General features: G+C 71.9%; 51 protein-coding genes and 1 tRNA gene (1 of these 52 running past the window's edge). 39 read left to right on the top strand and 13 right to left on the bottom strand.

The window, feature by feature from the left end; translation table 11 throughout:
• Nucleotides 1-127 carry the start of a DUF427 domain-containing protein gene (locus AB0L06_RS06350; RefSeq protein ID WP_500229841.1) on the bottom strand. 620 nt of this gene lie to the left of the window's left edge, so only the first 127 of its 747 coding nucleotides appear in the window; its start codon is at nt 125-127; its stop codon lies beyond the left edge, outside the window.
• A gap of 116 nt (nt 128-243) precedes the next feature.
• Here AB0L06_RS06350 and AB0L06_RS06345 point away from each other — a divergent pair, with 116 nt between their 5' ends.
• The 4 genes from AB0L06_RS06345 (at nt 244) to AB0L06_RS06330 (ending at nt 3,554) form a co-directional block, all read left to right on the top strand.
• The gene (locus AB0L06_RS06345) at nt 244-1,761 is read left to right on the top strand and encodes an alpha/beta hydrolase (protein WP_500229840.1); all 1,518 of its coding nucleotides are present in this window, start codon (nt 244-246) and stop codon (nt 1,759-1,761) included.
• Nucleotides 1,762-1,802: 41 nt separating this feature from the next.
• A tRNA-Thr gene (locus AB0L06_RS06340) sits at nt 1,803-1,878 on the top strand.
• Nucleotides 1,879-2,118: 240 nt separating this feature from the next.
• On the top strand, nt 2,119-3,276 hold the full coding sequence (locus AB0L06_RS06335) for a hypothetical protein (protein ID WP_500229839.1): 1,158 nt from the start codon (nt 2,119-2,121) through the stop codon (nt 3,274-3,276).
• Nucleotides 3,273-3,554 (top strand): hypothetical protein, encoded by a 282-nt coding sequence (locus AB0L06_RS06330; RefSeq protein WP_500229838.1) that lies wholly within the window; start codon nt 3,273-3,275, stop codon nt 3,552-3,554. The genes AB0L06_RS06335 and AB0L06_RS06330 overlap by 4 nt, the downstream gene beginning before the upstream one ends.
• On the opposite strand, the gene AB0L06_RS06325 is transcribed toward AB0L06_RS06330, so the two are convergent.
• Nucleotides 3,508-4,053 carry a hypothetical protein gene (locus AB0L06_RS06325; protein WP_500229837.1) on the bottom strand — a complete coding sequence of 182 codons (546 nt, stop codon included), beginning with the start codon at nt 4,051-4,053 and terminating at the stop codon, nt 3,508-3,510. The two genes, AB0L06_RS06330 and AB0L06_RS06325, sit on opposite strands and share 47 nt — an antisense overlap.
• Before the next feature lie 8 nt (nt 4,054-4,061).
• The gene (locus AB0L06_RS06320) at nt 4,062-4,475 is read right to left on the bottom strand and encodes a MarR family winged helix-turn-helix transcriptional regulator (protein WP_500229836.1); all 414 of its coding nucleotides are present in this window, start codon (nt 4,473-4,475) and stop codon (nt 4,062-4,064) included.
• A 75-nt stretch (nt 4,476-4,550) separates the two neighbouring features.
• Here AB0L06_RS06320 and AB0L06_RS06315 point away from each other — a divergent pair, with 75 nt between their 5' ends.
• On the top strand, nt 4,551-6,047 hold the full coding sequence (locus AB0L06_RS06315; protein ID WP_500229835.1) for an MFS transporter: 1,497 nt from the start codon (nt 4,551-4,553) through the stop codon (nt 6,045-6,047).
• A 1,730-nt stretch (nt 6,048-7,777) separates the two neighbouring features.
• On the opposite strand, the gene AB0L06_RS06310 is transcribed toward AB0L06_RS06315, so the two are convergent.
• The gene (locus AB0L06_RS06310; RefSeq protein WP_500229834.1) at nt 7,778-10,426 is read right to left on the bottom strand and encodes a VIT domain-containing protein; all 2,649 of its coding nucleotides are present in this window, start codon (nt 10,424-10,426) and stop codon (nt 7,778-7,780) included.
• Nucleotides 10,423-11,169: a MerR family transcriptional regulator gene (locus tag AB0L06_RS06305; RefSeq protein ID WP_500229833.1), complete on the bottom strand. Its 747-nt coding sequence runs from the start codon at nt 11,167-11,169 to the stop codon at nt 10,423-10,425. Before AB0L06_RS06305 ends, AB0L06_RS06310 begins: the two co-directional genes overlap by 4 nt.
• 235 nt (nt 11,170-11,404) lie before the next feature.
• Here AB0L06_RS06305 and AB0L06_RS06300 point away from each other — a divergent pair, with 235 nt between their 5' ends.
• Both AB0L06_RS06300 and AB0L06_RS06295 read left to right on the top strand, forming a co-directional pair.
• Complete coding sequence (locus AB0L06_RS06300) at nt 11,405-12,832, top strand: RNA polymerase sigma factor (RefSeq protein WP_500229832.1); 1,428 nt, start codon at nt 11,405-11,407, stop codon at nt 12,830-12,832.
• Nucleotides 12,833-13,178: 346 nt separating this feature from the next.
• Nucleotides 13,179-14,486: a C40 family peptidase gene (locus AB0L06_RS06295; protein ID WP_500229831.1), complete on the top strand. Its 1,308-nt coding sequence runs from the start codon at nt 13,179-13,181 to the stop codon at nt 14,484-14,486.
• Nucleotides 14,487-14,532: 46 nt separating this feature from the next.
• On the opposite strand, the gene AB0L06_RS06290 is transcribed toward AB0L06_RS06295, so the two are convergent.
• Entirely contained in the window at nt 14,533-15,021 is a 489-nt protein-coding gene (locus tag AB0L06_RS06290; protein ID WP_026414139.1) for an inorganic diphosphatase, read from the bottom strand.
• A 367-nt stretch (nt 15,022-15,388) separates the two neighbouring features.
• Here AB0L06_RS06290 and dacB point away from each other — a divergent pair, with 367 nt between their 5' ends.
• The 11 genes from dacB to AB0L06_RS06235 all read left to right on the top strand — a co-directional run bounded on the left by dacB (nt 15,389) and on the right by AB0L06_RS06235 (nt 25,811).
• Complete coding sequence (gene dacB, locus AB0L06_RS06285) at nt 15,389-16,633, top strand: D-alanyl-D-alanine carboxypeptidase/D-alanyl-D-alanine endopeptidase (RefSeq protein WP_500229830.1); 1,245 nt, start codon at nt 15,389-15,391, stop codon at nt 16,631-16,633.
• 267 nt (nt 16,634-16,900) lie between these two features.
• Nucleotides 16,901-18,016 carry a zinc-dependent metalloprotease gene (locus AB0L06_RS06280; RefSeq protein WP_500229884.1) on the top strand — a complete coding sequence of 372 codons (1,116 nt, stop codon included), beginning with the start codon at nt 16,901-16,903 and terminating at the stop codon, nt 18,014-18,016.
• 60 nt (nt 18,017-18,076) lie between these two features.
• Nucleotides 18,077-19,114, top strand: coding sequence for a tRNA lysidine(34) synthetase TilS (gene tilS / locus AB0L06_RS06275; protein ID WP_500229829.1), 1,038 nt, complete (start codon nt 18,077-18,079; stop codon nt 19,112-19,114).
• A 69-nt stretch (nt 19,115-19,183) separates the two neighbouring features.
• Nucleotides 19,184-19,747: a hypoxanthine phosphoribosyltransferase gene (hpt, locus tag AB0L06_RS06270; protein ID WP_500229828.1), complete on the top strand. Its 564-nt coding sequence runs from the start codon at nt 19,184-19,186 to the stop codon at nt 19,745-19,747.
• A 301-nt stretch (nt 19,748-20,048) separates the two neighbouring features.
• A complete protein-coding gene (gene ftsH, locus AB0L06_RS06265) occupies nt 20,049-22,070 on the top strand; it encodes an ATP-dependent zinc metalloprotease FtsH (RefSeq protein WP_500229827.1) in 2,022 nt (673 codons plus the stop codon).
• Between the two features lie 76 nt (nt 22,071-22,146).
• A complete protein-coding gene (gene folE, locus AB0L06_RS06260; RefSeq protein WP_500229883.1) occupies nt 22,147-22,737 on the top strand; it encodes a GTP cyclohydrolase I FolE in 591 nt (196 codons plus the stop codon).
• 177 nt (nt 22,738-22,914) lie between these two features.
• Nucleotides 22,915-23,946 carry a dihydropteroate synthase gene (folP, locus tag AB0L06_RS06255; protein ID WP_500229826.1) on the top strand — a complete coding sequence of 344 codons (1,032 nt, stop codon included), beginning with the start codon at nt 22,915-22,917 and terminating at the stop codon, nt 23,944-23,946.
• Entirely contained in the window at nt 23,943-24,377 is a 435-nt protein-coding gene (locus AB0L06_RS06250) for a nuclear transport factor 2 family protein (protein WP_500229825.1), read from the top strand. The genes folP and AB0L06_RS06250 overlap by 4 nt, the downstream gene beginning before the upstream one ends.
• Nucleotides 24,374-24,739 (top strand): dihydroneopterin aldolase, encoded by a 366-nt coding sequence (gene folB, locus AB0L06_RS06245; RefSeq protein ID WP_500229824.1) that lies wholly within the window; start codon nt 24,374-24,376, stop codon nt 24,737-24,739. The genes AB0L06_RS06250 and folB overlap by 4 nt, the downstream gene beginning before the upstream one ends.
• The gene (gene folK, locus AB0L06_RS06240) at nt 24,736-25,335 is read left to right on the top strand and encodes a 2-amino-4-hydroxy-6-hydroxymethyldihydropteridine diphosphokinase (RefSeq protein WP_500229823.1); all 600 of its coding nucleotides are present in this window, start codon (nt 24,736-24,738) and stop codon (nt 25,333-25,335) included. The genes folB and folK overlap by 4 nt, the downstream gene beginning before the upstream one ends.
• Nucleotides 25,332-25,811, top strand: a complete 480-nt coding sequence (locus tag AB0L06_RS06235) for a DUF3180 domain-containing protein (RefSeq protein WP_500229822.1) — start codon at nt 25,332-25,334, stop codon at nt 25,809-25,811. Before folK ends, AB0L06_RS06235 begins: the two co-directional genes overlap by 4 nt.
• Nucleotides 25,812-25,845: 34 nt before the next feature.
• Here the strand turns inward: AB0L06_RS06235 and AB0L06_RS06230 are convergent, their stop codons facing one another.
• Nucleotides 25,846-27,003, bottom strand: coding sequence for an NADH-quinone oxidoreductase subunit D (locus AB0L06_RS06230; RefSeq protein ID WP_500229821.1), 1,158 nt, complete (start codon nt 27,001-27,003; stop codon nt 25,846-25,848).
• A 232-nt stretch (nt 27,004-27,235) separates the two neighbouring features.
• On the opposite strand from AB0L06_RS06230, the gene AB0L06_RS06225 reads away from it, so the two are divergent.
• From AB0L06_RS06225 to AB0L06_RS06215, 3 genes are all read left to right on the top strand, one after another.
• Nucleotides 27,236-27,958, top strand: a complete 723-nt coding sequence (locus AB0L06_RS06225; protein ID WP_500229820.1) for a PH domain-containing protein — start codon at nt 27,236-27,238, stop codon at nt 27,956-27,958.
• A 338-nt stretch (nt 27,959-28,296) separates the two neighbouring features.
• On the top strand, nt 28,297-29,766 hold the full coding sequence (locus AB0L06_RS06220; RefSeq protein ID WP_500229819.1) for a PH domain-containing protein: 1,470 nt from the start codon (nt 28,297-28,299) through the stop codon (nt 29,764-29,766).
• 104 nt (nt 29,767-29,870) lie between these two features.
• The gene (locus AB0L06_RS06215) at nt 29,871-31,070 is read left to right on the top strand and encodes a cytochrome P450 (RefSeq protein ID WP_500229882.1); all 1,200 of its coding nucleotides are present in this window, start codon (nt 29,871-29,873) and stop codon (nt 31,068-31,070) included.
• Here AB0L06_RS06215 and AB0L06_RS06210 read toward each other — a convergent pair.
• Entirely contained in the window at nt 31,028-32,146 is a 1,119-nt protein-coding gene (locus AB0L06_RS06210; RefSeq protein ID WP_500229818.1) for an SAM-dependent methyltransferase, read from the bottom strand. The two genes, AB0L06_RS06215 and AB0L06_RS06210, sit on opposite strands and share 43 nt — an antisense overlap.
• A gap of 151 nt (nt 32,147-32,297) precedes the next feature.
• Here AB0L06_RS06210 and AB0L06_RS06205 point away from each other — a divergent pair, with 151 nt between their 5' ends.
• From AB0L06_RS06205 to AB0L06_RS06185, 5 genes are all read left to right on the top strand, one after another.
• A complete protein-coding gene (locus tag AB0L06_RS06205) occupies nt 32,298-33,488 on the top strand; it encodes a sensor histidine kinase (protein ID WP_500229817.1) in 1,191 nt (396 codons plus the stop codon).
• 75 nt (nt 33,489-33,563) lie between these two features.
• Nucleotides 33,564-34,253, top strand: a complete 690-nt coding sequence (locus AB0L06_RS06200) for a response regulator (protein WP_500229816.1) — start codon at nt 33,564-33,566, stop codon at nt 34,251-34,253.
• A gap of 172 nt (nt 34,254-34,425) precedes the next feature.
• Nucleotides 34,426-34,662, top strand: coding sequence for a chaplin family protein (locus AB0L06_RS06195; protein WP_500229815.1), 237 nt, complete (start codon nt 34,426-34,428; stop codon nt 34,660-34,662).
• A gap of 302 nt (nt 34,663-34,964) precedes the next feature.
• Nucleotides 34,965-35,729, top strand: coding sequence for an ABC transporter ATP-binding protein (locus AB0L06_RS06190; RefSeq protein ID WP_500229881.1), 765 nt, complete (start codon nt 34,965-34,967; stop codon nt 35,727-35,729).
• A gap of 5 nt (nt 35,730-35,734) precedes the next feature.
• Entirely contained in the window at nt 35,735-38,245 is a 2,511-nt protein-coding gene (locus AB0L06_RS06185; protein ID WP_500229814.1) for an ABC transporter permease, read from the top strand.
• Nucleotides 38,246-38,443: 198 nt separating this feature from the next.
• Here the strand turns inward: AB0L06_RS06185 and AB0L06_RS06180 are convergent, their stop codons facing one another.
• Nucleotides 38,444-38,767, bottom strand: coding sequence for a hypothetical protein (locus AB0L06_RS06180; protein ID WP_500229813.1), 324 nt, complete (start codon nt 38,765-38,767; stop codon nt 38,444-38,446).
• A 290-nt stretch (nt 38,768-39,057) separates the two neighbouring features.
• On the opposite strand from AB0L06_RS06180, the gene AB0L06_RS06175 reads away from it, so the two are divergent.
• The 6 genes from AB0L06_RS06175 (at nt 39,058) to AB0L06_RS06150 (ending at nt 44,855) form a co-directional block, all read left to right on the top strand.
• Nucleotides 39,058-39,972 carry a Rossmann-like and DUF2520 domain-containing protein gene (locus tag AB0L06_RS06175; RefSeq protein WP_500229812.1) on the top strand — a complete coding sequence of 305 codons (915 nt, stop codon included), beginning with the start codon at nt 39,058-39,060 and terminating at the stop codon, nt 39,970-39,972.
• 171 nt (nt 39,973-40,143) lie between these two features.
• Nucleotides 40,144-41,007 carry a pantoate--beta-alanine ligase gene (panC, locus tag AB0L06_RS06170; protein ID WP_500229811.1) on the top strand — a complete coding sequence of 288 codons (864 nt, stop codon included), beginning with the start codon at nt 40,144-40,146 and terminating at the stop codon, nt 41,005-41,007.
• Nucleotides 41,004-41,417, top strand: coding sequence for an aspartate 1-decarboxylase (panD, locus tag AB0L06_RS06165; protein ID WP_500229810.1), 414 nt, complete (start codon nt 41,004-41,006; stop codon nt 41,415-41,417). The genes panC and panD overlap by 4 nt, the downstream gene beginning before the upstream one ends.
• 126 nt (nt 41,418-41,543) lie before the next feature.
• Entirely contained in the window at nt 41,544-43,178 is a 1,635-nt protein-coding gene (locus AB0L06_RS06160; protein ID WP_500229809.1) for an L-aspartate oxidase, read from the top strand.
• A gap of 13 nt (nt 43,179-43,191) precedes the next feature.
• Nucleotides 43,192-44,049 (top strand): carboxylating nicotinate-nucleotide diphosphorylase, encoded by an 858-nt coding sequence (nadC, locus tag AB0L06_RS06155; RefSeq protein WP_500229808.1) that lies wholly within the window; start codon nt 43,192-43,194, stop codon nt 44,047-44,049.
• Between the two features lie 14 nt (nt 44,050-44,063).
• Nucleotides 44,064-44,855, top strand: coding sequence for a type III pantothenate kinase (locus AB0L06_RS06150; RefSeq protein WP_500229807.1), 792 nt, complete (start codon nt 44,064-44,066; stop codon nt 44,853-44,855).
• 30 nt (nt 44,856-44,885) lie between these two features.
• On the opposite strand, the gene AB0L06_RS06145 is transcribed toward AB0L06_RS06150, so the two are convergent.
• Entirely contained in the window at nt 44,886-46,067 is a 1,182-nt protein-coding gene (locus AB0L06_RS06145; RefSeq protein WP_500229806.1) for an MFS transporter, read from the bottom strand.
• 99 nt (nt 46,068-46,166) lie between these two features.
• Here AB0L06_RS06145 and AB0L06_RS06140 point away from each other — a divergent pair, with 99 nt between their 5' ends.
• Nucleotides 46,167-47,093 carry a LysR family transcriptional regulator gene (locus tag AB0L06_RS06140; RefSeq protein WP_500229805.1) on the top strand — a complete coding sequence of 309 codons (927 nt, stop codon included), beginning with the start codon at nt 46,167-46,169 and terminating at the stop codon, nt 47,091-47,093.
• A gap of 95 nt (nt 47,094-47,188) precedes the next feature.
• The gene (gene lysX, locus AB0L06_RS06135) at nt 47,189-48,643 is read left to right on the top strand and encodes a bifunctional lysylphosphatidylglycerol synthetase/lysine--tRNA ligase LysX (protein WP_500229880.1); all 1,455 of its coding nucleotides are present in this window, start codon (nt 47,189-47,191) and stop codon (nt 48,641-48,643) included.
• Here lysX and AB0L06_RS06130 read toward each other — a convergent pair.
• The gene (locus AB0L06_RS06130; protein WP_500229804.1) at nt 48,630-49,853 is read right to left on the bottom strand and encodes a cytochrome P450; all 1,224 of its coding nucleotides are present in this window, start codon (nt 49,851-49,853) and stop codon (nt 48,630-48,632) included. The two genes, lysX and AB0L06_RS06130, sit on opposite strands and share 14 nt — an antisense overlap.
• A gap of 118 nt (nt 49,854-49,971) precedes the next feature.
• Nucleotides 49,972-51,003 carry a LacI family DNA-binding transcriptional regulator gene (locus tag AB0L06_RS06125; protein ID WP_500229803.1) on the bottom strand — a complete coding sequence of 344 codons (1,032 nt, stop codon included), beginning with the start codon at nt 51,001-51,003 and terminating at the stop codon, nt 49,972-49,974.
• Nucleotides 51,004-51,557: 554 nt separating this feature from the next.
• Between AB0L06_RS06125 and AB0L06_RS06120 the strand changes: the two genes are divergently transcribed.
• Entirely contained in the window at nt 51,558-51,788 is a 231-nt protein-coding gene (locus tag AB0L06_RS06120; RefSeq protein ID WP_500229802.1) for a LuxR family transcriptional regulator, read from the top strand.
• A 213-nt stretch (nt 51,789-52,001) separates the two neighbouring features.
• On the opposite strand, the gene AB0L06_RS06115 is transcribed toward AB0L06_RS06120, so the two are convergent.
• Nucleotides 52,002-53,060, bottom strand: a complete 1,059-nt coding sequence (locus AB0L06_RS06115) for a C40 family peptidase (protein ID WP_500229801.1) — start codon at nt 53,058-53,060, stop codon at nt 52,002-52,004.
• A 454-nt stretch (nt 53,061-53,514) separates the two neighbouring features.
• Between AB0L06_RS06115 and AB0L06_RS06110 the strand changes: the two genes are divergently transcribed.
• The 4 genes from AB0L06_RS06110 (at nt 53,515) to AB0L06_RS06095 (ending at nt 56,506) form a co-directional block, all read left to right on the top strand.
• Entirely contained in the window at nt 53,515-54,045 is a 531-nt protein-coding gene (locus tag AB0L06_RS06110; RefSeq protein WP_500229800.1) for an amino-acid N-acetyltransferase, read from the top strand.
• Between the two features lie 3 nt (nt 54,046-54,048).
• Nucleotides 54,049-55,029: an RDD family protein gene (locus tag AB0L06_RS06105; protein WP_500229799.1), complete on the top strand. Its 981-nt coding sequence runs from the start codon at nt 54,049-54,051 to the stop codon at nt 55,027-55,029.
• A gap of 3 nt (nt 55,030-55,032) precedes the next feature.
• Nucleotides 55,033-55,605, top strand: coding sequence for an RDD family protein (locus AB0L06_RS06100; protein WP_500229798.1), 573 nt, complete (start codon nt 55,033-55,035; stop codon nt 55,603-55,605).
• A gap of 580 nt (nt 55,606-56,185) precedes the next feature.
• Entirely contained in the window at nt 56,186-56,506 is a 321-nt protein-coding gene (locus AB0L06_RS06095) for a histone-like nucleoid-structuring protein Lsr2 (protein ID WP_026414171.1), read from the top strand.
• Nucleotides 56,507-57,021 lie beyond the last annotated feature (515 nt).

Raw genomic sequence — 57,021 nt, 5'->3', positions numbered from 1 at the left:
TGCCCTCCCAGACCAGCACCGGGCGCACCGTGTCCGCCACCACGTGCCCGTCCAGGAACGCCCGCACCCGCCGGTTCCCCTGCTCGACGCGAACCCGTGTCCGTTGCGTGCTGCCGTCTGCACTCATGTTCGGCGTAACAGCGTGGCGTCCCGGGCTATTTCGTCGGGACGTCGCTGGCCCAACCGGTGCCCGTGCCCGTAGCGTGGGCGACGGTGTACGAACCGCTACCAGGGGGAGCTCACGTGCGGGCAGCGAGGTGGACGAGCGCGATCGCCGCGCTGACGCTGACGGTCGCCACCGGATGCGACGGGGGCGGCGGGAGCGGTGGCGGCGCCTCCGCGTCCCAGCACGAGGCCCCGCCCGGCCTGGAGACCTTCTACACCCAGAAGCCGAGCTGGACGTCCTGCGGCAGCGGCATGGAGTGCGCGAACGTCCGCGTGCCGCTCGACTACGCCAAGCCGTCCGAGAAGGAGATCAAACTCGCCCTGGTCAGGCTGCCCGCGGAGGAAAAAGCGCACCGGATCGGCTCCTTGCTCACGAACCCGGGCGGTCCCGGCGGCTCGGGCGTGGACTTCATCAAGCAGACCGGCCGCGGCTTCGGCGACAAACTGCGGCAGCGCTTCGACATCGTCGGCTTCGACCCGCGCGGTGTCGGCCAGAGCGCGCCCGTCCGCTGCATGACCGGCCCCGAGCTCGACCGCTTCTTCGCCGCCGACACGTCCCCGGACGGCCAGCACGAACTGGACGCCCTCGCGTCCGAGAGCAAGCAGTACGCCGACGCCTGCCGCGCCAAGGCCGGCAGTGAGCTTCCCCACGTCGGCACCGTCGACGCCGCCCACGACATGGACGTCATCCGCGCCGCCCTCGGCGACCAGAAGATCTCCTACTACGGCGCGTCCTACGGCACCTACCTCGGCGCCGCCTACGCGGCCCAGTTCCCCACCAAGATCCGCGCCTTCGTCCTGGACGGCGCGATCGACCCGCGCACCTCGTCCACCGACCTGCTCGTCGAGCAGGCCAAGGGCTTCGAGACCGCGCTCGCCGCCTTCGCCGCAGACTGCGTCCAGCAGGGCGACTGCCCCCTCGGCACCACGCAGGACGCCGCCGTCGCCAAGGTCGGCGAACTCTTCCGCAAGGCCGACAAGACCCCGCTCCGCAACACCCGCGACTCCCGCCAGGTCACCGAGTCCTGGGCGACCATGGGCGTCGCGACCGCCCTCTACGCCAAGGAGACCTGGCCCTTCCTGCGCCAAGCCCTCTCCGCCGCCCTCACCCGCGGCGACGGCACCCTCCTGATCACGCTCGCCGACCAGATGGTCGAACGCAAGCAGGACGGCACCTACAGCAACCAGACCGACGCCAACATGGCCGTCAACTGCGTGGACAAGCCCAACCCGCCGGACCTCACGACCTACAAGAAGGCCGCCGACCAGGCCGCCCAGATCTCTCCCCGCTTCGGCTCCTTCGTCGTCTGGGGCGGCCTCCCCTGCGTCTACTGGCCCGTCCAGACCAAGCGGAAGCCCGAGGCCGTCAAGGCCGACGGCGCCCCGCCGATCCTCGTCATCGGCACCCTCCGCGACCCCGCCACCCCCTACAAGTGGGCCCAGGGCCTGGCCTCCCAGCTCTCCTCCGGCACCCTCCTCACCCTCGACGGCGACGGCCACACCGCCTACCTCCAGGGCAACCAGTGCATCACCAAGGCCACCGACGACTACCTGGTCACCGGAACCCCGCCCGCGAAGGGCACCGTCTGCCGCTGATGCACGCACCCCCGGGGAGGCGCTAGACTCCTCTACGGCACGCCGCCTTAGCTCAGTCGGCAGAGCGATTCACTCGTAATGAATAGGTCATCGGTTCGATTCCGATAGGCGGCTCCACCTCAGAGGCCCCTTCCCGATCTTCGGGAGGGGGCCTCCTGCTTTTCCGCGCGTCATTCGCGGCCGTGCTCATGGCCTGGACGGACGCCCCCCGGTGAGCGGAACCCCTACGCGCCGGCTGCACCGCCGCGCCATCAGGTTTCCGCTCGTCGTCACCAGGGTCTGTGTCCGGCGGGCCCTCGCGTGGGGGCTCGGCGGGATGTCGTCAGACGGGTGCGGGGAAGTCGATAGCCTCGTTCGGTGGACGGGTTGCGGGACGAGGCCGAGGCGTTGCTTCGGGGCTGGCATGCGTACGAGGTGTCGCGTGGGGCCCCGGAGATCATTGATTTCGACTGTGCGCCGTCCGGCGGTGAGGGCGAACTGGTCGCGGATCGGCTCACGTTGCGGAACGGGCTGCTCGAGCTGCGCGAACAGGCGTCCGGATGGATGGCCTCGCGGCTGGACGCTGATATCGCGTACGCCGGCGCGTTGCTGGGGGAGCGGCTGCCGCTGCGGGAGTACGTCCGGGCGACGCAGGGGTGCGAGGCGCTCGGCTGGACGGACGAGTACGTCGCGCATCGGCGTGATCTCGCACGTGAGGCGCTCGCCGGGATCGGCGTGACGTGGGGGCCGGGCAGCGCGCGTGAGCTGCGGGCCGTCGAGGGGCACGTCCCGAACGCGGACGCACCGGACGCGATCAGGGCCGCGGCGGACGAGTTCGAGGACGTCGTGCGCGGGCTCACCGGGAGCGAGGCGCCGTTCGAGCTGAGCATCGAGAGCGCCGACGTGGACGCCTACTGGGCGTACTGGCTGGACGGCGCGGGAAGCCGCGTCCGGTTGCGGCTGAACCTGCGCAACATCACGTTCAGCGAGGTCGCGGCCAGGCAGTTCGCGCTGCACGAGGTGCTCGGGCACGGCCTGCAGAGCGCGAGCTGGTCGGCGCGGTGCGCGGCGGAGGACGTGCCGTGGGTGCGGCTCATGTCCGTCCACGCCCCGCATCAGGTCCTGCTGGAGGGGCTGGCCCAGGCGCTGCCGCTGTTCGCCGCGCCGGACGACCGGATGCTGCGGACGCGGGTCCGGTTCGATCATTACAACCAGCTCGTCCGGGCCCGGCTGCACCTGGCGTTGAACGACGGAGCCTCGATCGAGGAGCTGGCTGCTCAGGCGCGGCGCGACCTGCCCTGGACGTCCGACGCGGCGATCTCCGACCTGCTGAGCGACCGGGGTGCGGATCCGCAGCTGCGGTCGTATCTGTGGGCGTATCCGGCGGGTGTCGACTGGTTCGTGAACCTCGCTGAGGCCGGTGATCCGGAGTTGGGCCGGACGGTCCTCCGGGCCGCCTATCGGGACCCGCTCACCCCTGCTGACCTCGCCGTTCTCTGGACTGGCGGGCCCGCGATCGGTGGTGGTGACCGGTGAACAACGTCTTGGCAGCGGCCTTCGCCGCGCTCGCGATCGGTGTTCTGGTCGTGCTGGGTACCGGATTCTGGACGTTCCGGAAAGGCGACCTTCTCGAGAGCCGGGTCGTCGGGATCGGCGTCGCGGTGGCGCTGTTCGGATGCGCGCTGATGAGCCTGGATCAGCGGTGGGCGTTCTGGCTGACGCCGGTCGCGGTCGTCGCGATGGCGGCGGTCGTCGTCCGCCGGACGGTCAAACCGCGCCGGAAGACTCAGCGGACGCCACCTCGCGGAGAGTGAGCGCGGCGCTGACCGGTGACGATCCGTCCCGGGTGGCGATGGCGTCCGCGAGGGCGAGGAGTTGGGCGGGCGGGATCAGCCGGTTGCGTGAATCCAGCAGGCGCACCCGAAGGCCGCGCCTCCGCGCCGGGTCCCGGACGACCATCGCGATCACGCCGGTCCGCGGGCCGGACGGATCCTCCTGCGCCTCGGCCCAGACCAGCAGGACATCGGTCTGCGCGAGGTCGAATCGGCGCACCCGAAACGCCTGCTGGAAGGCGAGCGTTCCGCCCTCCAGCCAGACTCGATAGCGGAAAATCCTGATGGCGACGGTGATCAGCAGTCCGGTCATCGTGACGAAAACGACCAGTCCGATCGTCCATCCGGCAGGGCCGAAACCCCGTCCGAGCCCGGCCGCCAACCAGCCGAAGGCCGTGAGGAGGACGACGGCCAGCGCCACCGCCTCGATCCTCATGGCCCTGGTGACGCCGATGTCGAGCCGGGTCTTCTCGTCCGCCACGGGTCCGCCTAGGTGATGAGTTCGGCCTTCTCGGTGGACGGCTCGTCCGCCGGAGTCAGATGTTCGCCGAGGATCGCGCGATGGGTGACGGCGGCGGCCGCGTGGCGGCTGCGGCCCTCGTCGGTGAGGCTGACGAAGACGCCGCGCCGGTCGGACTCGCACATCCCCCGCAGGACCAGGCCGTTCTTCTCCAGCCGGGCGATCGTGCGGGAGAGGGCGCTCTGGCTGAGGTACATGTCCGCCGCGATCTCCTGGACGCGCCGCTTCGCGGCGCCTGCCTCCACGAGGCGGTCCAGGGTCTCGAACTCGCTCATGGTCAGGCCGTGGGCGTCCTGGAGCGCGCGATCGAGCGCGCAGGCGACCGTGTTGTAGCAGGTCACCAGGGAACGCCACTGGTCGACCAGGCCGGGGTGGGCTGCCATGTCGCGCATCCTACCGCTCCGACGCATCCAATGCACGCGGATTAATTTCGCCAGAAATTAATGCTTGGACATTGAATGCACGTGCATGTACTGTCCTCCGACGTGACCATCACCGAAACCTCCCCTTCGTCCGTGACCGGAGTGCCGGCGTCCCCGGACGCTCCGGCCGAACAGAGTTGGACCCCCAGGCTGTGGGGAGTGCTCGCGGTGCTGTGCGCCGTGCTGTTCCTCGACGGGCTGGACGTGTCGATGGTGGGCGTGGCGCTGCCGTCCATCGGCACCGAGCTCGGGCTCTCCACCACCTCGCTGCAGTGGATCGTCAACGGCTACGTCCTCGGTTACGGCGGGCTCCTGCTGCTCGGCGGACGCACCGCCGACCTGCTGGGACGCCGCCGCGTGTTCCTCATCGCCCTCGGCGTGTTCGCCGTCGCGTCCCTGATCGGCGGCCTGGTCGACGACGGGACGCTGCTGATCGCGACCCGCTTCGTCAAGGGACTGGCCGCCGCGTTCACCGCGCCGACCGCCCTGTCCATCCTGACCACCACCTTCCACGAGGGCCCCGCCCGCAACCGGGCGCTGTCGGTCTTCTCGGTGTTCGGCGCGAGCGGCTACTCGTCCGGCCTGATCCTGGGCGGGCTGCTCACCAGCGTCGGCTGGCGCTGGACCTTCCTGACCCCCGTCCCGCTGGCGCTCATCGCCCTCGCCGTGGGCATCGTGCTCATCCCGCGGGACAAGCCCGCCGCCGAGGGCGGCCACGACCTGGTCGGCGCGGTCACCCTCACCAGCGGGATGCTGCTCGCCGTCTACACCGTCGTCACCGCGCCCGCCCGCGGCTGGCTGGACCCGCTGACCGTCGGCTCGATCGTCCTCGCCGCCGCCCTGCTGGTCGGCTTCGTGATCACCGAGAGGCGCGTCGCGCACCCGCTGGTCCGGCTCGGCATCCTGCGCGTCGGCTCGATCGTCCGCGCGAACGTCAGCGTCATCGCCCTGTTCGGGTCCTACATGAGCTTCCAGTTCATGATGACCCTCTACCTGCAGGACGTCCTGCGCTGGTCGCCACTGAAGATGGCGCTCGCCCTGCTGCCCGCCGGCCTCATCGTCGCGTTCGGCTCGCCGTTCGTCGGACGCCTGATCGACCGCTGGGGCACCTCACGCCTGATCATCAGCTCGATGGTCTCGCTCGCCCTCGGCTACGTCTGGTTCCTCGCCACCGCCGGGAACAGCCCGCACTACGCGTTCACCATCTTCCCGACGATGATCCTGCTCGGCGGCGGCTTCGCCTTCGGCTTCTCCTCGATCATGGCCCAGGCCACCGACGGCATCGCCGACTCCGAACAGGGCCTCGCCTCCGGCCTCGTCCAGACCTCCGGCCAGGTCGGCGCCGCCCTCGTCCTCGCCGGCGTCACCGCCCTGGTCGCCAGTGACTCCCACCCGGCCGCGGACTTCGCCCCCTTCCACCCCGGCCTCAACCTGGTCACCGGCGTCGCCATCGTCGGGCTCGCCTTCAACCTCATCCCCCTCCTCAACCTCACCCGCTCCCGCGCCACCGTCCCCGCCCCCATCGAGCCCTGACAACCCCGACCATCACGGGCCGGCCCCACCCACACCGACCGGCCCGTGATGTCGCCACCCCCGTCCGGCAGCAGGCCGTGCCCGAGCAGGTCCTCGCCGCCCAACAAGTCAAAACCCGCGCCCCGGTCCCACCCCAAGGCCCCGGAGCGCCCCCATACCCCGCAACCCCGACCCCTGCGAACCCCCCGAGCCCCCGCAACCTCGACCCCCGCGAACCCCCTGACCCCCCGCGAACCCCCCCGACCCCCTGCGAACCCCCCGAGCCCCCGCAAACCCCGAGCCCCAGCAGACCCCGAGCTCCGCAAACCCCGGCCCGGCGACCCTGGCCCCGGCGACCCCGAGCCCCCGCAGACCTCAGCTCCTGCAGCCCCGAGCTCCCGCAGACCCCGAGCTCCCGCAGACCCCGAGCTCCCGCAGATCTCAGCTCCCGCAACCTCGGCCCCAGCAGCCCCGAGCCCCACAGACCCCAGCCCGGCGACCCCGGCCCCGGCGACCCGAGCTCCACCCTCGCAAACTCGGCCCCGCAATCCCGACCCCGCAAACCCGGCCCGGCAGCCCCGGCCCCGAACCTGCAAAACCCTCAGCCCCACACCGGGGGCCATACCCCGGGTTCCACGCTCGGGTTCCTACGTTCTAAAGCCCACATGTCGAGCCCCGGACGCAGGGCCTGTAGTCCGCGCCCGCAACCGGGGTCGATGCTTGGATTCCCACGCCCTGAGGCCGCACTCCGGGCTTAGACGCCGGGCCCAGACGCCCGGGCCTGTAGTCCGCGTCTGCAACCGGGGTCGATGCTTGGGCTCCCACGCTCTGAGGCCGCACTCCGGGCTCAGACGCCGGGCCCAGACACCCGCCCTGCAGTCCGGGCCTACACCCGGGGGCGCACTTGAGCTTCCACGCTGGTGCCCGGCCCCGGCCCCGGCCCCCGGCCCTCGGCCCCCGGCCCCCGGACACCGCGCGCCGCGCGCCGTGCCCCGTGCCCCGTGCCCCGTGCCCCGTGCCCCGTGCCCCGTGCCCCGCGCGCCGCGCGCCGCGCACCGCGCCGGGGGCTCGCGCATGTTGCCTGCCTGGCTGGGGGCCTGCACGTCGAGGCCTGCGCCCCGCGCGCCGGGGCTCGTGCTCGGCGCCTGCGTGGTTGGGGCCTGGCCATAGGGGCTCGCATGTTGGGGACCGCGGGCCGGGGTTTGGACGTTGGGGCCTGCATGCCGAGGTCTGGGCCTGCGGGCCCGCGTGCCCAGGCCCGCGCCCCTGGGGCATGTATGTCTGGTTTGCTTCGCGTCCTTACGCCTGCACCGGGTGTGGCGAGCGCGAGCGCCGGCTCCAGTCGGCGTCAATTTCCGCCGGGACAGGCGCTCACCCCGAGGTTTCTGCAGCTGGCCTGCGCCAAATCATGGCATCGTCGGGCCGACTCTGGCCCCCTCGGATCTGGGCCGAAGGGCGAGGCGGAGTTGGGCTTCGAAGCCACCACTGAAGACCGCTTCCCATCGCCCCTCAGCTCGTGTCACGTCAAGACGGCGCGTGGGCTGCGCGCTTTCGCGTCAGCGGTTGGTCCGCACAAGCCGGTCCACAAGAGTTCGCGGCGCTGGCGCGAGGTGCGGGTTCGGCGTGCGTGGCGGGCCGGGTCTGGGTGGCGCGTCCGTTATGGAGATGCGTGCAGCGGGGCCGGGACGTTGCGGGGCAGCGGTCCCGGCCCGGCGTCTGCCCTTGGCTTGGACTCGTGGTCGTGAGACGGGTTACCGCTGGCGCTTCCAGAAGGGGGTGCGGCTGGTCGGGCTAATAGACGTGAGGTTCTCCAAGGTGTCGATGGCCTGCTGCCAGACCTTGGCGGCTCGGGGCGGGGCGACTTCCTTGGCCGGTTCGCGGAGGTCGCGGATGCTCTGCGCGAGGTCGTCCAGGGAGGTGCGGACGGATGGGGTCAGGACGAGGCCGCTGGACAGCAGCCAGGTCAGGAAGGGCAGGAGTCGGGTGTCGAGATGGGACGGACGGTCGGCTTCGGGGACCCTGCGCATGTGGTCGAGCTCGCCCTTCAGGTGACGGGCGACCTCGGCGGACGTCTTGCCGGTGGTGGGTTCTTCGGTGGGATCGACCGGTTGTCGCAGGTTGGGGCCCACCCGGCGCTTCGAAGGCTGTGCCTCGGGCGCGGACTGCGCCGAAACGGGGGATGAGCCGGGACCACTCGGTGCTGCCGGAGGCGCTGGGACCGGGGGGCTCGGTGCGGAGGCCGGAGCGGCCGGCGCTGAACCTTCCTTCAGGAAATCGGGGATGTCGACGTCGTCGAAGTCCGAGGGGCGGGCTCCTCCGGACGCGGGCCGGACACCGCGGGTGCTGCCCCGCAGCGGAGAAGGGGACATGGCGCGTGGGGCCGCCGGCGCCGGAGGGCCGCTGGGGGCCGGGGGGAACCCGGGGGCGGATACGGGCAGGGGGAGGGAACCATAGTCGCCCTGGGCGAGGGTGGCGGCGCTGCTGTAGACCTCATCCGGGGCTCCGGGGGCGGTCCAGCCGTCAGGGAGTTCGACCGGTTGCGTCACCTGGTGGGGGTTCTGGCCTTCGCTGACGACGCGGCTGTCGACCGCGACGAACGCGGTGAAGCGGCACAGGACGCCGAACCGGAGGGAGGTCTCGACGATGTCGGCCTCCAACGCGGTCGAGCCGCTCACGGCATAGCGGTCTTCCAGGTCGCGCAGGTGAGCGCGCGCCCACAGCGCGGACGCCATCGGGGCGTCGGACTTCACGCCGGGTGCGCGGTGTTCACGTGGCGAGCCGTCCGGAGACCTGCCGTGCAGGACGAGGGATCCGGTGGGGCCGCCACGGAAACGTCCGGTCACGATGAGGGGGACACCGGGGAAGATCGCGCCCAGTCGATGCGGGGTGATCGTGTCGGTGAGCAGGTCGAGACCGTCCGGACGCAGCGACAGGTCGGTCACCAGAGGCGCGCCCACCCGGTGGTGGACGCGTTCCATCGCCTCGTCCAGCCGGTCTTCGGACTCGACGAGCTCGCAGCGGCCTCCACCGGCGGTGGCGAGGCGGTTGAGGAATCCGGCGTTCACGGCGCGGTCGATGCCGACCGTGTGCACCCGCACGTCGCGGAGCCTGCGCTGGAGGCGGTTGAGGATCTGATCCTCGTTGCCGACCTGGCCGTCCGTCACCAGTACCAGGACCCTGTCGCGCTCCGGACCGGATCGGGAGAGCAGCGCGCACGCCTGCTCGAGCGGGACGAGCATCTCGGTGCCGCCGCGGGCGTTCAGCGTCGCGAGGTGCTCTACGGCGCGGAACCGGTTGCGGTCGGTTCCGGGGGACAGGCCGGGGCCGAGGTCGGGCGGGGACTCCACGAGGTTGTCGAACGACAGGACCGCGAAGTTGTCGGCGGGCGTGAACGTGTCGACGATGCGGGCCGCGGCGCGGCGGGCGGCGACCATCTTCCAGCCGTGCATGCTGTACGAGCGGTCGAGCACCAGCACCACATCGCGCGGGCGCGCGTGGCCGCTCTCGGCGGATGGCAGCACGGTCAGGCTGAAGGTGCCCTCGTCGCCTTCCTCGTCCGGTGTCAGTGTCAGCGAGGCGGTGCCCGCGGCGGGCGTGTCGAACACCAGGCGCAGGATGAAGTCGCGGTTCAGCCGTTCGCCGGGGTGCAGGCGCACGGTGGTGCGGCCCTCGGCCGCGTCTTCGGCGACGACGTGCAGCGCCGAGCGGATCTCGCTGAGCGGCAGCGTGCCGGGATCGATGTCGACGGCGAGGGAGAGCGCGACCGGGTTCGGGAAGCCGGGCAGCAGGACGGGCGGCGTGATGCGGGACGCGTCGGGCACGGCGTCGGTGTCGGCGGCGACGCCCGTCCCGGCGGCCTCGTCGTCGAGCGGTGTGCCGGGGATGTAGCGCGGCGCGACCACCAGGGGGAACCGGAAGGTCGCCTCTCCGCCGGAGCCGCCGGAGACGGTCTCGAAGGGGAGCGGCTGCGTGATAACGAGGCGCACCGTCACACGTTCGCCGGGCAGGATGTTGCCGGCGCGCATGGTGAACACGTCGGGACGGTCTTCCTCGGCGATGGCGGCGCGGCGGCCCGAGGCGATGGCGGTGTCGTACTCCTGCCGGGCCCGGCCGCGCTCCTTCAGAACGCCGTCGATCACCCGGTCCGCCGCCTCCATGCGCAGCGAGGTGACGGCCGCCCGGTCGGGCAGCGGGAAGACGTAGGTCGCCTCCAGCGGGACGTCGAAGGGGTTGCGGAACCCCTGCACGACGGTGACCGACGCGGCGAGGCCGCTCACGGCCGCGTGGACGTCGACCGAGTCGAGCGGCAGGTTGCCCTTCTCGGTGCGGAGCGCGCCCAGTCCCCCGTCCGGGGACGGAGGGGCGGCGGGTTCGGGGAGCGGGGCGATGCGCACGGTCACTGGTGCCTCCCGGGAGAGTGCTGATGGGGGGAGCCGTCGCGGCCGGCCTGTTCGAGCAGGCCGCGACGCCGGAGGGTGTCGAGCAGTGGTGCGGCCGATTCCGCGATGGCGGCGAGGTCGTCCCCGCTCAGGTGTCGCGTCTCGACGATGACGGTGACGCCGGGCGCGAGCCGGACCCCCTGCACGAGGGCGGGCTCGTCGACCGGAGGTGCCCCCAGCGTCGGTTCCCGATGGAACCGGGTGCTGGGCTGCACGGTCCAGAAGGAATCACGCGGACGGGCGATGTCGATCTCGACACTGTCGCCGGGACCTCCTGCGACAGTGTCGAAACGGCCGTCGGTGACGGTGTGGTGCTGCCCGCCTGCCCCCGTCGCCGTCGGACCGCCTGCCACCGACTCCGCTCCCGCCTGGGGGAGGGCGCCGGAATCGGTCTCGGGGGCGGCGATGCCACGGAGCAGGGAGTCGGGCGCGCCGGCCAGCTCGACCTGGATCTCGGCGATCGAGCGGCCGAGGGCCTGGCGTCGCTTGACGGCGAGGAGCTGGAGCAGGTGCCGAGGGCCGTACAGGGCGGTGCGTCCCCGGCGGCCGAGCGGCGGATCGAGCAGGCCGATGCTGGTGTACCAGCGGATCAGCCGCTCGTTGGGAAGATCGCGAACGCGCCCGTTGGCCTGCGGGACACCGTCGGCGGCCAGGGCGGCCGCCGCGTGCTCCGCCAGTTCGCTGATCGTCCAGGTCTCATCCACCCCCCGATGATGACACTGTCATCGTGACAGTGTCAAGTTCATTGACCCCAGGCGATCGGACTTTGCACTCGGACTCCGCATTCGGACCGCGCCACCGTCGGGCGAATATCGACAAGTTGACCATAGCGGGCAAAGTGCGGATTGGTGAACAATTGCATTCCGGTTCGGCCGGTGAAGGCGTCCGAACTTTTGAATTCGACGCTAATAGGTCGGCGGAGCCTTTAGCTTTCTCCCTATGGACGACCGTCTCCTGGTCGAGGCGCTACGCGCGCGGGACCCGGGTGCACCCTCCGCGGTGTACGACGCCTACGCCGAACGGCTCTACGCCTATTGCTGGATGCGCCTGCGTGATCTGGACGCGGCGCGAGTCGCCGTCAGGGACGCCTTCGTCGTGGCCGAGGCGCAGATCGAGCGGCTGGGTGATCCCGAGCTCTTCGGATCCTGGCTCTATGCCCTCACCAGGCTGGAGTGCGATCGCCGTGAGCCGGAGCAGGAGCGGACGCCGGATCTGCCCGTCGCCAGCCATGACCAGGACGACGTCGATCAGCGGCTCCTGGCCTGGCGTGCCGTCCTTGTCTTGTCCCGGAGGCAGCGTGAGCTCCTGGACCTGAATCTCCGGCATGACCTGGTGGTCGATGACATCGCGCGCGTGACGAGGACGCCCGCCAAGCGGGTCGAGGAGGAGCTCGAGCTCGCGGCCGTCGATCTGGAGACCGCACTGGTGGCGGAGATCCTGGTCGACCAGGGGCCCTTTGGGTGCGCCGAACGCGCACGGCTCCTGCGCGCGCGACGCGGTGACCTCACGCCGGTGCTTCGAGCACAGCTCGTCCTGCATGCCGATGAGTGCGGGGAGTGCGCGGCCTCCAAACCGCGCACCGTGTCCGTGGCCAAGGTCGTCCGGCTGCTGCCTTGGGTGCCTCTGCCGGACGACCTGCGCGAGCGAGTGCTCGACAGTTTCCTCAATGCTGAACTGGTCGGATATCGCCTGTTCATCGCCACGCGGGTCATGGACTACGACGCGGAGGGCTTCCCCGTCTGGTCGCACCGTTCTGGGCTCGCACGGCGAACGGCGGGACGCCGCATCAAGTTCCGATTCAAGGCGCCCACGCCGACAGATAGACCGCCCAATGCGCGCACGGGGAGGCGGGCAGCCGCCGCAATTGCCGCACTTATGGTGCTCTCCGGAGGGACTCTGGCGGCCTTCATGGCGCTCACCGGACAGGTTGGACGCGGAGTCCACGCCATAGCGGCCGGTGTGGTCCCGCATCCGACGGTGCTGGCGCCCGGCGGCCTCAAGGCCAACAGTCGCAGCGGGCGGGGTTCGAGCGGGCGCAACGATGCGACCCCGGCGTCGGCCGCGTATTCGCTCGGCGTCGCGGGTTCGGGGGCTCCGCCTACGGTGCCTGCACGTCCGGGGCAGATTCAGTCCGGTGGGGGCGAAAACCCTGGTGGGTCGAGTGGAGGGTTTCCGGTGCCGCCCGAACAGAGGTGGTTGCCGGGCGCGCCGCCTCCGGAGGAACCCGGCTCGTCCGCGCCGCCACCGTCGGCATCGCCTCCGTTCACGTCCACGCCACAGCCCTCCAACCCCCCGCCGAGTTCGCCACCGGCATCGTCGTCATCGCCCACGACAAATGCGCCGTCCGTGAAGCCGACGACGCCGTAGCGGAGCGGCGCTGCCGTGACGGAGCGGCGCGGTCCTGACGGAGCGGCGCGGTCCTGACGGGCGAGGCCGCCGTGGCGAAGCCGGCGGCGTTGTAGGCGCCGGAAGGGGGTGGGTCTGTTGGGAACGCACCGGGAATCTCCGAGACGCGCCGGATTCGGTTTCCTGTGTGCGTCCGTCCGCCCATGGACCACTCGACCGTTCGGGCTGGATGGCCGCCCCGTTTCCTGATCCTCCTGCGTCGCGAGGGAACGCCGAAGAAGCCGCGGCGGAAGTTCATATTGAGCCGCAAGAGAATTACTGTGAGTAGTTGCTACTTGCTCAGTGTGAATTTCGGCAGGGGAGGACCGTGTTTCAGTCAATGTGCACCCCGGTACCCCGTCGACGCGCGACCGCCATTGCCGCCGTCACCGGCACGGCCTCCCGTGAGGTCGCCGTACGGCTGGTCGCCGTCTCCACCGGAATCGCGGTCGGCTTGACCGCCGTCCCCACGTCCGCCCAGGCCGCCGTCATGGCCGGGCGGGTCGTCCACAGGCCGTCGCCCAGTGCCGACGACGTCGCCAAGAGCAAGGACGACGTGCGCAAGAAGGCCGAGGCGGTCGGACGCGCGAAGGCGCAGCTCGCCCGCGCGGACGGCGAGCAGGAGCGGCTGGCCGTCGCCGCCGAGGCCGCCGTGGAGCAGTACAACGGCGAACAGGTGAGGCTGGAGCGTTCGCAGCAGGCCTATCAGGCGGCGCAGCAACGAGTCGCCGGCGCTCAGCAGCGCTATGCCGAAGCCCAGCGGCAGCTGGCGTCCTTCGCCGCCGACGCCTACCGGCAGAACACCGGCGTCAATCCCTGGGCCGCGGCCGTCGCGGGCGAGGGCGGGCCGCAGGGCTTCATGGACCGGGCGGGGATGGTCGAGATCCTCGCGCGCAGGCGCACTGAGGTCATCAAGCGGGTCGAGGCGTCCCGCATCGTCGCGAACGTGTTCAGGCGTCAGGCCGCGCAGGCGTACCGGGACCAGCAGACCGCCACCAGGCAGGCTGCCGACGCCAAGAGCGCGGCCCAGAGGATCCTGGAGCAGCAGAAGGTCGCTGTAGCGCGCATCAGCGAACAGAAGAAGACGCTGGAGCGGAGCCTTGGCACGGCTCGTGCGCGCGCGGCCGACCTCGCACAACAGCGGGCGGCGGCACTCGAGGCGGCCGAAGCGGCCAAGGCCCGCCAGGGCACCTCTGGGACGGGATCGGCCGGAGCGGCGGTCGGTTCCGGGATGGGGGCCTTGGTCGCACGCGCCGCCCTCAAATGGCTCGGAACGCCGTACTCGTGGGGCGGAGGCACCGCGAGCGGGCCCAGCTACGGCATCGAGCAGGGGGCCGGCATCCACGGGTTCGACTGCTCGGGCCTCGCCCTGTACGCGTGGAACAAGGCGGGCGTGCGGCTCGACCACTGGACGGGCACGCAGTGGACGTCCGGCCCGCACGTGCCGCTCGGGAGCCTCAAGGCGGGGGACCTGGTCTTCTTCGCCAAGGACAAGGCGAATCCGGACACGATCCACCACGTCGGGATCTTCATTGGGAGGGGGCGCATGGTGGAGGCCCCCTACACCGGAGCCAGCGTCCGGGTCTCCTCCATCTGGCGCGGAGACCTCATCGGCGCCACCCGGCCCTCCGGATGACGCCGTGACCACGCGGGACGGGGACGGCGGCCGCCGTCCCCGGCGGTCAGTGACCCAGGTCGGCGAACCGCTTGCGGGAGCGCTCGACCTCGACCTCGGCCTCGACACGGCCGACCCAGTTCGCGCCCTCGACGGACTTGCCGGGCTCGAGGTCCTTGTAGACCTCGAAGAAGTGCTGGATCTCCAGGCGGTCGAACTCCGGCACGTGGTGGATGTCGCGCAGGTGCTCCATGCGGGGGTCGGTCGACGGGACGCACAAGACCTTGTCGTCGCCGCCGGCCTCGTCCGTCATCCGGAACATGCCGACCGCGCGGCACTTGATCAGGCAGCCGGGGAAGGTCGGCTCCTGAAGGATGACCAGGGCGTCCAGCGGGTCGCCGTCCTCGCCGAGGGTGTCCTCGATGAAGCCGTAGTCGGCCGGGTACTGCGTCGAGGTGAACAGCATGCGGTCCAGCCGGATGCGGCCGGACTCGTGGTCCACCTCGTACTTGTTCCGGCTGCCCCGCGGAATCTCGATGGTGACGTCGAATTCCAAGATGTCCTCCGCTTCCCGCGTGGTCGCGGTCTTAGTCTGTACGTGCCGTGGCGGCGAAGGCCGTACGGCAGGGTCTCCCCCGGTTCGCGCGCCCGATCCCTGGCGGGAGGGCGGCGAGGATCGCAGCCCCTTATATCGTGGCGCGCGTCCTCACGCGCGGGCGAGGACGCAACTATAAGGATGTCGCACGTTGGTGAGTGCTGAGTTGGGGAGGGGCGTCCCGGTCGTGACACGTGCTCGGACGCTCGCCTTGGGCACACTGGCCCTACTCAATGTTTTCGCGTTCGTCGCCGCATTCGCAGTGGTGAAACTCACACCTGCCAGGCATCTTTCGCCACAGCCGCCATCGGTCGCGGCGCATGATCCGGTGCCCACCTCGGGCGGCCTGAGGCCGGTCGACCCGCTGGCGGCGCGGTCCCCGAGCCCGTCCACGCTGGCGGCGCGGTTGTCGGCGGTGCTGAACCAGCCCGGCCCGAGGATCAACGCCGTGGTGATCGACGCGGCGACGCGGCAGCCGCTGTTCGCCCAGCGCGCCGACCGGGCCGCCACGCCCGCGTCCACGACGAAACTGGCCACATCCGTCGCGGCGCTCGCCGCACTGGGGCCGCAGCACAGGATCACCACCCGGGCGGTCCGTGGCGCGGACGGCAGTGTGGTGCTCGTCGGGGGCGGCGACAACACGCTGACGGCGCAACCCCAGAAGCCTGGGACGGGTCGCCCGACGTATGCGTCGCTGCCGGATCTGGCCAAGCAGACCGCCGGTGCCCTCACGCGCGCGGGGGTGCGGCAGGTCCGGGTCGACTACGACGCGTCCGCCTACCAGGGCTCGCGGATAGCCCCCGGGTGGAAGCGCAACTACATCCCGGACGGCGAGGTCGCTCCTATGACGGCCTTGACCGTCGACGAAGGACGCGTGAACGGGCCCGGCGCGCACGCACAGCCGCGCGTTCCGGATCCGCCTGCCGCGGCCGTTCAGGCGTTCGCGAAGTTGTTGAAGCGTTACGGAGTCTCGGCCAAGGCGGGACGACGTGCCACGGCCGCTGCGGGCGCGCAGCAGCTTGGTGCGGTGCAGTCGCCCCCGATCTCCGCGCTCATCGAGCACGCCATGACCGAGAGCGACAACGATGTGGCCGAGGCCATGGCGCGGCAGGTCGCCATGAAGAAGGGGCTGCCGGTGTCGTTCGAGGGGGGCGGTCGCGCCGTCCGCGAGACCCTGGCCGGCCTCGGCATCACGACCGGCGTGGACGTCTCCGACGGCAGCGGGCTGTCCACCCGGAACCGGATCACGCCCCTCGCGCTCGCGCGCATCGCGGCGCTCGCCGCCTCCCCGCAGCGCCCTGACCTGCGCGCGGCCATCACCGGGATGCCGGTCGCGGGGTTCACCGGGACGCTCGCGCCGCCGCGCTACACGACCGCGGCCAGCGCCGGCGGCGCGGGCGTGATCAGGGCCAAGACCGGCACGCTGTCGGGGGTCAACACGCTCGCAGGACTCGCCACCGACACCGATGGGCGCCTGCTCGCGTTCGCCTTCATGGCCGGCGACGGCAAGACCTCCGTGGATCCGGGCAAGCTCGACCAGCTCGCCACGGTCCTCGCCGGCTGCGGCTGCTGACCCCCACGCCCAGGCGCGCGAACGGCGGGCCCAGGCGCGGGAGCGGTGGGCCGGATCCGGCCGTTCAGAGGGCCGGGCTGTCCCAGGCGCAGGCGCGCGGCGGCGTCTCGTGCCCGCGTGGACTTCGCCTCATGCCCGCGCATGACGCTTGCGCTTAGCGTTTGTGGCGTGGGGGAGATAAACCGGAACGGCTGTTCGTTGAACGGGACGTGCAGGGCGCTCCGGCGCCGGATCGCGAACGTACGGTGGGTGGACATGAGCGCCTCAATGATCGACTGGAACGTCGCGGTGCAGACCGGGACCCGGTTCGTCCGGCCCGGCCCCCAGGTCGAGCCCGCCGAGGCCCGCGAGGTGGTGGCGCAGCTGCGCGAGCTGTCCCGCATCGCGCACGGGCACGTGCGGGACTTCACCGGGCTTCCGATCGAGGCCGATCCCGCCCCCGCGACGATCGTCGACCGGCCGGGCTGGATCAGGACGAACGTGGACGGGTTCCGGGTCGTCCTGGAACCGCTGATGGAGCGCATGGCCGAGCAGCGCGGCCCTGGCCTGCTGAGCGGCGGGCCCGGCGGGACGGTGGTCCAGGCCGTCGGCTCGCGCGTCACGGGGATGCAGGTCGGCGCGATCCTGGCGTACATGGCGGGACGGGTTCTCGGGCAGTACGAGCTGTTCCTGCCGCCGGATCCGTCCGGGGAGGCGCCCGCCGGACGGCTCACCCTGGTGGCGCCCAACATCGTCTATGTCGAGCAGGAGCTCGATGTGGACAAGCGTGACTTCCGCCTGTGGGTCTGCCTACACGAGGAGACGCACCGCGCCCAGTTCACCGGCGTCCCTTGGCTGCGCTCGTACGTGCAGGATCAGATGACCGAGTTCCTGCTGGCGTCCGACCTCGATCCCGGTGCGATGCTCGACCGCCTGCGCGACGCCGCCGAAGCGGTGGCGGACGCGGTGCGCGGGGGCGAGGGCAACCTCATCGACGCGATCCAGACGCCCGGGCAGCGCGAGATCCTCGACCGTCTCACGGCCGTGATGACGCTGGTCGAAGGGCACGGCGACTATGTGATGGACGCGGTCGGCCCGGAGGTCGTGCCGTCCGTCCGGCAGATCCGCGAGCGGTTCCAGGGGCGGCGCGAAGGCGGTTCGCGGCTGGACCGGACGATCCGGCGGCTGCTCGGCATCGACCTGAAGATGAAGCAGTACGCGGAGGGGTCCCGGTTCGTCCGGCAGGTCGTGACGGAGGTCGGCATGGCCCAGTTCAACCGCGTGTGGGAGTCGCCCGAGACGCTCCCCACGCATGCCGAGATCAAGGAGCCCGCGCTGTGGATGCAGCGCGTCCTCGACCCGCCCGTGCTGGACGCGCCGCCGCCCGAGGCGAGCGAAGCCTGACCCTTCGCCGCGGGGGCCGTCCGCGCGGAAACGTCGGAGGCCCGTGGTACTGGTTGGCGCATGGGGCCTGATCCTGCGGTGGCGGCGGTGCGGCTGGCGGTGCGGCGCGCGCTCGCCGGCCTGCCGCCGGGTGCGATGACGCTGGTGGCGTGCAGCGGCGGGGCCGATTCGCTCGCTCTCGCCGCCGCGCTCGCGTTCGAGGCGCCGCGTTCGGCCCGTCCGGCGGGAGGCGTGACGATCGACCACGGCCTGCAGGACGGCTCGGCCGAACGAGCCGAGCGGGTCGTCCGGGCCATGGCGTCGCTGGGGCTCGACCCCGCGGGCGCGGTGGCCGTCACGGTCGGCACCGAGGGCGGGCCCGAGAACGCGGCACGGGTCGCCCGGTATGAGGGGCTCGACCAGGCGGCGCGGCGGCTGCGCGCGGGCGCGGTGTTCCTCGGCCACACGCGCGATGATCAGGCCGAGACCGTTCTGCTCGGCCTCGCGCGCGGGTCCGGGGCGAGGTCCCTTGCCGGGATGCCGTCGTCCTTCGTGCGACGCCGGGATCACGGCGAGCAGAATCCTTGCGAACAGACCCATTACGAACAGTGTGAAGTTCGTTACGAACGGCCACTGCTCGGGCTGGACCGTGCCACCACTCGTCGCGCGTGCGAGGCCCTCGGCCTGGAACCCTGGGACGATCCCCACAACGACGACCCGGCCTACACGCGCGTGCGCGTCCGGCAGGAGGCGTTGCCCGCCCTTGAACGCACCCTCGGGCCTGGGGTCGCCGAGGCGCTTGCGCGGACGGCCCGTCTCCTGCGCGATGACGCGGACGCTCTCGACGATCTTGCCGCCGAGGGGCTCAGGCGCGCGCGGGTCCCCGGAGAGGACGGCCTCTCGGCCGAGGTTCTCGAAGGGCTGAACCGGGCGGTCCGCACGCGTGTCCTGCGGGCGGCGGCGATCGAGGCGGGCAGCCCAGCGGGTACGCTCGCGGCCGTCCACGTTGATGATGTGGACCGGCTGGTCACGGGCTGGCGAGGGCAGCGGCACGTCGATCTCCCCGGGGGGATCCGCGCGTACCGGCGGTATGGGAGGCTGCTGTTCGGCCGGGAGTGACGCCGCGCCGTGCGCGTGCCCGCACGTTCCGTGCGCACGCGGGGTGACCGTCTCGATAAGGGTGGGGTTGTGGACGAGAAGGACCTGGGCGCCGACCTTTCGAAGGTGCTGATCCCGGAGGACGACCTCCAGGCCAAGGTCAGGGAGCTGGCCGCACAGATCGACGCCGACTACGCGGGCAAGGACCTGCTGCTCGTGGGCGTGCTCAAGGGCGCCGTGATGATCATGGCGGACCTGGCGCGCGCGCTGCACACGCCCGCGTCGATGGACTGGATGGCGGTCTCGTCCTACGGGTCGGGCACCAAGTCGTCCGGCGTGGTGCGGATCCTCAAGGACCTCGACACCGACATCATCGACCGGCATGTCCTGATCGTCGAGGACATCATCGACTCCGGGCTGACGCTGTCCTGGCTGATCAGCAACCTGCGCTCGCGCGGGCCCGCGTCGCTGGAGATCTGCGCGCTGCTGCGCAAGCCTGAGGCCGTGCGGACCGAGATCGACTGCCGCTACCTGGGCTTCGACATCCCGAACGAGTTCGTCGTCGGTTATGGCCTGGATTATTCGGAGAAGTACCGGAACCTGCCGTTCGTCGGCACGCTGGCCCCGCACGTCTACGGAGGCGCGGGGGACTGACCCGCCGGACGAGCGGTCTGGAACAAGCGGGCCGCGCGGGACGTTGTGGACTTTGTTGACGGGTATATCGAAGAGATCAGGGGATCGGCGCTGGCTGCGTCCCCTGTGTTTCGCGGTGTACCGTCAGTGTCCCGAGCCTTCGGGCGTGGGAGTGTGTGTGGGGGTGACCGCACCGGTGGGTTTCGCCAACGGTGAGCGCCCGCCCGGCTCGGAGCCGGTTCGCGAGGGCGCCCGTCCCCGCGGGAACGGGTGAGGATTCGCAATGTCAGGAGGGACGGGGCCCGGAGGGGTTACCGGATAAATGGACGTGAAGCGCTATTTTCGCGGGCCGCTGCTGTGGATCCTGCTGTTCTGCCTCTTGGTCGCCCTGGTCATGTGGGGTGTCAACCCCGGCCGCTCGTTCGAGAAGGTCGACACCTCCAAGGTGGTCCAGGAGATCAACGCGGGGCAGGTGAAGTCCGCCAAGATCATCGACAAGGACCAGCGGATCGAGGTCACCCTCAAGGAAGGTGACAAGCGGCAGCAGGCGTCCTGGGTGGACGGCCAGGGCCTCCAGCTGCAGAACAGCCTCCAGAAGCAGGTCGACTCCGGGTCGCTGACCGGCGGCTACACCGTCGACGTCCCCAAGCAGAGCTTCATCCTGAACCTGTTGTTCAGCCTGCTGCCCATCGTGGTCATCGTGCTGATCTTCCTGTTCATCATGAACCAGATGCAGGGCGGCGGCAGCCGGGTCATGAACTTCGGCAAGTCCAAGGCGAAGCTGATCACCAAGGACACGCCGAAGACCACCTTCTCGGACGTGGCCGGGGCCGACGAGGCCCTGGAGGAACTCACCGAGATCAAGGACTTCCTGCAGAACCCGGCCAAGTTCCAGGCCATCGGGGCGAAGATCCCCAAGGGCGTGCTGCTGTTCGGCCCGCCCGGAACCGGCAAGACGCTCCTCGCGCGCGCGGTCGCGGGCGAGGCGGGCGTCCCGTTCTACTCGATCTCCGGTTCGGACTTCGTCGAGATGTTCGTCGGTGTCGGCGCCTCGCGTGTGCGCGACCTGTTCGAGCAGGCGAAGGCCAACGCCCCGTCCATCATCTTCATCGACGAGATCGACGCCGTCGGCCGGCACCGCGGCGCGGGCCTCGGCGGCGGCCACGACGAGCGCGAGCAGACGCTGAACCAGCTGCTCGTCGAGATGGACGGCTTCGACGTCAAGGGCGGCGTCATCCTGATCGCCGCGACCAACCGTCCGGACATCCTCGACCCGGCGCTGCTGCGCCCGGGCCGGTTCGACCGGCAGGTCACCGTCGACCGTCCCGACCTCGAGGGCCGCAAGGGGATCCTGCGCGTGCACGGGCGCGGCAAGCCGTTCGCCCCGGACGTCGACCTCGACGTCATCGCCCGCCGCACTCCCGGCTTCACGGGCGCCGACCTGGCCAACGTCATCAACGAGGGCGCGCTGCTCACCGCGCGCTTCGACCGCAAGCTGATCGACATGGAGACCCTCGAGGAGTCGATCGACCGCGTGATGGCCGGGCCCGAGCGCAAGACCCGGGTCATGTCGGAGAAGGAGAAGAAGGTCATCGCCTACCACGAGGGCGGTCACGCGCTCGTGGCGCACGCGTTGCCGAACGCCGATCCCGTGCACAAGGTGACGATCCTGCCGCGCGGACGGGCCCTCGGTTACACGATGACCCTTCCGATGGAGGACAAGTTCCTCAGCACCCGGTCCGAGATGACCGACCAGCTGGCGATGCTGCTGGGCGGCCGGACGGCCGAGGAGCTGGTGTTCCACGAGCCGACCACGGGCGCGGCCAACGACATCGAGAAGGCCACCTCGATCGCGCGCAACATGGTGACCGAGTACGGCATGAGCGAGCGCCTCGGCGCGCGCAAGTTCGGCACCGGCCAGGGCGAGGTCTTCCTCGGCCGTGACATGGGCCACGAGCGCGACTACTCCGAGGACATCGCGTCCGCGATCGACGACGAGGTGCGCCGGTACATCGAGACCGCGCACGACACCGCCTGGGAGATCCTGGTCGAGTACCGGGACGTCCTGGACGACCTGGTCGTCAACCTCATGGAGAAGGAGACGCTCTCCAAGGACGAGGTGCTGCGCATCTTCGCCCCGATCGAGAAGCGGCCGCACCAGGATTCCTACACCGGGTACGGCAAGCGGCTCCCGTCGGACCGTCCGCCCGTGCTGACGCCCAAGGAGCTCGCGCTCATGGGCCCGCAGGACATCCCGGCCGACCTGGCGCAGAACAACGGGCAGGGCGGCGGCGCGAACGACACCATCGCGCAGCCGTCGGACCCGAACCAGGGCGAGAGCTGAGAACGCCTTGTCCGATGAGCAGTTCCCGGCCGGGTCCTCCGCCGACGGCGACGCCGAGTCGCCGTTGGAGGAGGGCCTGGCCGACCGCGCCACCGGGTTCGACAACGCCCGCATCGAGCGGGCCGTCCGCGAGATCCTGTTCGCGATCGGGGAGAACCCCGATCGCGACGGCCTCCGTGACACCCCGTCCCGTGTCGCGCGCGCGTACGCCGAGCAGTTCGCGGGCCTCCGGCAGAAGCCCGAGGACGCGCTGAACAAGGTCTTCGAGGCCGACCACGACGAGATGGTCCTGGTCAAGGACATCGAGGTCTACTCGACCTGCGAGCACCACCTGGTGCCCTTCCACGGCCTCGCGCACGTGGGGTACACGCCGAACAAGTCCGGCCAGATCACCGGGCTGTCGAAGCTCGCGCGGCTGGTGGACGTGTACGCCCGGCGCCCGCAGGTGCAGGAGCGGCTGACCAGCCAGATCGCGGACGCGATCATGGAGATCCTGGACCCGCGCGGGGTGATCGTGGTGATCGAGGCCGAGCACCTGTGCATGACCATGCGCGGGGTGCGCAAGCCCGGCGCCAAGACGGTCACCTCGGCCGTCCGCGGCGACTTCCGCGAGTACGCGCAGACCCGCGCCGAGGCGATGAGCCTCATCCTCGGCCGTCCGGCCTGATCCACTGCCCACCGCCGGCCGGCATGGTCGCGGGCCATGTCGGCCGAGGTGTTTTTCGTGGGCCGCGAATCTTCGTTCCGAGCGCCCGGTCTCCCTTGGGAGCCGGGCGTTCCCGCGTTTTCCACAGGCTGGGACGGGGGTCGGGGAGTGTCCGGAAGAGGGCATAGGGTTGGGGACATGACCAGTGCCGTCGTTCCGGGGCTGCCCGAGCCAGGGCGATGCCTCGTCATGGGTGTGGTGAACGTCACACCCGACTCGTTCTCGGACGGTGGCGACTGGTTCGACGCCGACAAGGCGATCCGGCACGGGTTCGACCTGGTCGCCGAGGGTGCCGACGTGGTCGACGTGGGCGGTGAGTCCACCCGTCCGGGCGCGCAGCGCGTCTCCCGCGAGGAGGAGCTGCGCCGGGTCGTCCCGGTGATCACCGCGCTGTCGGAGGCGGGCGTCCCGGTCAGCGTCGACACCATGCGCGCCGAGGTCGCCGAGGCCGCGGTCGAGGCCGGGGCACGGCTGGTCAACGACGTCAGCGGCGGGCTCGCCGATCCGGCGATGACCCGGCTGGTCGCGCAGGCGCGCGTGCCGTACGTGGTGATGCACTGGCGTGGGCACAGCGCCGAGATGAACGACCGGGCCGTCTACGGCGACGTGGTGGCCGAGGTCCGCGAGGAGCTGCTGCGCCGGGTGGACGCGGTGCTCGCCGAGGGCGTCGACCCGTCCATGATCGTCCTCGACCCGGGGCTGGGCTTCGCCAAGAACGCCGAGCATGACTGGGCGCTGCTCGCGCACATGGACGCGCTGGTCGGCACCGGCTACCCGGTGCTGTTCGGGGCGTCCCGCAAACGTTTCGTGGGCCGCGCCCTCGCCGCACCGGACGGCACGCCCCGTCCCGTCCGGGAGCGCGACGACGCCACGGTCGCGATCACCGGCCTGGCCGCCGCCGCGGGAGCCTGGTGCATCCGCGTGCACCGCGTCCGCGCCAACGCCGACGCCGTCCGCATGGCCGCCGCGATCAACGCCCACGCTGCCCCTTCCGGCGGTGAGCACGCGGCGGCCGCGCAGGCTGCTCCGGTCGGGGGGCCGGGTGCTCCCGTGCGCGGGCACGCCGTTCCCGATGGCGGGGCGGACGACGGGTACGAAGGCGGCGGCCGGAGCCTCTCCGCCGGCGGCGATGTCGGTTCCGGTCGAGCGGATGGTGTGGGGCGCGGGTGAGCGGGGACGCGCGGGCCGTCAAGGCGGTCGAAGAGGCGAACGCCGAGTTCTACACCGCGTTCGAGGTCGGCGATCTCGACCAGATGTCGCAGGTGTGGGCCGACGGCGAGCACGCCGTGTCGCTGGTGTGCGTGCACCCGGGCTGGCCGATGCTGCGCGGCCGGGACGAGGTGCTGCGCTCCTGGGCGCTGATCATGGCCAACACCTCCTACATCCAGTTCGTCCTGACGGACGTGGAGATCGACGTTTATGGCGACCAGGCCGTGGTGACGTGCAAGGAGAACGTGCTCACCGCGGACGAGGACACCGAGGCGGGTTTCCTCGCCGGGGGAAGCATCGTCGCCAGCAAGGTGTTCGTCCGTGACGGGGAGCGGTGGCGTCTGCTGCTCCACCACGGTTCACCCATCCTGAGCACCGCAGAGGAAGAATGAGCCTGGACCGGATCGAACTGAGCGGGCTGCGCGCCCGCGGCCGTCACGGATGCCTGCCCGCCGAGCGTGAGCTGGGGCAGGAGTTCGTGGTGGACGTCTCGCTGGGGCTGGACACCCGCCCGGCCGCCGAGGGGGACGACCTCTCGCGTACCGTCGACTACGGATCACTCGCGAGCAGGCTGGTGGCCGTGGTCGAGGGGGAGCCCGTCAACCTGATCGAAACGCTCGCCGACCGGCTCGCGAAGATCTGCCTGGAGGACCCGCACGTCGCCGAGGCCGACGTCACCGTGCACAAACCCGCCGCTCCGGTGCCGCACCCCTTCGCGGACGTCGCCGTGAGGATCAGGAGGAGTCGCCCATGACAGCGTCCGACCACCGACCGGACCAGATGCCCGACCGGACCGCCACGGGCGGCCACATGCTCGTGACGCACCGCGTCGTCCTCTCGCTGGGCAGCAACCTCGGCGACCGCCTGGACAACATCCAGGAGGCCGTCGACACGCTGTTCGACGCGCCCGGTCTCGACTTCGTCGCGCTTTCCCCGGTCTACGAGACCGCGCCGTTCGCGCCGCCCGGCGAGGAGATCCCCGAGCAGGGCGACTACCTGAACATCGTGCTGGTGGCCGACACCCGGCTGCCTCCGGAGAACCTGCTCGAACGCGTCCTCAACATCGAGAACTCGATGCGGCGCGTCCGCGAGGTCCGCTGGGGTCCGCGCACCCTGGACATCGACATCGTGATCTTCGGGGACGTCGAGATGGACGACCCGGACCTCACGCTCCCGCACCCGCGCGCGCACCAGCGGGCGTTCGTGCTGGTGCCGTGGGCCGACATCGAGCCGGACGTGCTGCTGCCCGGCCACGGCCGGGTGGGCGACCTCGCCGCGGCCGTGACGCGCGCCGCAGGCCCGGACTCGGCGCGCCGCCGTGACGACCTGAGCCTGCAGCCGCCTGCATGAGACCGTCCCGTCCCGGTGTGCTCGCCATCCTGGTGGTCGTCCCCGCGGCGATCACCTGGGTGGTGCTGCGCGCCGCCTACCACTCGCTGCCGGTGCTGCCGTGGACGGCCGTCCCGACGCTGCTGCTCCTCGCGCTCGGCGAGGCCTTCACCGGCGTGAACCTGCTGCGCCGGATCCGCCGCAAGCCGGGCAGCGACCTGAAGCCGGTCGATCCGATCGCCGCCGCCCGGATGGCCGCGCTCGGCAAGGCCAGCGCGCACGCCGCCGCCGTCCTCGGCGGAGTCTTCGGCGGCTTCGCGCTCAGCCTCGGCGACAACCTCGACAAGGCCACCCCGCGCCAGGACTTCTTCGTCAGCGCCGGAACCTTCCTCGCCGCGCTCGTCCTGGTCGGCGCCGCCTACTTCCTCGAGTACGCCTGCCGCGTCCCCAAGGACCCGGACGAGGAGCACCGCGACCACGGCGTCTCCCGCGCCTGACCCACGGGATCTTCTCCCGTGGGACGGGTGTTCGCTACTTGTCGATGTCGCCGACGACGAAGAACATCGAGCCGAGGATCGCGATCATGTCCGCGACCAGGCAGCCCGGCAGGAGTTCGGCGAGCACCTGGATGTTGTTGAACGAGGCGGAGCGCAGTTTCAGGCGCCACGGGGTCTTCTCGCCGCGGGAGACGAGGAAGTAGCCGTTGAGGCCGAGCGGGTTCTCCGTCCAGGCGTAGGTGTGGCCCTCGGGGACCTTCAGGACCTTCGGGAGGCGCTGGTTGATCGGGCCGGGCGGGAGGTCGTCGAGCCGGTCCAGGCAGGCGTCGGCGAGGTCGAGTGACACGTGCACCTGGTCGAGCAGGCACTCGAACCGGGCCAGGCAGTCGCCCTCGGCACGGGTGACGACCCGGACGGGCAGTTCGCCGTAGGCGAGGTACGGCTCGTCCCTGCGCAGGTCGAAGTCCACGCCCGCCGCGCGCGCGATCGGGCCGGACACGCCGTACTGGAGGACCTGCTCGCGGGTGATCGTCCCGACGCCGCGGGTGCGGGCGCGGAAGATCTCGTTCCCCAGGATCAGGCCGGCGATGTCGGACATGCGCGCCCGGACGTCGGCGACGGCGGTGCGGGCCCGGGCCGTCCAGCCGGCGGGCAGCTCCTCCTTCAGGCCGCCGACGCGGTTGAACATGTAGTGCATGCGCCCGCCGGAGACCTCCTCCATCACGCGTTGCAGCGTCTCGCGCTCGCGGAACGCGTAGAAGATCGGCGTGATCGCGCCGACCTCGAGGGGGTAGGAGCCGAGGAACATCAGGTGGTTGAGGACGCGGTTCAGCTCGGCGAGCAGCGTCCGGGCCCAGACCGCGCGCTGGGGGACCTCCATGCCGAGCATCCGCTCGACCGCGAGCACGACGCCGAGCTCGGACGAGAACGCCGACAGCCAGTCGTGCCGGTTCGCCAGCACGATGATCTGGCGGAAGTCGCGGACCTCGAACAGCTTCTCCGCACCGCGGTGCATGTACCCGATGACCGGTTCGGCCTCGACGATCCGCTCGCCGTCCAGGGTGAGGCGCAGGCGCAGCACCCCGTGCGTGGACGGATGCTGCGGGCCGATGTTGAGGATCATGTCCTCGGTGGCCAGCTCCTTGGCGCCCGCCCCGATCCCGACGGTCCTCTGCGTGGTCACGGTCCTCATCGTGCCACGGCGGGCGCGTCCGCGCCGGACCCGAACGCGCCGGATCCGGACGCGGAACAGGCGCGAGCGGCTCGCGGCGGGGGCGCCCTTTCCGGTTGACTAGGGGCTAATGAACCCAAGCCACCACGAAGAGCCGACATCCGGCGAACCGTCCGGCCCGCGGGACGTGCCGCCGCCCGGACCTGCCCCGCTTGTCCCGGACGCGGCAGGTGCGAGGAACGTGCACAATGTGATGCCCGCGCAGAATGCGCACGGTGTGCCGCCCGGTTCGCAGGGCGCGCCGCCCGTGCCGTCCGCGCAGCAGGTTCAGGGCGCCCCGCCCGGCTCGTCCGCGCAGTACGGGCAGGCCGGGGAGGGCGCGTACGGCGGACGGCCTCCCCAGGGTGGGACGCCTTCGAATGGTGCCGGAGGTGCCGCGTTGTATCCGGTGGCTGAACAGCGGGAGGGCGCGGCCGGGTATCCGGCCGCGGACGCCTTCGAGCCCGGCGCGGGGCTCGCCTGGTCCCGGATCTCCCCGCGCTATCCCTGGCATCGGCGGATCGCCGCGCTCGTCCGCGCGATCCCGGTCGCCGCGGTCGGCGCGTTCCTGCTCTGGCGCGGCGGCGGGACGGTCGCCGCTCTGCTGTGGGTCGCGGGCGTGCTGGCCGTGCTCGTCGTGTCGTGGGTCGTGGTCGAGGTGGCGTACCGGTCGTACGGGTACGCCGAGCGCGGCGACGACCTGATCGTGACGAGCGGGGTGTTCGTGCGGCGCCTGATCGTCGTCCCGTACGGGCGGATGCAGTTCGTGGACGTCACGGCGGGCCTGCTGGAGCGCTGGATGGGCATCGCGACCGTCCGGCTGCACACGGCCGCCGCGGCGACCGACGCCGTGGTTCCGGGCCTCCCGGCCGCCGAGGCCGCCCTGCTCCGCGACCGGCTCGCCCACAAGGGCGAGGAACGGAGCATGGGCCTGTGACCGCGCCCCAGGAGCCGCCCGCCGACGGCGCCCCGCAGGACACGCCCCCCGCGCCGCAAGCGCCCGGGGTGCAGGCTCCAGGGCCCCAGGCTCCCGGGTTTTCGGTGCCTGGGCCTCATGCGCCCGCCCCTCAAGCTCCTGGGCCGCACATGCCCGGGCCTCAGGCTCCTGGCGCCACCGTCTCCGGGCCGTACGCCGCGCCTGGTTACGGGGCTCAGGTGCCGCCCGCGGGGTTCGCGCCGCCTGGGGGACGGCCGCGGCCCACGTTCATACCTCCGCAGGGGATGCAGCCGCCTGCCGGGCCCATGCCCTACGGGCCGCCGCGGCCGGGATACGGGATGCCGCCGGTGTATCCGGCCGCCGGGTATCCGCCGCGGCCCGGATACGCGCCGCGTCCGCCCTACGGACCGCCGCAGGCGTATCCGGGATACCCGATGGTGTCCTACGGGTACGCGCCGCCTCAGCCTCCGCCGCCCGTCCGGTTCTCGATCGGGACGCATCGGGTGCACTGGGCGACCGCGCCGCTGCGCGCGTTCACCATCATGATCGTCTACTTCGTCCTGCTCGGGTTCCCGCTGCTGATGACGCGGACGCAGGACGGCGCGGCGCTCTCGCTCAGCCCGGTGGTGCTGCTCCGGTTCCTGATCGTCTCGGCGGTCGTCGGCGTGATCGCGGTGGGCACGGGGCTGTGGAGCTGGCTGGGGCTGCGGTTCCGGATCGAGGAGGACGACCTGGTCGTCGAGAACGGGCTGCTGCGGCGGCGCGTCCGGCGGATCCCGGTGTCCCGGATCCAGGCGATCGACGTCGTCCGGCCGCTGGTCACGCGGGTGTTCTCGCTCGCCGAGGTCCGGGTCGAGCTGGCCGGCGGCGAGCAGAGCGAGATCGCGTTCCGCTACCTCGGCCGCCGCGCCGCGGGGGACCTGCGCGCCGAGCTGCTCGCGCGCGCCGCCGGGCTGCCGGGCCAGACGCCGGAGGCGCCCGAGCGCCCGGTCTACCGGGTGCCGTTCGGGACGCTGCTGGCGGGGCTCCTGCTGCGGATGCCGGTGATCGCGACGTTCATCCTGATGATCGCCTCGCTGGTGTTCCTGTTCGCCTTCAGTGAGGCGGCGATGCTGGCGGTGGCGCTCCCGGCGCTGCTCGGCCTGATCCGCGCGGTGATCGCGCCGCTGGTGATGTACGCGAACTTCACCGTCGCGGTGTCCCCGGACGGCGTGCGGCTCCGGTACGGGTTGCTGGAGACGCGGATGCAGACCGTCCCGCCGGGGCGCGTGCAGGCGGTCAGCGTGGTCGAGCCGTCCGTGTGGCGCGGGTTGGGCTGGGCGCGGCTGGACGTCACGGTCGCGGGCTACGCGGGGGAGCGGCAGGCGCTGTCGTCCACGCTGCTCCCGGTGGCGCCCAGGCCCGTCGTCGCGCAACTCGTCGCGCTGGTCTTTCCTGGGACGAACTTCGACGCCATCCCGTTGCTGCCCGCGTCCCAGCGAGGGATGACCGTGGACCGGGCGGACGGCGCCGGAACCGACGACGTCATCTTCGTCGCTCGGCACGGCTGGCTCTGCCGCCGGACGGACGTCATCGCTCATGCGCGCGCGCAGAGCGTCCGGCTCACGGTGAACCCGGTCCAGCGTCTGCTCAAGCTCGGCACCGTCCACGTGGACGCGCCGCCCGGGCTCGTCCAGGTGGAGGCGGCCGACCGCGATCTGGGGGAGGCCCGCGCGATCGTCGAGTCGACGGCGATGCGCGCCCGCAGCGCCCGCGCGGCGTCCGGCGACACGACCCACTGGGCCACGCGCCGGAACCAGGCCACCTGACCCGCATCCGTGCTGACCGCTGACCCGCATTCGGACTAACCGTTGACCCGCACCCGCGCTGACCAGCACCACTGGAGTGGACGTATTGTTCCAGCGTGAGTGAGATGTCCTATGACCCGTGGTCGGCGGAGTTCGTCGCGGACCCGTATCCGGTGTACGAGCGGCTGCGGGCGGAGCGGCCCGTGTTCTTCGACGAGGCGACCGGCCAGTGGGTGGTCAGCCGCTACGCCGACGTGGACGCGCTGCTGCGCGACCGCCGTCTCGGCCGGTCCTACCTGCATGTCGGGACGCACGAGGAGTTCGGCCAGCAGCCCGAGCCGGACTTCCTGAAGCCGTTCTGGGACCTGGTCCGCGCCGGGATGCTGGACGTCGAGCCGCCGACGCACACCCGGCTGCGCCGCCTGGTGTCCAAGGCGTTCACCGCCCGGATGGTCGAGGGCCTGCGGCCGACGATCCGCCGCTTGGCCGAGGAACTGGCCGCGGACCTGGTCGCGCGCGGCGGCGGCGACCTGCTCGCCGACCTGGCCGAGCCGCTGCCGGTGACCGTGATCGCCGAGATGCTCGGCGTCCCGGAGGAGGACCGCGCGCTGCTGCGTCCCTGGTCGGCGGACATCTGCGGCATGTACGAGCTCAACCCGCCGGACGAGGTGCAGCGCAAGGCCGTCCAGGCTGCGAACGACTTCTCCGACTACCTGCGCGAGCTCGCGCGGGCGCGCGCGGCCGAACCGCGCGACGACCTCGTCTCGGCGCTCGCCCGCGTCGCCGACGAGGGCGACCGGCTCACCGAGGACGAGCTGATCGGCACCTGCGTCCTGCTGCTGAACGCGGGGCACGAGGCGACCGTGAACGCGACCGGCAACGGCTGGTGGTCGCTGTTCCGCAACCCCGGTGAGCTGGAGCGGCTGCGCGCCGACCACGCGCTCGTCCCGACCGCGGTCGAGGAGCTGATGCGCTACGACGGCCCCGCGCCGATGTTCGAGCGCTGGGTGCTCGAGGACATCGAGGTCGGCGGCGTGACCATCCCGCGCGGGCAGGAGATCGCCCTCCAGTTCGCGTCGGCGAACCGCGACCCCGAGGTCTTCGCCGACCCCGACACGCTCGACCTGGGCCGCGACCCGAACCCGCACATCAGCTTCGGCCTGGGCATCCACTTCTGCCTGGGCGCGCCGCTCGCGCGCATCGAGATGGCCGAGTCGCTCGGCGCGATCCTGCGCGCCGCGCCGGCGCTGAGGCTGACCGAGGAGCCGCGGTGGAAGCCCGGCTACATCCTGCGCGGGCTCGAGTCGCTCAAGGTCGAGCTCTGAGCCGGGACTGATCCGCTCTGAGCGGGGGCCGTTCCGCTCCGGGCCGGGACTGATCGGCTCTGCGCCGGGACACCGGCCAGGGACGGCGGTAGCGGTGTTCCGACGGCCTGGGCGAGCCAGCCGAAGCCGCCCAGGCCCGATCTGTCCAGGAGTTCGGCCTCCTCACCGGCGGTGCGGAGGCCGACGAGGTAGGCACGCGGGTCGCGGTGGGCGAGGTCCAGTGACGGACGCGCGCCTGTGAGGCCGAGGGCGCGCAGCGCGTCCCGCTGAGTGGTCAGCAGGGTCGCGCTCGCGCCCGCGCGTTCTCCGGCGGCGGTGCAGGCGTCCAGGGCCACGTGCGCGGTGATGTCGCACGATCCGTCCGGGACGGGTGCGACCGTGGCTCCGTCGCGGTATCCGGTGAGCGTCCCGTAGGGCGGACGGTCTGCTCGTGCGTGCGCGTAGTCGACGGCTATGGCGAGGCCCGCGTCGAGGCGTTCGATGACCGAGGCCCAGGCGGCGCAGCGCGGACGTCCGATCTCGGCGCGGTCGCCGGGTTCGCTTAGCGGCCACCAGGACGCGATCCAGTCGAGGTCCTCGGGGGACGGCGGCGGGCCGAGGCGCTCCTCCCCGGACGTCCGGCAGACCTCGACGAGGCGGGGGCCTTCGGCGGTCTGCTCCACGACGTCCAGGGGGACGTTGTCGAGCCACTCGTTCGCGATCACCAGGCCGGTGATCGATTCCGGCGGGTCGCCGCGCCAGGTGATCGCGCCGGGCAGGCCGTCCGGGCGCGGGGCGACCTCGACGGCGATCGGGCGGATGCGTCCGGCCAGGTCGGGAGCGGCGTGCGTGAGCAGGTGCCGCAGGATCCCGGCGCAGCCCGCGCCGATGTCGACCACGTCCAAGCGGTCCGGGCGGCCGAGCGCCGCGTCCACCTCGCCGAGCAGCCGGGCCAGCGCGGCGGCGAACCGGGACGAGGCGCTCACCGAGGTCCGGAAGTGCTCGGCGGGCCGCTCGCCCCGCCGGTAGAAGCCGTCCGGCCCGTAGAGCGCCAGCTCCATGGCGGGCCGCCAGGGAGCCCAGGTCAACGCCTCCATTCCGCCGACGTTACCGCGCTCCGCGGCGCGTCCGGCACCGGTCGCGACCGGAGGCCCGCGATCGGCGGGCCGGGTCGCGCTACCTGCGGCGGATGGCGTGTCCGACCTGGGTCTGATCCCATCCTGACCAGCTCATACGTACGCTGGCGGCATGGTCGGAAGGCTGTGGGAGTGGTGGCGCGGCAGACGGGCGTTGGTGGACGCCGCGTTCGTCGCCCCGCTGGCGTTGTTGCAGTTCCTCACCGCGCCGTCCGTCCTGAACGACCCGGCGCACCACTACGACCTCTCGGCGGTGGGGTACCTGGTGCTCTCGGTGGCGCTCCTGCTGCCCATGGTGTGGCGCAGGCGCTGGCCCCGGGCGACGTTCGCGGTGGTCTCGCTGGTCAGCTTCGTCCAGTGGCTGGTCAGCACGCAGGTGCTCGTCGCGAACGGGACGGTCCTGATGGGGCTGTACGCCGTCACCGCGTACTGCTCGTTCCGCTGGGGGCTCGTGGCGATGGGCGTGACGGCGGTCGGCGCGGTCCTGGAGTCCTACCAGCAGGCGTCCGGTGAACTGCGGGTCATGCGCGGGTCGCTGTTCCCGTTCGCCGTGGTCATCCTCGCCGTCTGGGTGCTCGGCCTGCACATGCGGACGCGCCGCGCCTACCTGCGTGAGCTGGAGGAACGCGCGGAGCGGCTGGAACACGAGCGGGACACCGAGATCCAGATGGCCCGCAACGCCGAGCGCGCCCGGATCGCCCGCGAGATGCACGACGTCGTCGCGCACAACGTCAGCGTCATCGTCGTCCAGGCGGACGGTGCGGCCTACGCGATCGACACCGATCCCGGCCGCGCCCGGCAGGCGCTGGAGGCGATCTCCTCGACCGGGCGCACGGCGCTCGCGGAGATGCGGCGGCTGCTCGGCGTGCTGCGCGAGGAGGCCGCGGGCCAGGCGTACGCGCCCCAGCCCGGCCTCGCCCAGCTGGACGATCTGGTCGAACAGGTCCGGACGGCAGGGCTTCCGGTCACCCTGGAACGCACCGGATCGGCGTCCGAGGTGTCCGAGGGGCGCGCTCTGACGATCTACCGGATCGTCCAGGAGGCACTCACGAATGCCCTGAAACACGGCGGTCCGCGCACCTCGGCGAGGGTCACCCTGCATTACGGTGACGACGAGGTCACGGTCGAGGTCGTGGACGACGGGCGCGGCGCGGCCGCCCCGGACGACGGGCACGGCCACGGCCTGGTCGGCATGCGCGAACGCGCCGCCGTCTACGGGGGCGAGGTGGACGCGGCGCCGCGTCCGGGCGGTGGCTTCGCGGTGAAGGCGCGCATCCCCGTCCGCGAGGAAGCGCGAACCTGACGCCGGCCCGCCTCGTGCGCGCGCGGAGGAGGCCGCTCGGGGTGTGACGGTTGGACGTGAGTGAGGGAGAAACGGGTGGACGAGCCGATCAGGGTGCTTCTGGTGGACGACCAGGAGCTGGTCCGTGCGGGCTTCACGATGGTGCTGGACGCCCAGCCCGACATCGAGGTCGTCGGGGAGGCCGGGGACGGCGCGACGGCCGTGGAGGCGGTGCGGGCGGCTCCGGCGGACAGCCCGGTCGAGGTCGTCCTGATGGACGTCCGGATGCCGCGCATGGACGGCATCGAGGCGACCCGGCGGATCGTGGCCGCCGGCGGCCCGAAGGTGATCATCCTGACCACGTTCGACCTGGACGAGTACGCGTTCGCCGCGATCAAGGCGGGCGCCAGCGGGTTCATGCTCAAGGACGCGGGCCCGGCGCAGCTGGTGGAGGCGATCCGGGCCGTCCGGTCCGGGGACGCGGTCGTCGCGCCGAGCACCACCAAGCGGCTGCTGGACCGGTTCGCCCTGCACCTGCCGGACGGCGGCCAGGACAAGGCGGCCGAGGCCCTCGCCGCGCTGACCGACCGTGAGACCGAGGTGCTGCACCTGGTCGCGCGCGGGATGTCGAACGCCGAGATCGCCGAGCGGCTCTACGTCTCCGAGGCCACGGTGAAGACCCACATGGGCCGGATCCTGATGAAGCTCGGGCTGCGCGACCGCGTTCAGGCCGTGGTCTTCGCGTATGAGACAGGTCTGGTCAAGAGCGGCCAAAGCGACAACTGACAGTCACAGGGCGGTCACTCTATGGCGACTTTTCGTTCTCAAGTGGGAGTTGGCGGTTCCATTACGCATTGGTAGCTGAATAACTACCCGACGTGAGCGTCGCCGGATGGCGCGGCGGCGCGGTCGTGTTGGTCGGGTCGCCCCCGGCGGCCCCACGTACGGGAGGTTCCACGTGCTCAAGAAGCTCGCACTCACCTGCGCTCTCAGCGCCGCAGTCACCGGCTCGGTGCTGGCCGCTCCCGCGAACGCCGACATCCACACCAACGGCTCCGGCGGCGTGCTCTCCGGCAACCAGATCATCGTGCCGATCTCGATCCCGATCGACGTCTGCGGCAACGCCGTCGGCCTCCTCGGGACCGCGAGCGGCGGTTGCAGGGGTGGCGCGGCCGTCGGCAACGCCATGGGCTGACGGGCTCGTCCGGTGACCTTCCCGTGAGTCTCCGGACGGCCCCCGGCCGATGAGCGTACGAGCGCCGGAACCCCCTGGGGTTCCGGCGCTTTCGCGTGTCCGCCCACCCACTCCGTGCCGCCGGGCGCGCTCCGGGTCAGCGGTGGGGCTGATGGGAATGTACGACTTTGGTCGTAGGCGCGGCCGTGAGCCAGCCGAAGTGCTGATCCGAACCGTGGACGCGCGGTCGATGGCACGCGGCCCGCGGCTTTCTAGCGTGGTCCTTGTCGTTGGAGACCACCGAAGGAGCCGCAGTGACCAGCATGTTCACCAACCCGCCCGCGACGCACGGACGGGCCGCCGAGCCGGCGGCGGTCGTCGCCGCCGAGGTGAGCAAGGTCTACGGCTCCGGGGACGCGGCCGTGCACGCCCTGCGCGGCGTCAGCGTCGGGTTCGCCCGCGGCGCGTTCACCGCGATCATGGGGCCGTCCGGGTCCGGCAAGTCCACGCTGATGCACTGCCTGGCCGGGCTCGACACGGTCTCGGGCGGACGGGTCACGCTGGGCGACGCCGAGTTGACCGCGATGAACGACAAGCAGCTCACGCTGCTGCGCCGCGACCGCATCGGCTTCATCTTCCAGGCGTTCAACCTGCTGCCGACGCTCACCGCCGAGCAGAACATCCTGCTGCCGCTCGAGCTCTCCGGACGCAAGCTCGACCGGGCCTGGTTCGACCAGGTCATCGACGTGGTCGGGCTGCGCGAGCGGCTCGGGCACCGGCCGAACGAGCTGTCCGGAGGCCAGCAGCAGCGCGTGGCGTGCGCCCGCGCGCTGGTCGCCCGGCCCGAGGTGATCTTCGCGGACGAGCCGACCGGCAACCTCGACTCGCGGTCCGGCGCGGAGGTGCTCGGCTTCCTGCGGGCGTCCGTCCGCGAGATGGGCCGGACGATCGTCATGGTCACCCACGACCCGGTCGCCGCGTCCTACGCCGACCGCGTGGTGTTCCTGCGGGACGGCCAGATCGTCACCGAGCTGTTCCAGCCGACCCCGGACACCGTCCTGGACCGCCTCAAGAGCCTGGGGGCCTGAGGGCGATGCTGAAGACGACACTGGCCGGGCTCGCCGCGCACAGGCTCCGGTTGCTGCTCACCGCGCTCGCGATCACCCTCGGCGTCGGGTTCATCACCGGCACGTTCGTGCTGACCGACTCGATGAAGTCCGGGGTGGACAAGACGTTCGCGACGTCCGCCGACAAGGTCGACGTGGCCGTCCTGCCGAAGGATGGCGGGGAACTGCCCGCCTCGCTGCTCGCCCGCGTGAAGGGCGTGTCCGGGGTCACGGCCGCCGAGGGCCTGGTCAAGGGCAGTGCCGCGCTGGTCGGACGGGACGGCAAGGCGGTCGGGGACATGCCGACCGTCGGGATGTCGGTGCCGTCCGGGCCTCTCCTCCGCTACGAGCTGGACGGCGGCCGCGCCCCGAACGGGCCGTCCGAGACCGTCCTCGACACCCACGTCGCCAAGCGGGAGAAGTTCAAGGTCGGCGACGCCGTCACCGTCCTGGACCACAAGAACAAGCCGCACCGGTTCACCGTCGTCGGCCTCGTCGACATGGGCATGGACCGGGATGCGGGCTCGCGGGGCGCCGTCGGCTTCGACGCCGCCACCGCGTCCGCGATGACCGGCGAGAAGACGTTCACCGAGATCGACGTGCTCGGCGGCACCCGCGAGGCGGTCGCGAGCGCGGTCGGCCCGGACAACGACGCGCTCACCGGGAAGGGCCTCGCGCAGCGGCTGTCCAAGGCCAACGGCGTGGACACCAAGATCCTCCAGACCGGCCTGCTGCTGTTCGGCATGGTCGCGATGCTGGTGTCGGCGCTGGTCATCTACAACACCTTCGCGATCCTCATCGCCCAGCGGACGCGCGAGATGGCGCTGCTGCGCTGCGTCGGCGCGACCCGCCGCCAGGTGTTCGGCGGGGTGCTGGTCGAGGCGGTCGTGGTCGGCCTGGTCGGGTCGCTGCTCGGCCTCGCCGCCGGGCTCGGGCTGGGCGCGGGCGCGCTCGGCGTGATCGGCTCGTTCGACACCGGCCTCAAGCTCGCCGGGCCGGGGCTGACCGTCCGGACCGTCCTGGTCGCGCTGCTGGTCGGCGTCGTCGTCACCGTCGTGTCCGCGCTGCTGCCGGCCCGCGCCGCCACCCGCGTCGCGCCGATCGCCGCGCTGCGCTCCGACCTCGAGCCGGGCAGCGGACGGTTCCGGCTCGGCTGGATCCGGACGATCCTGACCGCGCTGTTCGGCCTCGGCGGGGTCGGCCTGGCCGGGTACGGCGGGTTCGGCGCGGACAAGGGCGAGACCCCCATGTACATGGTCGCGCTCGGCGGGATGCTGTTCTTCCTCGCCGTCGTCGCCGCGATGCCCGCGCTGGTGCGTCCGCTCGGGCGCCTGGTCGGGGCCTTCCCGGCGAAGGCCGGCGGGGTGCCCGCGCGGCTCGCGGTCCAGAACGCGCAGCGTTCGCCGCGCCGCACCGCGACCACCACGATCGCGCTGACCATCGGGATCGGGCTGATGAGCCTGTTCTCGGTCGTCGCCGCCAGCGGCACCGCCACCACGAACGCGCAGCTCGACAAGCACTTCCCGGTGGACTTCCAGGTCGAGTCGCAGTTCGGCGGCGGCAAGTCCGCGGACGACCCGAGCCGGCGGATCCCCGCCGACCTGGTCACGAACCTGCGGGCGCTGCCGCAGCTCGGCCAGGTCACCGAGTCCCGCGAGGCCGGACGGCCGAAGTCGGGCGGATCGGGCATGACGGTCCAGACCGTCACCGCGTCCGCGTTCGGTTCGCTGATCAAGGTGGCCGCGGACGCGGGGACGGTGTCCGCGCCGAAGCCCGGCACGCTGATCGTGGACAACGAGACCGCGAAGTCGGACGGCTACCGGGTCGGGCAGACCGTCCAGATCCGGGGCGACCGGGGGAGCGCGCCGATCCGGGTCGCCGGGATCTTCCATGGGGACGTCCCGCTGCGCGGTGTGCTGCTGAACGAGGCCGACTTCGGGCGGGTCTCGGCCGTCCGGGACGCGTCGGTCGTGTGGGCGAAGGTGAAGCCCGGCGTCCAGGTGGACGACGCGCGCCGCGCCGTGGACGCGGCCACCAAGGGGTACCCGACGATCCGGGTCGGGTCCATGGCGGAGCTGCGCGACCAGTTCACCCAGGCCGTGAACACGCTGCTGATGGTGTTCGGCGGGCTGCTCGGCCTGGCCATCGTGATCGCGCTGTTCGGCATCGCCAACACGCTGTCGCTGTCGGTGGTCGAGCGCACCCGCGAGTCCGCGCTGCTGCGCGCCCTCGGTCTCACCCGCCGGCAGCTGCGCCGGATGCTGTCGGTGGAGGCCCTGGTCATGTCCGTGATCGGCGCCCTCACCGGGGTCGTCCTTGGCGTCGGGTTCGGCTGGGCCGCGACGAGCGCCATGTCCGAGAGTGCGGTGTTCGCCGTCCCGTACCTGCAGATCATCGGGTTCATCGTGCTGGCCGGGGTCGCGGGCGTCGTGGCGGCCGTCATGCCGGCCCGCCGGGCCGCGAAGGCGTCGGTCGTCGAGTCCCTCTCGGCGGGCTGACCGGCCTGAAGACGGGGAGCCCGCGCGGTCCTGGGCCGCGCGGGCTCCCCTTTTCCGCTGACACATGCGCGGAAAGCCGGCGGCCCCACCGCATCCGTGGATGCGGTGGGGCCGCCGGCGCGTCCAGGTGTCGCGGCCGGAGGAAGGGACCCCGGCCGCGGCCCTCGTCATCCCGGACGGTCGCCGGTCATGGCCGGTTCAGCGCTCGCCGTCGTAGTCGTAGTAGCCGTCGTCGTCGTCGCGGTACTCGCGCCCGGAGAAGTTGCGGTTCCCGTGGTTGCGGATGTGGTTGTTGTCGCAGGCGGTGCCGGCCTGGCCGGCGACCGACACCGTTCCGCAGGTCACCCCGTACCCACCGATCAGTATGAAGTTCACGGTGTTGTGGACGGCCTTGCCCTTGTTGCTGTTCTGCGTATGGGTGTGCGTACGCGTGTGCGTGTCGGCGTGGGCGGGCGCGGCCAGGAAGGTGGCCCCGGCGATGGTCGCGGTGACGGTCGCGGTCTTGAGGACGGTCTTGATCACGGTGGGCTCCATCTCTTCGGGGGGAGGGTGTCCTTGGACATCCGATGGGATCTGCTCGACCTGCACGTGACGGCCGTCACCTCTCCAGAGTTACGCTGCGTCCCCTGGTGGTGGCAAGGGGTGGCCGTTCCGGCCGGGGCAACTGTGGCCGGTGTGCAGGGATAGACATCACCATGGGTAGCCGTATGGTCACCATGTTGCGATGGTGCGGGGGTTCCGGACGCCTCGCGACCCACGGGTACGCTGGGTCGCGCACGTCCGGTACCTACCTCGAGGACTGGAACGAACCCATGAACGCATCTGCCCTGCCCGCCTCCGGGCTGCCCGATCCGGCGGACCGTCCGGCCCGGCTCTCGGTCGGCGTCATCGGCGCGGGACGGGTCGGCACGGCCCTCGGCGTCGCGCTCGGCCACGCCGGGCACCGCGTGGTCGCGGTGTCGGCGGTGTCCGAGGCGTCCCGCCTGCGGGCCGAGGAGCGGCTGCCCGGCGCCGAGGTCGTCGACCCGCGGGACGTGGTCGCCGCCTCCGAGCTCGTCCTGCTGACCGTCCCGGACGACGCGCTGCCCGAGCTCGCCGCCGGGCTGGCCACGACCGGGACGTCCGTCGAGGGACGCCTCGTCGCGCACACCAGCGGGCGGTACGGCGCGGCCGTCCTGAACCCGCTCACCGAGGCGGGCGCTCTGCCGCTGGCCCTGCATCCCGTGATGACCTTCACCGGACGTCCCGACGACGTGAACCGGCTCACCGGCATCTCGTTCGGCGTGACCGCGCCGGAGCCGCTGCGCCCGGTCGCCGAGGCGCTGGTCCTGGAGATGGGCGGCGAGCCCGCCTGGATCGCCGAGGAGCTCCGTCCGCTGTACCACGCGGCGCTCGCGGGCGGCGCGAACCACCTGGTCACGCTGGTCGTGGAGGCGATGGACCTGCTGCGCCGCGCCGGGGTGGACGAGCCGGGCCGGATGCTCGGGCCGCTGCTCGGCGCCGCCCTCGACAACGGGCTGCGGCTCGGCATCGACGGGCTGTCCGGGCCGGTCGCGCGCGGCGACGCCGGGACGGTCGCCGAGCACGTCGCCGAGCTGGGCCGGATCTCGCCGGAGAGCCGCAACGCCTACGTGGCGCTGGCCCGCCTCACCGCCGACCGCGCGCTGGGCGCCGGACGGCTCAAGCCCGAGGACGCCGAGCGCCTGCTCGAGGCCCTCGCAGACTGACCCGCCTCCGGGCGGACGGGGCAGGCCCCGCGCTTGGCCGCCTGGTGCGGGCGGGGAGGGCCCCGCGACCGACCGCCTCGGACGGGCGGGGGAGAGCCCTGCCGGCCGAGGACGCAGTACTGGAACGGCGTGCCGACCGCCCGAGGGCGGCGGCCGACCTGTGGAGGAATCTTGACACCGGTGATCGCGAAGACCCGCGAGGAACTGGCGGCCGTGCGGTCCGGCGTCCGGGGGACGCTGGCGCTGGTGCCGACGATGGGCGCGCTGCACGAGGGGCACCGCTCGCTGATCCGGCGCGCCCGGCGGGAGGCCGACGCCGTGGCGGTGTCGATCTTCGTGAACCCGCTGCAGTTCGGGCCGGGCGAGGATCTCGACCGCTACCCGCGCACCTTCGCCGCCGACATCGAGGCGTGCGCGGCCGAGGGCGTGGACATCGTGTTCGCGCCGACGCCCGAGGTCATGTACCCGCGCGAGCCGGTGGTGACGATCGAGCCCGGCGCGATGGGCCGGATCGTGGAGGGCGAGTCCCGGCCCGGGCACTTCGCCGGAATGCTCACGGTCGTCGCGAAGTTGTTGAATCTGACGCGTCCGGACGTCGCGGTCTTCGGGGAGAAGGACGCCCAGCAGCTCGCGATGATCCGCCGGATGGTCGCCGACCTGGACCTTCCGGTCGAGATCATCGGCGCGCCGACCGTCCGGGAGCCGGACGGGCTGGCGCTGTCCAGCCGCAACCGCTACCTCGCCGAGGACGAGCGGGCCACGGCGCTCGCGCTGTCCCGGGCCCTCCGGGCGGGCGCGGACGCGGTCGCCGAGGGGCCGTCCGCGGTGCGCGACGCGGCCCGCGCGGTCCTTTCCGCGGCGGGGGCGGCCGAGCCCCCGCTGGAGCTCGACTACCTGGTGCTCGTCGATCCCGCGACGTTCACCGAGGTGGCGGGCGGCCATGACGGCCCGGCGGTGCTCGCCGTGGCGGGCCGGGTGGGGGCCACCCACCTGATCGACAACGTCCCCCTGGAGTTCGGCAAGGAGTCGCGATGATCCGGACGATGTTCAAGAGCAAGATCCACCGTGCCACGGTGACCCAGGCCGACCTGCACTACGTCGGCTCCCTGACCGTGGACGCCGACCTGCTGGACGCCGCCGACCTGCTCCCGGGCGAGAAGGTGGACGTGGTGGACATCGACAACGGCGCGCGGCTGTCCACGTACCTGATCGCGGGCGAGCGCGGCTCCGGCGTGATCGGCATCAACGGCGCGGCGGCCCGGCTCGTCCAGACCGGCGACATGGTGATCATCATCAGCTACGCGCAGCTGACCGACGCCGAGGCGCGCGCGTTCACCCCGACCGTGGTGCACGTGGACGCCCGGAACGCGATCGTCGCGCTCGGTGACGACCCGGCCGAGCCGGTCCCCGGAACCGACCAGCTCCGCCCCGCGCACTCCCTCTGACCTGGATTCTCCCGGACGCCGTCACCCACTCGGGTGGCGGCGTCCGGCGTTTGTGGGGCGTCTCACAGCGCCATCTCCCGGGGTTAGTGTCAGAATGACGAAAACTTGCCTCCCCGAGGAGGGCACATGATCCCCCGACCGCTCACCGCCCCCGCGCCCGGCTGGACCCGGACCGCCGACACCGTCGTCATCGGCTCCGGCATCGCCGGGCTCGTCGCCGCGCTCCGCTGCCACGAGCGCGGACAGCGCGTCCTGCTGGTCACCAAGGCGCTCCTGGACGCGGGCTCCACCCGCTGGGCGCAGGGCGGGATCGCCGCCGCGCTCGACCCCGCCGACACCCCCGGGGAGCACCTGGCCGACACGCTCGTCGCCGGTGCCGGGGTGTGCGACGAGAACGCCGTCCGGGTGCTGGTCACCGAGGGCCCGGCGGCCGTCCGGCGGCTCGCGGACCTGGGCACGGCGTTCGACCGGGACGCGTCCGGGGAGCTCGAACTCGGCCGCGAGGGAGGCCACCACCGGCGGCGCGTCGCGCACGCGGGCGGCGACGCGACCGGCGCGGAGATCAGCCGCGCGCTGCGCGCCGCGCTCAAGGAGCACCAGATCGAGGCGATCGAGAACGCCCTGGTCCTCGACCTGATCAAGGACGCCGAAGGACGCGCCGCCGGGGTCACCCTGCACGTCATGGGGGAGGGCTCGCCGAGCGGCGTCGGGGCCGTCCGGGCGCGGGCGGTCGTGCTCGCGACGGGCGGGCTCGGCCAGGTGTACTCGGCCACGACCAACCCCGAGGTGTCCACGGGCGACGGCGTGGCGCTGGCGCTGCGCGCCGGGGCCGAGGTCGCCGACCTGGAGTTCGTCCAGTTCCACCCGACGCCGCTGTGGCTCGGCGAGGACGCGCGCGGACGGCTGCCGCTGATCTCCGAGGCCGTCCGGGGCGAGGGCGCGCACCTGATCGACCACGACGGCGTCCGCTTCATGGTCGGACGGCACGAGCTGGCCGAACTCGCCCCGCGCGACGTCGTCGCCAAGGGGATCATGAACCGGATGCACGAGACCGGCGCGTCCCACATGCTGCTGGACGGCCGTCACTTCGGCGCCGAGATGTGGGAGCGCCGCTTCCCGACGATCCTCGCGACCTGCCGCCACCACGGGATCGACCCGGTGACCGAGCCGATCCCGGTCGCGCCGTCCGCGCACTACGCGAGCGGCGGCGTCCGCACCGACCTGTTCGGCCGGACGACCGTCTCTGGCCTGTACGCGTGCGGCGAGGTCGCCCGGACGGGCGTCCACGGCGCGAACCGCCTGGCATCGAACTCCCTGCTGGAAGGCCTGGTCTACGCCGAGCGCATCGCCGCCGCCATCAGCGACGACGCCCCTGAGCCGGGCGAAGCGGTCGCGCCCGAGGCCGTCCAGCCCGTCCAGCCGGTCCAGCCCGTCCAGCCCGGACGGGACGTCCGGAGCGAGATCCAGCAGATCATGACCACCCACGCCGGAGTCCTGCGCACCGCCGATGGCCTGGCCACCGCCGACCGTGAGCTCGCCGCCCTCGCCGAGGCGCTCGGCGAGCCCGGTGTCGCCGGCTGGGAGGCCGCCAACCTGCACACGGTCGCGAGCGCGATCGTGGCCGCCGCCAGGCTCCGCGAGGAGACCCGCGGCAGCCATTGGCGCGACGACTTCCCCGATCGGGACGACACCCACTGGCGGGGGCGACTGGTGACGCGCCTGACCTGGGATGGGACCCTGCAGACCGAGTTCGAGCGCTGAGGAGGAACCGAGGATGGAAGCGGAACTCGCCGACCGCCTGCGGGCGGCCGACCTGGACCCCGAGGCCGTCGAACGGCTGGTGCGGACGGCCCTTTCCGAGGACGGCCCGGTCGACGTGACCAGCACGCCGATCTTCGGCCCGGACGAGCGGTCCACCGGCGACTTCACCGCCCGCGAGGACGGCGTGGTCGCCGGGATCCCGGTCGCCGAGGTCGTGTTCGACCTGCTCGGCATCGACGCCGAGGCCAAGGCGTCCGACGGCGACCGGGTGACGAGGGGGCAGGTGCTGATCTCGGTCTCCGGGCCGACCAGGGCCGTCCTGCGGGCCGAGCGGATCGCGCTGAACCTGCTCACCCACCTGTCCGGCATCGCGACCGCGACGCGTGCCTGGGCGGACGCGATCGAGGGCACCAACGCGCGCGTCCGGGACACCCGCAAGACGCTGCCGGGGCTGCGGGCCGTCCAGAAGTACGCGGTGCGCTGCGGCGGCGGCGTGAACCACCGGATGGGCCTGTCCGACTCGGCGCTCGTCAAGGACAACCACATCGCCGCGGCCGGTTCGGTGACCAAGGCGTACGAGGCGATCCGCGCGGCCTACCCCGCCCTCCACATCCAGGTGGAGTGCGACACGCTGGACCAGGTCCGCGAGGCCGTCGAGGTCGGCGCGACGTCCCTCCTGCTCGACAACATGGACCAGGACACGATGTTCGAGGCCGTCCGGCTCGTGGACGGCCGGGCCGAGCTGGAGGCGTCCGGCGGGCTGACCTTGGACGGGGCCCGAGATGCCGCCGTGACTGGCGTCGACTACCTTGCGGTGGGTGCGCTGACGCATTCGGCGCGCGTGTTCGACATCGGCCTTGACTTCTCCTGATCAGCGGGGACCTGATGCTGCTCACCATCGACGTCGGTAACACCCAGACCGTCCTCGGCCTGTTCGAGGGCGAGGAGGTCATCGAGCACTGGCGGATCAACACCGACCCGCGCCGCACCGCGGACGAGATCGCCGTGGTGCTCCAGGGGCTCGTCCAGCAGAGCCCGCTGCTCGCCGACACCGACATCAGCGGCATCGCGCTGTGCTCCACGGTGCCGTCCGTTCTGCACGAGATGCGTGAGATGTGCCGCCGGTACTACGGCGACGTCCCGGCGGTGATCGTGGAGCCCGGCGTGAAGACCGGCGTCCCCGTCCGGATGGACAACCCGAAGGAGGTCGGGGCCGACCGCATCGTGAACTCGCTCGCCGCCGTGCACATGCACGGCGGCCCGGCGGTCGTGGTCGACTTCGGGACGGCCACGACGTTCGACGCGGTGTCCGCCAAGGGCGAGTACGTCGGCGGCGCGATCGCCCCCGGCATCGAGATCTCCATCGACGCGCTCTCGGTGCGCGGCGCGCAGCTGCACAAGATCGAGCTGCAGCGTCCGCGCAACGTGATCGCCAAGAACACCGTCGAGGCGCTCCAGTCCGGCCTGATCTACGGCTTCGCCGGCCAGGTGGACGGCATCGTCGACCGGATGTCGGCGGAACTGGCCGACGACCCGGACGAGGTGACCGTCATCGCCACCGGCGGCCTCGCCCCGCTCGTCCTGGACGAGGCCCGCACGATCGACCACCACGAGCCCTGGCTGACCCTCGTCGGCCTCCGGCTCATCTACGAGCGCAACGTCGGCACCATCGGCTAGACCGGGGCCCCTGGGGAGACCTGGATCCGGTTAGACCCGGATCCAGATCCAGGCCAGGGAGAGCGCGGCGAGCGCCGCGCCCGTCCCGAGCAGGGCCGTCATCGGGGCCAGGGCGGTCAGCGCGGTGACGAGCACCGGCGTGAACATGCCGGCGTAGACGAGGGCGTAGACGATCGCGGTCAGCCGGGCGAGTTCGCCCGGCGCCGCGATCCGCGCCGCCTCGCCCAGGCTGTAGGTGAGGACGAACCCGTACGCCGCCCCCAGCAGCGCGGCCGCGACGGCGTTCAGCACCGGCATTCCGGACGCGAGGGTCAGCACGGCGACCACCAGCCCCGCGGTCGTCAGCCCGAGCCCGGTCCGCGCGACCAGCCGGGGATGCCGGGCCTCCAGCCGCCGCGCGAACGGCTGCGCCACCATGCCCGCCCCGAGCGTGAGCGCCGTGATCAGCCCCGCGTACGCGATCCGCAGGTGATGGACGGGCACCTCGGTCGGCAACACCGTGAACGCGTTCACAGGCGCCGCGAACGACCAGATCGCCACCGGTGCCACCGCCGCCCAGAACTCACCCCAAGGGGTGGCCCGGTGCGCCGCGTGCCCCGCAGGCGCCGCTCCGGACGCCTCGGGACGATCCGCCTCAGGCGCCCGGAAGAGCAGCGGCACGGCGATCGCCATGATCAGCAGGTGCGGCAGGTACGCGGTCAGCAGCGGATGAGGCAGCCACTGCGCGACCAGCGCGGACGCCAGCGGACCCGCGCCGAACCCCGCCGAGACCGCCAGGGCGGTGATGCGGGTGCCCGAGCGCGGCGCCAGCTCCTTGACCCAGGCCGTCCCGGCGGCGAGCACGGCCCCGGTGACCAGGCCCGCGGCGAGCCGTCCGGCGTACAGCAGCGACGGGGCGCCCGCGCCCGCCATCAGGACGGCCGTGACCAGCGCGGACATCGAGACGAACGGCAGCATCAGCCGTCGCCGCCCGTACCGGTCGGACGCCGGCCCGCCCAGGGCCAGGCCGGGGACGAGACCGAGGCCGTAGATCGCGAACATCGTGCGCGTCTCACCGCTGCCCAGGTGCAGCCGGTCGGCGTACAGCCCGAGCAGGGACGCGAACTGGTTGGCGCCCCAGCCGACCCCGAACAACGCCAGCGCCACCGGACCCCAGGCGGAGAGGCGTTCGGTGGAGGCGGACGGGGCGCGGGGCAAGGTGACAGTGGCCATGACGTCCGGTTTACGCACCGCACCCCGGCATCCGGAAAACGCTTCACGAATCGTGAACCGGACGAGGAGCGTCCGCTCCGTCCCGCTACCTTGGGGTCTGTGGAACTCCGTCACCTCGCCTCGTTCCTCGCGGTGGTCGAGGAGGGGCAGTTCGCCCGCGCGGCGGCCCGGCTGTTCCTGTCGCCCCCGGCCGTGACCGGGCACGTCCGGCAGCTGGAGAAGGAGCTCGGCGTCCCGCTGCTGGAACGGTCCCCGCTGCGGCTGACCGACGCGGGCGAGCGGCTCGTCCCGCACGCGCGCGCCGCGCTCGCGGCCGCCAACGCCGCCGCCGACGCGGTCGCGGACCTCCGCGACGACGCCCCGCCCACGGGCCTGCGCGTCGGGATCATGGTCCACGGCTCGGCCGAGCTGACCCCGGCGATCCTGCGCGCGTTCCGCCGCGCCCGGCCCGAGACCCCCGTCACCGTGGTCAGCCTCGACTTCACCGATCATGTCGCGGCGCTGGTCGAAGGCCGGGTGGACGTGGCGTTCCTGCGTCCCCCGCCGGACGACGAGCGCATCGTGTCCGACCCGATGACCACCGAGCCGCGGATCATCACCGTCCCCGAGCGCAGCCCCCTTGCCGACGCCGAGGCCCTGCGTGTGGCGGACGTCATCGACCAGCCGTTCCTCGGCCTCCCGGACGGCGTGTCCCGCGCCTTCGCCGACTACCTCTACTTCTCCGCCGGACGCAACGGGGAGCCGCCGCGGCTCAACCCCGAGGGCGTCCGCACCCCGCAGGACGTCCTGACCGGCACCGCCGCCGGACGCGGCCTCAGCTCCGGCCTCTACTCCTTCGTCCGCTTCTACAGCTGGCCGGGTGTCCGGTTCGTCCCACTCCTGGACGCGCCGTGGGAGCACAGCGTCCTCGCCGCCCGCCGGGACGACACGCGCCTGGAGGTCCGGGCGTTCCGCTCCCTGGCCGTCGCCCTGGCCCGCGATCTCGGCCCCGCCCTCGTCCCTCCGCCCGCCCTTCCGCGCCCCTGAGACGCCGCTGGGCGGGAATCGATTCCCGCCCAGCGGCGGCGGGTCGGTAGCCTTGGGCCGTGAGTGACGAGACCTACGACGACCTGCCCGAGCAGATGCGGGTGCGCCGGGAGAAGCTCGACCGGCTCCGCGAGTCCGGCGTCGACCCGTACCCGGTGACCTACCCCCGCACGGCGACCATCGCCGAGGTCCGCGCGAAACACCCCGATCTGGAACCCGGCACCGAGACCGGCGAGACGGTGGGCGTGGCCGGCCGCGTCATGCTCGTCCGCAACAGCGGCAAGCTGTGCTTCGCCACCATCCGGGACGGCTCCGGCGACGTCCAGGTGATGGTGTCGCTCGCCAACGTCGGCGAGGAGCGGCTGGAGTTCTGGAAGCGCGAGGTCGACCTCGGCGACCACATCGGGGTGACCGGCGAGGTCATCACGTCCCGGCGCGGCGAGCTGTCGATCATGGCGGGCTCGTTCGAGATCACCGCCAAGTGCCTGCGCCCGCTGCCGGAGAAGCACGCCGGGCTCACCGACCCCGAGGCGCGGGTCCGGATGCGGTACGTCGACCTGATCGTCAACGACGAGGCCCGCGAGATGGCCCGGCTGCGCAGCCGCACCGTGCGCGCCGTCCGGGACTTCTGGCACGAGGAGGGCTACCTCGAGGTCGAGACGCCCATGCTCCAGCCGATCCACGGCGGGGCGGCGGCGCGGCCGTTCAAGACCCACATCAACGCCTACGACATGGAGCTGTACCTCCGGATCGCGATCGAGCTGTACCTCAAGCGGCTCGCCGTCGGGGGCATCGAGAAGGTCTTCGAGGTCAGCCGGAACTTCCGGAACGAGGGCGCCGACTCCACGCACAACCCCGAGTTCACGATGCTCGAGGCGTACGGCGCCTACCTCGACTACAACGACATGGCCGACCTCACCCAGCGGATGTACCAGAAGGCCGTCGTCGCGGCCCTCGGCACGACCGTGGTGCGGCACGGCGACGTCGAGGTCGACCTCGGCCTCGCGGAGTGGCCGCGGATCACGCTGTTCGGCTCGGTGTCGGAGCGGGTCGGCGAGGAGATCACCCCGCACACCCCGATCGAGGCCGTCCGCAAGATCGCCGAGGCGCACGGCATCAAGCCGGACGCCAAGTGGGGCCAGGGCAGGCTCGTCCAGGAGCTCTTCGAGGAGCTCATCGAGCACACCCTGATCCAGCCGACGTTCGTCATGGACTACCCGGTCGAGACCTCGCCGCTCACCCGGCAGCACCGGAACGAGCCGCTGCTCACCGAGAAGTGGGACCTCATCGGGTTCGGCACCGAGCTCGGCACCGCCTACTCCGAGCTGATCGACCCGGTCGAGCAGCGCCGCCGCCTCACCGAGCAGTCCCTGCTGGCCGCCGGCGGCGACGCCGAGGCCATGCAGCTCGACGAGGACTTCCTGCGCGCGCTGGAGTACGCGATGCCGCCGACCGGCGGGATGGGCGCCGGCATCGACCGGATGATCATGGCGTTCACCGGCAAGGGGATCCGGGACACCATCCTGTTCCCCCTGGTCAAGCCCGAATAGTGAGAGATAGTTCGGCGAGTCCGCGCAGCACGATGTTGTCCCGGTAGGACGGCTCGTCGAGAGCGCCGCCCGCCGGGACGACGTCGCGCGCGAACAGCTCGCGCAGCGCGACCCCGCCCTCCAGCCGGGCGAGGGGAGCGCCGAGGCAGTAGTGGATGCCGAGGCCGAACGCCAGATGGCGTGCGGTCTCGGCATTCGCGTACCGGGTGAGGTCCAGTTCGTCCGGGTGTTCCGGGAACGCCGCCGGGTCGCGGTTCGCCGCGCCGGTCAGCAGCAGGACGAGTTCGCCCTTGCGGATCGGCGTCCCGGCGAGTTCGACGTCCTCCAGCGCCGCCCGGACGGTGAACTGGACGGGCGGGTCGTACCGGAGCAGCTCCTCGACGGCGACCGCCGTCCCGTCCGGATGCTCCCGGAACCAGGCGAGCTGTTCCGGGTTCCGCAGCAGCGCCAGCGCGCCGTTCCCGATCAGGTTCACGGTCGTCTCGTGGCCCGCGACCAGCAGCAGGACGCACGTCGCCAGCAGCTCGGCCTCGGTCAGCGCCTCCCCGTCGTGGGACGCCGTCAGTGCGCTGAGCAGGTCGTCGCGCGGCTCGTCGCGGCGGCGCGCGGCCAGGTCGCGGAAGTACACGCCGAACTCCTCGCGCGCCTCCTCCCGCCTGGCCAGATCGTCCGGCGGGAGCAGGAAGTCGGGGTCGAGTCCGCGCGCCAGGGCGTCCGACCAGCCGCGGAACCGCTCCCGGTCCTCCGCCGGGACGCCCAGCAGCTCACTGATGATGATCACCGGCAGCGGGTGGGCGAGGTCCGCGACCAGATCGAAGGGCCGTCCGGCGGTGCCGGTGAGCAGGCCGTCCACGATCTCCTCGACGCGCGGCCGGAGCCGCTCGACCAGCCGCGGGGTGAACGCGCGCCCGACCAGCCGCCGGAGCCGGGTGTGGTCGGGCGGGTCCATGGTGAGGAACGAGCGCCGCGCCCCGGCCGAACGCCGCCACCCGCCGTCCGGGCCGTCCGGCCGGTGCCCGAACCGGTGGTCCCGCAGGACGCTCTCACAGAGCCCGTAGGACGCCGTGACCCACAGCCCGGCCTCCGTGCGCGTCAGCGTCCCCGCCTCCGCCGTCCGCCGGTACGCGGCGTACGGGTCGGCGCGGAACGCCGGATCGGACGGATCGAACCCCAGAATCGCCCGCGCCCCGGGCACACCGGTCGTCGCCATGCGTCCAGCCACGCAGACCGAACAGCATTCTGTCAATGGCCGCACGCGGCGAACGAGGGTGGCGAACCCAAGGGAGCGGCAGGGGGCGGAGGGCGGGGCGGCGGGGTCGGCTCGGAGATCAGGCGGAGTCGCGGAGGATGAGTTCGGGGGTCAGGACGAGCTGGCGGTGGGTGTGGGCGGCGCCCTCCGCGGTCTCGGCGAGCGCCAGCTCCGCGGCGGCGCGGCCGAGTTCCCGGCGCGGCTGCCGGACGGTCGTGAGCGGCACCGCGGCAGACGCGGCGAGCTCGATGTCGTCGTAACCGATCACGGCGATGTCGTCCGGGACCCGGACGCCGAGCCGGATCAGCTCGTTGATCAGGCCGATGGCGAGCAGGTCGTTGGCGCAGAACACGGCGTCCGGCACCTCGGGAAGCCCGAGCAGCAGGCGCGCGGCGGCCTGCCCCTCGGTCGGGGTCAGCGCGTCCATCGTGAACAGCGGGAGCGTTCCGGCGCCCGCGCCCGCGATCGTGCGCGCCGCGCCCTTGCGGCGGTCGACCACCGGAACCGGCTCCGGGCGTCCGCTGACGAACGCGATCCTGCGGCGGCCGAGCGCGAGCAGCCGGTCCGCCGCGACGGCGCCGCCCGCGACATGGTCCACGCGCGCCGAGCAGACGCCGGGACGGGCGTGGTCGAGCAGCACGACCGACATCCCGGCGGCGCGCAGCCGCTCGACGCCGGCGTCGTCCAACCCGACCGGGATCACCAGGACGCCCTCGGTGCGCTGCGCGGCAAGCAGGTCGAGGCCGCGCCGCTCCTTGGCGGGGTCGTGGTCACTGGACAGCCACAGCACGTCGCGGCCGGCCTTGTTCAGCGCGCGCTCGGCGCCGCGCGCGACATCGGAGGCGTAGGGATTGGTGAGGTCCTCGACGAGGACCCCGTAGGCGGGAGCACGGGAGGGCGGGGCTTCGGCGGGGGGCTCGGGATGCGCCGCGGGCCCCTGCCGGAGCCGTCGCGCGGACTCGTTGCGGACGAAGCCGAGCTCCTTGATCGCCGCGCGGACGCGGTCACGGGTAGCTTCGGCCACCAAGTCTGGCCGGTTTAGGACATTCGAAACGGTCCCAACTGAGACCCCGGCACGCCTCGCAACCTCCCGGATACTGGTCTGTGGCAACTCACTCCTCGTCCGCCCCGGAACTGTTTCCGCAGGTCATGAGGTATGCCGCGGATCACTTCCGAACGGGCCGTCACTCGCAGAGTCCATACAAGCACACAGCGTGCGCAATCGGCGCTTGACGGGCCGGATCCGGCCGCCTAGCGTTCCGAGCCGAAGCGTAGCTTGAAACGATTCACGATCTTCACCCTAACGGGGGTCGTCGGATCGGGCGAGAAAGGGTGGGTTGGATGGCTGGCGATCATGACCCGTCCCGGACGTGGCGCGCACCGCCGCGTCGGCCCCGTCCGCGGCCGTGCGGTCGAATCCTCCGCGCCGGTCGGCGCGCCGGTGTTCGGACGCTCAACGACTGAATCGTGACCCGGAGTTCCCCCGTCCCGCGACCCGTTCTCGCAGGCGGCCACCTCCGGCCAAGCACGCCGAACCACGAATCGATGATCTGGTCCGGAGCGATCCGGACCCCGGCAACCCGACGCGTAGACATCGGCCTACCCGTGCCTGTGCAGCAGGCGGCTGCATCCCCGCGGTCATCACCTCGAACGAGGGAGGACGGAGTGGAACAGGCCACACTCGTACGTCGTGGCACCGACGAACTGCGGCTGAACGAGGAGGAGATCAAGCTTCTCGCCCAGATCGCCAGCGGTGTCACCGCTGATGTGGCGGCACGCAAACTGGAACTGAGCGCACGGACACTGCGCCGCCGGCTGCGGACCATCTGCGACCGGCTCGAGGTCAACACCCCTATCGAGGCCGTGGTGTGGGCGGCCCGAAGGCAGTTGATCTGACTCTGACCGACCAGGCCGGGAGGTACGGCCCGTCCCAGCGGACGACGCTGCGGGCGACGCCGCACCGATGGCGTCCCGGCCGAACCGACGAGCGCCCCGTCCGTCCCCGTGGCGGCGACGTCCCGTCGAGGCAGTGATGCTCCCCTGCCCCGGGCGTCGCCGCAGGACGCGGCTCGTCGGGAAACGGCGCGTCGGGACGGCCCCCGCCCGGTCTCAGCGGGCGATGCGGACGGCCCCGGCGAACGGACGTCCGGCCAGGTCGTCGATCTTGACGACGTCGCCGGTGTGCGGAGCGTGCAGGATCTTCCCGGCGCCGACGTACATCCCGATGTGGTGCAGGTCGGGATAGAAGAAGACCAGGTCGCCGGGACGCAGCTGGTCGCGGGAGACGTGCGGGCCCGCGTTCCACTGGTCGCCGGTGTAGTGCGGCAGGTTCACGCCGAGCTGCTCGAAGGCCCACATGACCAGGCCGGAGCAGTCGAAGCTGGACGGCCCCGACGCGCCCCACACGTACGGGTCGCCGATCTTGGTCATCGCGAGCCGGAGCGCCCGGGCGCCGACGTCGTCGCCGACGACCGGCAGCTTCGCGACCGATCCCGGGTCGTGCTTCACGAGCCGCCCGCGGATCCTCTCGTACGCGGTGGAGACCTTCGTGCGCTGCGCGTCCACCTGCCCGCGCAGGGCGGTCACCTCCTGCGCGCGCTCCTGCGCGGCCTTGAACGCGCGGTCGGCCGCCTGCATCGTCTGGAGGAGGCTGACGAACCGCGTGCTGCTCTGGGTGGCGAAGTACCGCAGGGTCGCGGCCCGGTCGAGGACCTGCTGCGGGTTCTTCGAGACGACGAACGACACGGCCGGGTCGGTCCCGCCGCCCTGCATGTAGGTCGCCGCCGCCAGGCGGCTGATCCGGGTGCGGAGGGTCGCGAGGGTCGCGTTCTGCTGCCGCGAGTTCGCCGTCGCCGCCTTGGCGGCCGTCTGCGTCTCCCTCAGCTTCACCCTGAGCCCGTTGTACTGCTCGGTGAGCCGCTCTAACTGATCGGCGAGCCGGAGCGCCTGCGAGGTGAGTTCTTTGTCGCCGGACGGCTTGGAGTCGGCGTGCGCGGCGAGGCCCGGCGGAGCGGCGCTCAGCGCGACGGCCAGGCCGGTCGCGGCGGCTGCGCGGCGAGTGGCGGCATGCCGGTACGCGGCCCGGCGGGTGGCGGCCTCCCGGCCTCCGGCCCGGCGGGTTCCGGTCCGGTGCGCGTGTGGAAATGAAGCAGGGCGCGATGGCTCCACGAAATCTCCTCTCCTCGTCCGCCTACCGGGTTAGCTGTCGGGTTCGGGCAGGAGCAGCCCGTCGGCCTGTTCGCGTGGCGCGGCCACCGCGGGTGCGGTGAACGCGGACGTTCGGCGGATTCACCCCGGACGGCGACCGGCGCGGCCATGCCGCGGTGTCGTCGAAGGCGGGTCCCCGGCTCCCGGACGGCAGGCTGCGGTCCGAGCACTCGGCGGATCGGGTCGGCTACGGTCCGAAACCCGATTCAGAGCCGGACACTAACGGAGCGGGAAGGGGATGCCAACCAGAACATGCGAAAAGCCGGGCAGGCCGCCGTCCTTCTGGTGAAGTGCCTGGTACATCCCCGCGCCGGGCAGTGTTCTGTCACCCCGGCCACGCCGGAGGGCGTCCGCCGGCCCATGCCGCCGCCCGGCACCGCGTCCACCCCGCCGAGTCCGATAGCGTCGCCTGCTTGTGGAAGTGGTGATCAGGCGGGCCCGCACGCCCGACGTCGAGGAGATCGCCCGGCTGATCGGCGGTCACGCCGGTCCCGGGCCGCGCATGCTGCGCAAGACGACGGTCTCGCTGTACGAGGACGTCCAGGAGTTCTGGGTCGCCCAGGACCTTCAGGCCGCCGGGCCGGACGGGCACGCGCCGATCATCGGCTGCGGCGGCCTCCATGTGATGTGGGAGGACCTCGCCGAGGTCCGTTCGGTCGCCGTCGCCGAGGGGCACGGCGGCCGCGGAGTCGGGCACCGGATCGTGACCCGGCTGCTGGAGACCGCGCGCGAGCTCGGCGTCCGCCGCGTGTTCTGCCTGACGTTCGAGGTGGAGTTCTTCGCCCGCCACGGATTCCGCCCGATTCTCGGAACCCCCGTGTCCCACGAGGTCTACGAGGAACTGCTGCGCTCCTACGACGAAGGCGTGGCCGAGTTCTTGGACCTCGACCGGGTGAAGCCCAATACGTTGGGAAACACCCGGATGCTGCTCCGCCTGGAGGATTGACCCATGAGTGACTTCCCCCGCCGGGGACGGCACGACCAGCCGTCCCATGGTGACCCCTCGTACGGTTCGCCGCCGCAACAGCAACAGTGGCAGCAGCCGTCCCACCAGCCCGCGCCGCAGCAGTGGCAGCAGCAGCCCGACCAATGGGACGGGCACCCGCAGCCGAGGACCCAGCAATGGGAACGCGGCGGGCAGCCGTCCTGGAACGAGGGCGCCGCGAACCAGACGACCGACTACGCCGCCAACGAGTACACCGGCAACGAGTACGCGGCCAACGACTACGCCGCCAACGAGTACACCGCCTCCGGGTACGAGTCGTCCGGCCATCAATACGAGGAGGCGGCGCCCCCCGAACTCGTCCACGCGCCGATCCTGCGCCGCGCGGGCGCGCGAATCATCGACAACATCATCGTGTCGGCATTCGGTTTCGCGCTCGTCCTGCCGGTCACCCTCGCCGCCACGGGCGCCGGCGGGTCGAGCAAGAAGACCGCGAACGAGGGCGGGATCTGGAATTGGCCGATCTTCATCACCCTCTTCGCGGTGATGGCGGTCCTTCCGTTCGTCTACGAGGCCGTCCAGTTGTCGATGTGGGGCCGGACGCTCGGGAAGCGCTGGCTCGGGATCGGCGTCGTCCGCGCGCAGCCCTTGGGCGAACCGCTCAGCAGCGCCCACGCGGTCTGGCGCGCGGCCGTCAACAACATCGGCTACCAGATCGGCGTCTTCTTCTTTCTCATCCTCGCGGTGAAGGTCTGGGACTACGCGTTCACCGGCGAACTGCTCGTCGTGGGCGGCATGCTGATGGCCTATCTGTGGGCCATCTGGGACGAGCCGCTGCACCAGGCCATGCATGACCGGCTCGCCGGAACCGTCGTCATCGACGAACGAGCGGGATACGGGGACGCGGGTTATGAGCAGGGCTACGACCAGGGATATGGATCGTCCTACGAAAGCGGCCAGTCAGGCCGTGGTGGTTACGAGGGTTAGGGCATGACCGCCCCGGAGGAACAGCGGGACGGACGCTCCGGTGAGCCGGGGGTTCCCGGAGCGGCCGCCGCCGAGGGCGTCGCGGCCGCTCCGGCGGGCGATGCGGCCGTCGCGGCGTCCGGGGCCGCGTCCGGCGAGGACGGGATCCTCGCCGAGCCGGGGCAGCGGCTGCTCGCCCGGATCGTCGACACGTTGATCGTCGGGCTGCCCGTGGTGCTGGTGCTGCGGGCGGTCCTGCCGCACGACACGGCGGACCACTGGTCCCCGACCTCCGTCGCGTCCGCCCTGCTCGTGTACGACGCCGTCCAGCTCGCGCTGTGGGGGCGGACGCCCGGCAAGCGGCTCGCGGGCGTCCGCGTCGTCACCGCGGACGGCTCCCGCCCGGACCCGGCGCGCGCCGCCCTGCGGGCCGCCGTGTACGCCGTCCCGATCGCGCTGCGGCCGGTTCCGGTGCTCGGCCTGCTGGCCGGAATTCTCTGGGTCGTGAACGTGGCGACGGCGTTCCGCGGGCCCGAGCGGAGGGCCCTCCACGACCGGATGGCGGGTACCGGCGTGGTGAAGAACACCATCGATTGACATAATGCGCACAAATCCCCTTACATGAGGGAGTTGTGATCCGGGCCACCCGCGGGCGGCGCCCCCCTTGGAACGCCTGGAGGCGTTGGAGAGTTTCGCCCGCCGCGGTCTCGGAGGCGAGAGTTTGCCCGGTCCCGCGCCGCCGCAGGGTTCACGTCGGCTTCGAGAGACCTTCACGTCTGTCTTGCGTTCGACTTCCGGCCGCCTTCGGTATCTCTTCCGGGCCGCCATCTCTTCCGAGCCGCCCTCCCGCCGCCGTTCCGCACGGCTTTGGGCCGTCTTCGGCCCGGCTTCCCCTCCCAGGCAGGCGGGCGGTTAGGGGCGTTACGTCGGGGTTAATCGGCGGCTCGTGGGACGATCGGGCCCCGGCCGTTAAGCGGCCCGCCCCGGTTTTTTCCCGATCGGCGGAGGCGTCCCGCCCGGATGCACCGGATCATGCTCGATTCGGATGGTGTCCGATTACGATGAGTTACCGTAGGGGAAGCAAACTTCATCGCGGGTGTCGAATTGTCATCGACGCGCTTCGAGGTATATGTTTGCAGCCGAATGCAGTTTGCTCCAGTCTGAAAGGTCTGTCCTCATGGCACAGAAGGTTCAGGTGCTTCTCGTCGACGACCTCGACGGTGGCGAGGCGGACGAGACCGTAGCGTTCTCGATCGACGGCGCCTCCTACGAGATCGACCTCAGTAGCGCCAATGCGAAGAAGCTGCGGGATTCTCTTCAGCCGTTCGTGGAGGTGTCCCGCAAGGCGGGAACCCAGCGCCGTCGGCGCCAGCGCGGCGCGTCCAGCCGTGAGCGCAGCGCCGAGATCCGTGCCTGGGCCAAGGCCCGCGGCATCAAGGTCAACGAGCGCGGCCGTATCCCGGCCAACGTGATCGAGCAGTACGAGGCCGCCAACTAGCGGCGCCGGTCGGCCGTCATGGCCGACCGGAACCGGCGCGGCGGGAGCGGGGAGGTTCTCCCCGCGGGGGTTACCGGGGCCCGCCTGCCGGACCGTCACGGCCCGCACCGGCTCCGTCCGGACCGACCGGCCCGCTTCCACCGTCCGCCGCGTGAGCGGCGACGCGAGGCGGGCCGTTCGCATTGCGCGAACGGACCGGACGGATTGATCTTGAAGTGGGGCCCGGAAGTGGGCCAAGAAGGACGAACGTTCGCTTCGGGTCCGGCCGATCACGCCGGCCGGCCGTTCGCTTCTGGCGTACAAGGGTCGTGATTTCACCGGCCGCCGGAGCGGAAGGCCGCCCTGTGACCACGCCGACCCCTCGCAATGGTGCTGGTGAGGTGCTCGTGAACGGTCCGGGCAAAGGCCCGTTCGCTCGCGGCGTAGCGGGAACATGCCGCATCAGTGCGGTAGTTGGATGAGGATGAACAGCGCTTAGCTGGGGAACGTCTTCTGGTGGGAGTGCACCGGGCGGC

The sequence above is a fragment of the Spirillospora sp. NPDC052269 genome (assembly GCF_040679435.1).
Classification (GTDB): Bacteria; Actinomycetota; Actinomycetes; order Streptosporangiales; family Streptosporangiaceae; genus Spirillospora.
This window is presented reverse-complemented; position numbering and strand designations above follow the sequence as displayed.

What these genes read in the sequence shown, in the direction of transcription:
- AB0L06_RS06320 (WP_500229836.1), bottom strand. Translation starts at nt 4,475, where the DNA reads ATGGCAGCCCACCCCGGCCTGGTCGACCAGTGGCGTTCCCTGGTGACC.
- AB0L06_RS06315 (WP_500229835.1), top strand. Translation starts at nt 4,551, where the DNA reads ATGCACGTGCATGTACTGTCCTCCGACGTGACCATCACCGAAACCTCC.
- AB0L06_RS06300 (WP_500229832.1), top strand. Translation starts at nt 11,405, where the DNA reads ATGGACGACCGTCTCCTGGTCGAGGCGCTACGCGCGCGGGACCCGGGT.
- AB0L06_RS06280 (WP_500229884.1), top strand. Translation starts at nt 16,901, where the DNA reads ATGATCGACTGGAACGTCGCGGTGCAGACCGGGACCCGGTTCGTCCGG.
- tilS (WP_500229829.1), top strand. Translation starts at nt 18,077, where the DNA reads ATGGGGCCTGATCCTGCGGTGGCGGCGGTGCGGCTGGCGGTGCGGCGC.
- ftsH (WP_500229827.1), top strand. Translation starts at nt 20,049, where the DNA reads ATGGACGTGAAGCGCTATTTTCGCGGGCCGCTGCTGTGGATCCTGCTG.
- folP (WP_500229826.1), top strand. Translation starts at nt 22,915, where the DNA reads ATGACCAGTGCCGTCGTTCCGGGGCTGCCCGAGCCAGGGCGATGCCTC.
- folB (WP_500229824.1), top strand. Translation starts at nt 24,374, where the DNA reads ATGAGCCTGGACCGGATCGAACTGAGCGGGCTGCGCGCCCGCGGCCGT.
- folK (WP_500229823.1), top strand. Translation starts at nt 24,736, where the DNA reads ATGACAGCGTCCGACCACCGACCGGACCAGATGCCCGACCGGACCGCC.
- AB0L06_RS06235 (WP_500229822.1), top strand. Translation starts at nt 25,332, where the DNA reads ATGAGACCGTCCCGTCCCGGTGTGCTCGCCATCCTGGTGGTCGTCCCC.
- AB0L06_RS06230 (WP_500229821.1), bottom strand. Translation starts at nt 27,003, where the DNA reads ATGAGGACCGTGACCACGCAGAGGACCGTCGGGATCGGGGCGGGCGCC.
- AB0L06_RS06225 (WP_500229820.1), top strand. Translation starts at nt 27,236, where the DNA reads ATGCCCGCGCAGAATGCGCACGGTGTGCCGCCCGGTTCGCAGGGCGCG.
- AB0L06_RS06220 (WP_500229819.1), top strand. Translation starts at nt 28,297, where the DNA reads ATGCCGCCGGTGTATCCGGCCGCCGGGTATCCGCCGCGGCCCGGATAC.
- AB0L06_RS06215 (WP_500229882.1), top strand. Translation starts at nt 29,871, where the DNA reads ATGTCCTATGACCCGTGGTCGGCGGAGTTCGTCGCGGACCCGTATCCG.
- AB0L06_RS06210 (WP_500229818.1), bottom strand. Translation starts at nt 32,146, where the DNA reads ATGGAGGCGTTGACCTGGGCTCCCTGGCGGCCCGCCATGGAGCTGGCG.
- AB0L06_RS06205 (WP_500229817.1), top strand. Translation starts at nt 32,298, where the DNA reads ATGGTCGGAAGGCTGTGGGAGTGGTGGCGCGGCAGACGGGCGTTGGTG.
- AB0L06_RS06190 (WP_500229881.1), top strand. Translation starts at nt 34,965, where the DNA reads ATGTTCACCAACCCGCCCGCGACGCACGGACGGGCCGCCGAGCCGGCG.
- AB0L06_RS06185 (WP_500229814.1), top strand. Translation starts at nt 35,735, where the DNA reads ATGCTGAAGACGACACTGGCCGGGCTCGCCGCGCACAGGCTCCGGTTG.
- AB0L06_RS06175 (WP_500229812.1), top strand. Translation starts at nt 39,058, where the DNA reads ATGAACGCATCTGCCCTGCCCGCCTCCGGGCTGCCCGATCCGGCGGAC.
- panD (WP_500229810.1), top strand. Translation starts at nt 41,004, where the DNA reads ATGATCCGGACGATGTTCAAGAGCAAGATCCACCGTGCCACGGTGACC.
- AB0L06_RS06160 (WP_500229809.1), top strand. Translation starts at nt 41,544, where the DNA reads ATGATCCCCCGACCGCTCACCGCCCCCGCGCCCGGCTGGACCCGGACC.
- nadC (WP_500229808.1), top strand. Translation starts at nt 43,192, where the DNA reads ATGGAAGCGGAACTCGCCGACCGCCTGCGGGCGGCCGACCTGGACCCC.
- AB0L06_RS06150 (WP_500229807.1), top strand. Translation starts at nt 44,064, where the DNA reads ATGCTGCTCACCATCGACGTCGGTAACACCCAGACCGTCCTCGGCCTG.
- AB0L06_RS06145 (WP_500229806.1), bottom strand. Translation starts at nt 46,067, where the DNA reads ATGGCCACTGTCACCTTGCCCCGCGCCCCGTCCGCCTCCACCGAACGC.
- lysX (WP_500229880.1), top strand. Translation starts at nt 47,189, where the DNA reads ATGCGGGTGCGCCGGGAGAAGCTCGACCGGCTCCGCGAGTCCGGCGTC.
- AB0L06_RS06130 (WP_500229804.1), bottom strand. Translation starts at nt 49,853, where the DNA reads ATGGCGACGACCGGTGTGCCCGGGGCGCGGGCGATTCTGGGGTTCGAT.
- AB0L06_RS06105 (WP_500229799.1), top strand. Translation starts at nt 54,049, where the DNA reads ATGAGTGACTTCCCCCGCCGGGGACGGCACGACCAGCCGTCCCATGGT.
- AB0L06_RS06100 (WP_500229798.1), top strand. Translation starts at nt 55,033, where the DNA reads ATGACCGCCCCGGAGGAACAGCGGGACGGACGCTCCGGTGAGCCGGGG.
- AB0L06_RS06095 (WP_026414171.1), top strand. Translation starts at nt 56,186, where the DNA reads ATGGCACAGAAGGTTCAGGTGCTTCTCGTCGACGACCTCGACGGTGGC.